This window comes from Romboutsia sp., from assembly GCF_051659545.1.
Lineage (GTDB): Bacteria > Bacillota > Clostridia > Peptostreptococcales > Peptostreptococcaceae > JBOFOR01.
This window is the reverse complement of sequence record NZ_JBOFOR010000239.1, coordinates 1-57,671: the sequence shown is the minus strand read 5'-3', so window position 1 is coordinate 57,671 and position 57,671 is coordinate 1. Positions and strand designations below refer to the sequence as shown.

General features: G+C 28.9%; 46 protein-coding genes and 1 other annotated feature (1 of these 47 running past the window's edge). Of the genes, 5 read left to right on the top strand and 41 right to left on the bottom strand.

Annotation, left to right across the window (positions count from 1 at the left end; genetic code table 11):
* The 17 genes from ACRC03_RS13700 to uvsE form a co-directional block, all read right to left on the bottom strand.
* Positions 1 to 693, bottom strand: the 5' end (the start) of a protein-coding gene (locus ACRC03_RS13700; RefSeq protein WP_438653144.1) for a ligand-binding sensor domain-containing protein. The gene continues 2,511 nt to the left of window position 1, outside the view; 693 of the gene's 3,204 nt are visible here — the first part of the coding sequence; the start codon lies at positions 691 to 693; its stop codon lies beyond the left edge, outside the window.
* A 207-nt stretch (positions 694 to 900) separates the two neighbouring features.
* Positions 901 to 1,995: an ornithine racemase Orr gene (gene orr, locus ACRC03_RS13695; protein ID WP_438653143.1), complete on the bottom strand. Its 1,095-nt coding sequence runs from the start codon at positions 1,993 to 1,995 to the stop codon at positions 901 to 903.
* Positions 1,980 to 3,368 (bottom strand): GlmL-related ornithine degradation protein, encoded by a 1,389-nt coding sequence (locus tag ACRC03_RS13690; RefSeq protein WP_438653142.1) that lies wholly within the window; start codon positions 3,366 to 3,368, stop codon positions 1,980 to 1,982. Before ACRC03_RS13690 ends, orr begins: the two co-directional genes overlap by 16 nt.
* Complete coding sequence (gene oraE / locus ACRC03_RS13685) at positions 3,368 to 5,572, bottom strand: D-ornithine 4,5-aminomutase subunit OraE (protein WP_438653141.1); 2,205 nt, start codon at positions 5,570 to 5,572, stop codon at positions 3,368 to 3,370. The genes ACRC03_RS13690 and oraE overlap by 1 nt, the downstream gene beginning before the upstream one ends.
* The gene (locus tag ACRC03_RS13680; RefSeq protein WP_438653140.1) at positions 5,566 to 5,940 is read right to left on the bottom strand and encodes an ornithine aminomutase subunit alpha; all 375 of its coding nucleotides are present in this window, start codon (positions 5,938 to 5,940) and stop codon (positions 5,566 to 5,568) included. The genes oraE and ACRC03_RS13680 overlap by 7 nt, the downstream gene beginning before the upstream one ends.
* A gap of 17 nt (positions 5,941 to 5,957) precedes the next feature.
* Positions 5,958 to 7,376, bottom strand: coding sequence for a 2-amino-4-oxopentanoate thiolase subunit OrtB (gene ortB, locus ACRC03_RS13675; protein ID WP_438653139.1), 1,419 nt, complete (start codon positions 7,374 to 7,376; stop codon positions 5,958 to 5,960).
* Complete coding sequence (gene ortA / locus ACRC03_RS13670; RefSeq protein WP_438653138.1) at positions 7,366 to 7,677, bottom strand: 2-amino-4-oxopentanoate thiolase subunit OrtA; 312 nt, start codon at positions 7,675 to 7,677, stop codon at positions 7,366 to 7,368. The genes ortB and ortA overlap by 11 nt, the downstream gene beginning before the upstream one ends.
* 19 nt (positions 7,678 to 7,696) lie before the next feature.
* On the bottom strand, positions 7,697 to 8,761 hold the full coding sequence (ord, locus tag ACRC03_RS13665; protein WP_438653137.1) for a 2,4-diaminopentanoate dehydrogenase: 1,065 nt from the start codon (positions 8,759 to 8,761) through the stop codon (positions 7,697 to 7,699).
* A 269-nt stretch (positions 8,762 to 9,030) separates the two neighbouring features.
* The gene (locus ACRC03_RS13660; RefSeq protein WP_438653136.1) at positions 9,031 to 10,425 is read right to left on the bottom strand and encodes a sigma-54 interaction domain-containing protein; all 1,395 of its coding nucleotides are present in this window, start codon (positions 10,423 to 10,425) and stop codon (positions 9,031 to 9,033) included.
* A 22-nt stretch (positions 10,426 to 10,447) separates the two neighbouring features.
* Entirely contained in the window at positions 10,448 to 11,086 is a 639-nt protein-coding gene (locus ACRC03_RS13655; RefSeq protein ID WP_438653135.1) for a hypothetical protein, read from the bottom strand.
* Positions 11,087 to 11,150: 64 nt separating this feature from the next.
* A complete protein-coding gene (locus tag ACRC03_RS13650) occupies positions 11,151 to 12,014 on the bottom strand; it encodes a RelA/SpoT domain-containing protein (protein ID WP_438653134.1) in 864 nt (287 codons plus the stop codon).
* Positions 12,015 to 12,016: 2 nt separating this feature from the next.
* Positions 12,017 to 13,471, bottom strand: coding sequence for a DEAD/DEAH box helicase (locus ACRC03_RS13645; RefSeq protein WP_438653133.1), 1,455 nt, complete (start codon positions 13,469 to 13,471; stop codon positions 12,017 to 12,019).
* Between the two features lie 148 nt (positions 13,472 to 13,619).
* Complete coding sequence (locus ACRC03_RS13640; RefSeq protein ID WP_438653132.1) at positions 13,620 to 14,747, bottom strand: C40 family peptidase; 1,128 nt, start codon at positions 14,745 to 14,747, stop codon at positions 13,620 to 13,622.
* Positions 14,748 to 15,047: 300 nt separating this feature from the next.
* Complete coding sequence (locus ACRC03_RS13635) at positions 15,048 to 17,351, bottom strand: glycoside hydrolase family 65 protein (RefSeq protein WP_438653131.1); 2,304 nt, start codon at positions 17,349 to 17,351, stop codon at positions 15,048 to 15,050.
* A 23-nt stretch (positions 17,352 to 17,374) separates the two neighbouring features.
* On the bottom strand, positions 17,375 to 18,034 hold the full coding sequence (pgmB, locus tag ACRC03_RS13630; protein ID WP_438653130.1) for a beta-phosphoglucomutase: 660 nt from the start codon (positions 18,032 to 18,034) through the stop codon (positions 17,375 to 17,377).
* Positions 18,035 to 18,106: 72 nt separating this feature from the next.
* Positions 18,107 to 19,102, bottom strand: coding sequence for a LacI family DNA-binding transcriptional regulator (locus ACRC03_RS13625; protein WP_438653129.1), 996 nt, complete (start codon positions 19,100 to 19,102; stop codon positions 18,107 to 18,109).
* Positions 19,103 to 19,222: 120 nt separating this feature from the next.
* Positions 19,223 to 20,182 carry a UV DNA damage repair endonuclease UvsE gene (uvsE, locus tag ACRC03_RS13620; protein ID WP_438653128.1) on the bottom strand — a complete coding sequence of 320 codons (960 nt, stop codon included), beginning with the start codon at positions 20,180 to 20,182 and terminating at the stop codon, positions 19,223 to 19,225.
* A gap of 181 nt (positions 20,183 to 20,363) precedes the next feature.
* Between uvsE and ACRC03_RS13615 the strand changes: the two genes are divergently transcribed.
* On the top strand, positions 20,364 to 21,932 hold the full coding sequence (locus ACRC03_RS13615) for an oligosaccharide flippase family protein (protein ID WP_438653127.1): 1,569 nt from the start codon (positions 20,364 to 20,366) through the stop codon (positions 21,930 to 21,932).
* Between the two features lie 60 nt (positions 21,933 to 21,992).
* Here the strand turns inward: ACRC03_RS13615 and ACRC03_RS13610 are convergent, their stop codons facing one another.
* The 6 genes from ACRC03_RS13610 to asnS all read right to left on the bottom strand — a co-directional run bounded on the left by ACRC03_RS13610 (position 21,993) and on the right by asnS (position 29,160).
* On the bottom strand, positions 21,993 to 22,844 hold the full coding sequence (locus ACRC03_RS13610) for an alpha/beta hydrolase (RefSeq protein ID WP_438653126.1): 852 nt from the start codon (positions 22,842 to 22,844) through the stop codon (positions 21,993 to 21,995).
* Between the two features lie 165 nt (positions 22,845 to 23,009).
* Positions 23,010 to 24,272: a cytosine deaminase gene (locus tag ACRC03_RS13605; RefSeq protein WP_438653125.1), complete on the bottom strand. Its 1,263-nt coding sequence runs from the start codon at positions 24,270 to 24,272 to the stop codon at positions 23,010 to 23,012.
* A 37-nt stretch (positions 24,273 to 24,309) separates the two neighbouring features.
* A complete protein-coding gene (gene codB, locus ACRC03_RS13600) occupies positions 24,310 to 25,581 on the bottom strand; it encodes a cytosine permease (protein WP_438653124.1) in 1,272 nt (423 codons plus the stop codon).
* A gap of 251 nt (positions 25,582 to 25,832) precedes the next feature.
* Positions 25,833 to 26,273: a zinc ribbon domain-containing protein gene (locus ACRC03_RS13595; RefSeq protein WP_438653123.1), complete on the bottom strand. Its 441-nt coding sequence runs from the start codon at positions 26,271 to 26,273 to the stop codon at positions 25,833 to 25,835.
* A 22-nt stretch (positions 26,274 to 26,295) separates the two neighbouring features.
* Positions 26,296 to 27,621: a hypothetical protein gene (locus ACRC03_RS13590; RefSeq protein ID WP_438653122.1), complete on the bottom strand. Its 1,326-nt coding sequence runs from the start codon at positions 27,619 to 27,621 to the stop codon at positions 26,296 to 26,298.
* A 138-nt stretch (positions 27,622 to 27,759) separates the two neighbouring features.
* The gene (asnS, locus tag ACRC03_RS13585) at positions 27,760 to 29,160 is read right to left on the bottom strand and encodes an asparagine--tRNA ligase (protein WP_438653121.1); all 1,401 of its coding nucleotides are present in this window, start codon (positions 29,158 to 29,160) and stop codon (positions 27,760 to 27,762) included.
* Between the two features lie 144 nt (positions 29,161 to 29,304).
* Positions 29,305 to 29,542 (bottom strand) — a binding site (T-box leader).
* Positions 29,543 to 29,675: 133 nt separating this feature from the next.
* On the opposite strand from asnS, the gene ACRC03_RS13580 reads away from it, so the two are divergent.
* Together ACRC03_RS13580 and ACRC03_RS13575 are read left to right on the top strand one after the other, a co-directional pair.
* A complete protein-coding gene (locus ACRC03_RS13580; RefSeq protein ID WP_438653120.1) occupies positions 29,676 to 30,089 on the top strand; it encodes a hypothetical protein in 414 nt (137 codons plus the stop codon).
* A gap of 54 nt (positions 30,090 to 30,143) precedes the next feature.
* On the top strand, positions 30,144 to 30,770 hold the full coding sequence (locus ACRC03_RS13575; protein WP_438653119.1) for a DUF4397 domain-containing protein: 627 nt from the start codon (positions 30,144 to 30,146) through the stop codon (positions 30,768 to 30,770).
* Positions 30,771 to 30,815: 45 nt separating this feature from the next.
* Here ACRC03_RS13575 and ACRC03_RS13570 read toward each other — a convergent pair whose 3' ends face one another.
* The 3 genes from ACRC03_RS13570 to cspBA form a co-directional block, all read right to left on the bottom strand.
* The gene (locus tag ACRC03_RS13570) at positions 30,816 to 31,010 is read right to left on the bottom strand and encodes a CDIF630_02480 family spore surface protein (RefSeq protein WP_438653118.1); all 195 of its coding nucleotides are present in this window, start codon (positions 31,008 to 31,010) and stop codon (positions 30,816 to 30,818) included.
* Between the two features lie 87 nt (positions 31,011 to 31,097).
* Entirely contained in the window at positions 31,098 to 32,753 is a 1,656-nt protein-coding gene (gene cspC / locus ACRC03_RS13565) for a bile acid germinant receptor pseudoprotease CspC (RefSeq protein ID WP_438653117.1), read from the bottom strand.
* 27 nt (positions 32,754 to 32,780) lie between these two features.
* Positions 32,781 to 36,086, bottom strand: coding sequence for a bifunctional germination protease/germinant receptor pseudoprotease CspBA (gene cspBA / locus ACRC03_RS13560; protein ID WP_438653116.1), 3,306 nt, complete (start codon positions 36,084 to 36,086; stop codon positions 32,781 to 32,783).
* A gap of 192 nt (positions 36,087 to 36,278) precedes the next feature.
* Here cspBA and ACRC03_RS13555 point away from each other — a divergent pair, with 192 nt between their 5' ends.
* Positions 36,279 to 37,367 (top strand): AI-2E family transporter, encoded by a 1,089-nt coding sequence (locus tag ACRC03_RS13555; protein WP_438653115.1) that lies wholly within the window; start codon positions 36,279 to 36,281, stop codon positions 37,365 to 37,367.
* 84 nt (positions 37,368 to 37,451) lie between these two features.
* Here ACRC03_RS13555 and eam read toward each other — a convergent pair whose 3' ends face one another.
* The 7 genes from eam to ACRC03_RS13520 all read right to left on the bottom strand — a co-directional run bounded on the left by eam (position 37,452) and on the right by ACRC03_RS13520 (position 44,934).
* Positions 37,452 to 38,714 carry a glutamate 2,3-aminomutase gene (eam, locus tag ACRC03_RS13550; protein ID WP_438653114.1) on the bottom strand — a complete coding sequence of 421 codons (1,263 nt, stop codon included), beginning with the start codon at positions 38,712 to 38,714 and terminating at the stop codon, positions 37,452 to 37,454.
* A 240-nt stretch (positions 38,715 to 38,954) separates the two neighbouring features.
* Complete coding sequence (locus ACRC03_RS13545; RefSeq protein ID WP_438653113.1) at positions 38,955 to 39,161, bottom strand: hypothetical protein; 207 nt, start codon at positions 39,159 to 39,161, stop codon at positions 38,955 to 38,957.
* A gap of 77 nt (positions 39,162 to 39,238) precedes the next feature.
* Positions 39,239 to 40,321: a sensor histidine kinase gene (locus ACRC03_RS13540; protein WP_438653112.1), complete on the bottom strand. Its 1,083-nt coding sequence runs from the start codon at positions 40,319 to 40,321 to the stop codon at positions 39,239 to 39,241.
* An 86-nt stretch (positions 40,322 to 40,407) separates the two neighbouring features.
* Positions 40,408 to 41,931, bottom strand: coding sequence for a hypothetical protein (locus ACRC03_RS13535; RefSeq protein WP_438653111.1), 1,524 nt, complete (start codon positions 41,929 to 41,931; stop codon positions 40,408 to 40,410).
* Positions 41,932 to 42,313: 382 nt separating this feature from the next.
* Complete coding sequence (locus tag ACRC03_RS13530) at positions 42,314 to 42,661, bottom strand: cupin domain-containing protein (protein ID WP_438653110.1); 348 nt, start codon at positions 42,659 to 42,661, stop codon at positions 42,314 to 42,316.
* Between the two features lie 122 nt (positions 42,662 to 42,783).
* Positions 42,784 to 43,938 carry a peptidylprolyl isomerase gene (locus ACRC03_RS13525; protein ID WP_438653109.1) on the bottom strand — a complete coding sequence of 385 codons (1,155 nt, stop codon included), beginning with the start codon at positions 43,936 to 43,938 and terminating at the stop codon, positions 42,784 to 42,786.
* Between the two features lie 96 nt (positions 43,939 to 44,034).
* Complete coding sequence (locus tag ACRC03_RS13520) at positions 44,035 to 44,934, bottom strand: hypothetical protein (RefSeq protein ID WP_438653108.1); 900 nt, start codon at positions 44,932 to 44,934, stop codon at positions 44,035 to 44,037.
* Positions 44,935 to 45,209: 275 nt separating this feature from the next.
* Between ACRC03_RS13520 and ACRC03_RS13515 the strand changes: the two genes are divergently transcribed.
* Positions 45,210 to 46,451 (top strand): NAD(P)-dependent oxidoreductase, encoded by a 1,242-nt coding sequence (locus ACRC03_RS13515; protein ID WP_438653107.1) that lies wholly within the window; start codon positions 45,210 to 45,212, stop codon positions 46,449 to 46,451.
* 52 nt (positions 46,452 to 46,503) lie between these two features.
* On the opposite strand, the gene metK is transcribed toward ACRC03_RS13515, so the two are convergent.
* The 8 genes from metK to ACRC03_RS13475 all read right to left on the bottom strand — a co-directional run.
* Positions 46,504 to 47,697 (bottom strand): methionine adenosyltransferase, encoded by a 1,194-nt coding sequence (gene metK / locus ACRC03_RS13510; RefSeq protein ID WP_438653106.1) that lies wholly within the window; start codon positions 47,695 to 47,697, stop codon positions 46,504 to 46,506.
* 16 nt (positions 47,698 to 47,713) lie between these two features.
* Positions 47,714 to 48,598: an agmatinase gene (gene speB, locus ACRC03_RS13505; RefSeq protein WP_438653105.1), complete on the bottom strand. Its 885-nt coding sequence runs from the start codon at positions 48,596 to 48,598 to the stop codon at positions 47,714 to 47,716.
* On the bottom strand, positions 48,588 to 49,439 hold the full coding sequence (gene speE, locus ACRC03_RS13500) for a polyamine aminopropyltransferase (protein WP_438653104.1): 852 nt from the start codon (positions 49,437 to 49,439) through the stop codon (positions 48,588 to 48,590). Before speE ends, speB begins: the two co-directional genes overlap by 11 nt.
* Positions 49,440 to 49,579: 140 nt before the next feature.
* The gene (gene speD, locus ACRC03_RS13495; RefSeq protein WP_438653103.1) at positions 49,580 to 50,014 is read right to left on the bottom strand and encodes an adenosylmethionine decarboxylase; all 435 of its coding nucleotides are present in this window, start codon (positions 50,012 to 50,014) and stop codon (positions 49,580 to 49,582) included.
* A gap of 18 nt (positions 50,015 to 50,032) precedes the next feature.
* Positions 50,033 to 51,535: an aminotransferase class I/II-fold pyridoxal phosphate-dependent enzyme gene (locus tag ACRC03_RS13490; RefSeq protein ID WP_438653102.1), complete on the bottom strand. Its 1,503-nt coding sequence runs from the start codon at positions 51,533 to 51,535 to the stop codon at positions 50,033 to 50,035.
* Positions 51,536 to 52,035: 500 nt separating this feature from the next.
* A complete protein-coding gene (locus ACRC03_RS13485) occupies positions 52,036 to 53,808 on the bottom strand; it encodes an HD domain-containing phosphohydrolase (RefSeq protein ID WP_438653101.1) in 1,773 nt (590 codons plus the stop codon).
* A gap of 248 nt (positions 53,809 to 54,056) precedes the next feature.
* Positions 54,057 to 56,645, bottom strand: coding sequence for a cation-translocating P-type ATPase (locus tag ACRC03_RS13480; protein ID WP_438653100.1), 2,589 nt, complete (start codon positions 56,643 to 56,645; stop codon positions 54,057 to 54,059).
* Between the two features lie 283 nt (positions 56,646 to 56,928).
* On the bottom strand, positions 56,929 to 57,671 hold a 743-nt coding region (locus tag ACRC03_RS13475), incomplete at its 5' end, for a tyrosine-protein phosphatase (RefSeq protein WP_438653099.1).

The window sequence follows — 57,671 nt, the reverse complement described above, 5'->3', positions numbered from 1 at the left end:
ATATACTTTGTAAATAGAGTTTTCACTTATACCATTTTTATCTGAACTATAAAAATACTTTATCTCTTTAGTTTTTACATCTATTTTATTTAATCCATTATACGTTCCTATCCATATATTACCTAATTCGTCTTGTTCTAAACTGTATATATCCTGACTAGTTAAGTCACTTTCTCTTCCAAGAACTCTCTTGAAACTGTCACTTTTTTCATCATATAAGTTTAATCCATTTGCAGTTGATACTAGCACTTTATAATCCGATGTTATAAGTATATCTGAAATATTATTGTGGGAAAGATTTCCTTTATCTTTTTTATTATAATAATTTTTAATTGTTTCACCATCAGAATCTATTTTACTCAAACCATTTATAGTGGCTACCCAAATATTATTATATTTATCTTCTTTTATAGATAATATATAATTATTAGCTATACTATTAGATTCTTCTGAGTATTTATATGTTTTAAAACTATATCCATCATACCTATTAAGACCATCATTAGTTCCAATCCATACATATCCTTTGCTATCTTGAAGTAATACTTCTACGGTACCCTGTGATAGCCCATCATCAATAGTTATATTTTTGAACTGTATATTACTTTGGTTAGCCTGTACTTGAATAATATCTTGTGTAAAGAAAATTATCATCACCAATAAAACCGTTTTTAATATTTTTATTATCATCATTATTTATATTATAAAAATTTTCCCTTCATTTTTCTACATAATATAATCTATTATACTATTAAATTATATTTTAATTATGTATATAGGTAAAGTATTTTTAATATCTTTATAATATTTCTATATTTTAATTTATAAATAATAACTTTTTCTAAAAAGCAAAAAAGGCTATTATTTATAAATTTAATAGCCTTTTTAATAAAATAATGCTTAATATGCTAGTTGTTTTTCTATATCTTTATAGTAAACCACATTTTTATATACATACTGACTAGTACATGCTGTAACTAGACCCCCATACTCAAGTGTAAATTCTATTTTATCACCTATACTATACTTATTACTACATCCTCTCAAGTTTAGTATCATATGGTCAGAACTAGCTCCTAAAATTTCTATTTCTTTATCTACTGGATGTATAGATGTTATATCTATATCCTGCTTTCCAATAGCTACTATTGCCCTAGTTAATATTCCTCTATCTTCATAAACTGGTTTATTCCCAAAAGCATCTACACCTATTTCACCTATTGGTAAAGATGGTTTTTCTTTTATTTCTACTATTTCACAAACAAGTTTAAATGCATCTTGGTATGTTCCCTCTAAATCTACACCATATGCAGTTTCTCTACCTAAGACTATAGCCTCGCCTAATCTTAAGTTAGTTATTCCATTTGGCATGTTGTTTTTCATCATTAAATCTATTGAACTAGAATTTCCACCAGATACAAGCTCTAATCTAGTATTGTGTCTATTCTCTATTTCACCAGCTAAATATGCTAATCTTCCTAAGTTTTCTTTAGATGGAATTATTGCTCCATAACAAGTTAAATTTGTTGCTAGCCCATATAGTTTTATATTTTTTAGCTTTAAAATTTCTTCTACTGCACTATATAATTCTTCCTCGTCAAAGTATCCTTCTCTTAAATCTCCCAAGTCTACCATTACTACTATTTTATGAATAACATTTTGCTTTTGAGCTTCTTCATTTAATTTGTAGATAGTCGTAAGCTCTGAGTTAAAACTAATATCCACATATTTTATTACTTCTTCTACTTCTGAAAGCATTGGTATTCTAAGTAGTATTTTAGGAATTCCTATATGATTTAAGGCTTTAAGATTACTAACTCTAGAATCTGCTATATAGTCTACATTTTCTTTAGTTATTTCTTCTACTACTTCTGGTATTGCACAATATGATTTTGTAACCATTGCCATATCTATATTATGAGTTTTACAAATATCACTTAATACCTTAATATTTGTCTTTAATTTTTCTATATTTATATCTAATCTAGGATACATTTTTTTTCCTCCTCTAGTCTTAAGCTTTTTAGCATAAGCTTTAGAGATGCTTCTTCATATTTCTTAGATAAAACTCCTAGAGATGCCATTATATAATCGTTATCTACTAATATTTTCGCATCTGCTTTTGGGAACAATACGTCTTTGTTCTTATTGTACTCACATATGTATTTCATAATTTCTACTCTTTGAGGAAGACGTGTAAGTGCTCCACCTGTACCTACTACATATTTAACTTCTGTTAAATCTTTACCTTCTGCAATCTTGCTTTTACCGCTAGCTCCGTATACATTTCTAATAGTTCCTGCATGTCTTTTGGTAGCACGAAGTACAGCTTCTTTTGTAAGTCTTTCTACAAAGCTCATTTGCTCTTTAGTTTTAGGTATTGGCAAGTAATTGTCCATTACTTCATCAATATCAAAATCAAATTCTTCCACTAAATTTTCTTTACCTATTAGGCTTACTATGTTTTTCATATTTACATAGACTCCTAAATCACCTTCTACACTTCTTTTGGCAACTGGCTCTGGATTTACTAATATTCTATTAACAGCATCACTACCTTCTGTTACTGAGTGAAGGTCCGTAGTTGCTCCTCCAACATCTATTACTATTAAGTCGCCTAAATGACTTTTTAACAGTTTAGAAGCTTCCATAACTGCTCCTGGTGTTGGTGTGATATTTTCATTTACTAACTCTTTTATGTGTTCCATACCTGGAGCATTAGTAATATGTTCTTCAAATACATTTTGGATTACTTCTCTAGTTGGCTCTATATTTAAATAATCAATTTTAGGATATACATTATCTACAATATATAATTTATAATTTGTATCCTCAAATATTAATCTTATCTCTTCTTGGTTTTCCACATTACCTGCATAAATTACTGGTACACCTAAGTTTAAGCCTGCTATAAGTTCTGCATTATATAGTGCAGTATCACGTTCTCCATAATCTACTCCACCAGCTATTAAAATTATATTTGGTTTAATTTCTTTAATTTCTTTTATATCAGTTCTTCTTATTTTACCTGCTGTTACTTTATGAATAACCGCTCCTGCTCCTAATGCCGCTTCTTTAGCCGCCTTTGCTGTCATATCATAAACTAAACCATGAACAGTCATTTTTAGTCCGCCTGCTGCACTTGATGTTGCAAACATATGATCATACTCAATCTTATCTACGCCTAAGTTTTTGGATAAATCATAAATAGCTCCATTAAGTCCGTTTCTAACATCTCCACCTTCAAATACTGATGTTGGTGCCTGCCCCTGACCAATGAAGCTTGGATTATCTGTATGTATGCCTGAGAAGGCATTTACAACTGTTGTTGTAGAGCCTATCTCAGCAACTAATACATCTATTCTCATTATTTATTTTCTAACTCTCTTCTTTTTTCAACTAAGAATGTTGCAACATTTACTCCTCTGTCACTTCTACCAAATCCTGCATCCATTCCGTTTTCTACTGCTATCTCAGGCGTTACTTGAGTTCCTCCAGCTGCTAACATTACTTTTTCTCTCATACCTTTTTCTATACAGTACTCATGCATTTTCTTCATGTTTTTGTAGTGTATATCATCGTGGCTTATTATAGTTGAAGCAAGTATTGCATCAGCATTTAATTCTATTGCTGCATTTACTAATTTTTCAACTGGCACAGATGTTCCAAGGTAATGACATTCAATACCGTATTTTTCTATACCACCATGTTTTATATCTATTACTTCTCTTAGTCCAACAGAGTGCTCATCTTCTCCTACTGTTGCACAAACTATTTTTAGAGGTTTTTTCTCTATATCTGCTCTTATTTCATCTTCAGTCATTACTTTTTGCTCTTCTGGTATTACTAAATCATTTATATCTATACTAAATGGTACTCTACCTTTTAATTCAATTCTAGTACCTTCTGCAGAATGTAATACTTCTCTACTTATTACTTCTACTTCTTCTAAGTTCATTTTCTTAGCAAATTCTACTGCAGCAAATTCAGCAGTTCTTTTGTCTGTTGGAAGTACCATGTTTACCATAACTATTCCATCAGCACACCATTCCATTTCTGGCTTTATCTTAGTAGTATTTCTATATTCTTCTGTTTCTTTAAGTCTAACATTTACATTATCTATATCGTCTAACTCATCTATGTATATTATTTTTTCTGGATTTTCAAATGTACAACCTTCTATTAACTTAGATGGTTCGTCTACTAAAACAGCATCGTATTGAGCTACGTTGTTATATCCAAAGTGAGCTGTAACAGGTGCTAAGTAATCTTCATCTCTTTCGTAAACACTACCTGCTCCTACACCCTCTTTTATTTTTCTTGCTATACCATCACCGTTTCTTTCTGGATAGTTTCCAGAATCAACGAAGAATCCTTGTTCAACAGCTTGGAAGTATCCACCTACTTCTAAGATTTCTTCCATATATAATACTGCTCTTTCTTTTAATTCTCTTGATTTATCTCTTAATGGACCAATATTTTTAAGTTCTATCATTTCCATTAATCCATCCATACCAACAAGACCTTGTTTAGCAGTATCACAAGCTTCTATATTGTACATATGCCAAGGAACGTTTCTTCCTTCGTCTGGTGTTATTGTAGATTGTATATCTGCTCTAGTTAATACTGAAGTTAATAAGTTAAGTACATGAGTTACTGTAGCTTCTCTAGTAGAAGAATCCATATACTTAGTATTCATTTGAGCTCTCATTTTGTAATCAGAGAATAATTCTCTAAGTGCTACTGCATATGGTAAATCTAATGTCAAACATGGAGCTGGTGGTGCAGTTGGAGGTACTGTAGATAAACATATGTTATCTTTCTTTATGCCTACATTTTCAGAGAATATAGAGTTTAGGGCATGTTGTACCATTAACTCTGGCATAACCTTCCACGCTTCTCTAGCAGTTGCATTAGCATTGTGAGCACCATCTATTTGAGCCATATTAGAGAATGCCATTATATTTTTAGCTTCACAAGCATCAACAAATGATCTTATCATATTTATATTTCTGTATAGAACATTATATTGTGGATCCTGGTGAGCTCCATTTATACCTTCTTCAGCAAACATAACTGCAACTTCTGGACCTGCAACTCCACTTACATATGAATGGTAGTTTATTGGTCTTCCTACTTCATCTTCTATAAAGTCTAAAGCTTTTCTTTGCGCTCTTATTTGTTTTCTAGTTATAGGAACTCCACCTATACCTTGTGGTGTACCTTCTATTAATCCATCAAAGTGAGATTGACCAGCAGTTCTTATAACCATTATGTGGTCCGCACCATGATGAGCAGCCATTCTCATTCTTCTTATATCATCTTCAAATCTTCCTGAAGCTATTTCTGTAGTTATTACTGCTTTTGGTTGTGGGTCTATATTATTAAAATACTTAGCTGATGGTAAAGCTACACTTTCTTTTAAAGGAGCTGAACAGTCTTTATATGTAAAAGGTCCCATTTCTAAATTTTCTTCTGCTTCTCTCCAAGTCCAACCTCTTCTTTTAGGTCTATAATTTTCAAGATCTTGTAATATATATTCTATATCTAATTTTTTATTTTCCTTTAGCATGATACACCCTCCTTAGCAAATAACTTTTCTACCTCATCCCAACATTGCCCATTAACTAACATTACACCAGCGTCACGAGTGCTTATATTCTTTTCTTTAGCAAGTTTTAAAACAACATGACCTGCTCCTTTTCCCATTAATCCTCTATCTATTACTCCATTTACTATTTCTTTAGCTTCTAATGAAGAGAATCCCATTCTTAGAAGTACTGATCTTTCTATTGATGGTGAAGTATTCTTTTTTCCTAGTTCTAACATTGGCTGAACTATTTCATTTGCTAAGTCCCAGAATTTTTGCTTTAATTCTTCATCGCTTAAATTAGCTAAGTGTGCTCTTCTATCTTCAAAATCATCTAATCTCTTTTTCATGATTATCCCCCTATTTTTTATATGTTCTTTGCAAACACTTCATTTATTACTTCTTTAATAAATTCTTCACTACATTTAGAATCCTGTGCTAAAAATTCTATATCAGCATCGCTTAGTGAAGATACTTGATTATTTTCTATGGCATTTTTTATATAAGATTTTCTTATCTTAACCATATCCATATCTTTAACTTTAATTAAATTTGGATGTGATGGTAATATTAAATTCTCTCCACAAATTTCTTCTTCTGGATTTCCAAACTTTATTTCTATTCCATTATCTCTAGCAAATGTTAACTGTGGATTTATGTGCTTTCCTGCACCTGTATACTCAGTTTCTTGAACTATTATTATTTTATCTTCATCTAGTTCTTGTGCTAAGCTAAATGCAGCAGTTAAAGATGTATTTCCTGCTGGTCCTCTTTCTAACCCTTCTAATTGAGCAAGTAGCTCTGTCATATAAAATACTTCACCTTGATTTACAGTTACATATCTATCCATATATCTAAGTGGTCTAGCCGCAGACCTTGGTACATCTGATCTATCTGGCCAAGTTGTAAATGGGATACCAAATCCAGTATGACCTGTAGTAAATGATTTTTTATTAAATTGATTATCACTTGCCATATGAAGACCTTTTAAGTTAACACTAGCTCCTACTACTTGAGTATCAGAAGCTCCTGATTTTATAAGTCCTCTAGCAGTTCCTGTTAAGTTCCCTCCACCTGCATTAGTACAAACTACTACATCTGGATCTTTACCTAACCTTTCTCTACATTGCATCGCTATTTCATAACCTAAAGTTTCTACTCCTGCTATACCAAATGGAGAATATAATGAAGCATTAAAATATCCTGTATCTTCTAACATTAGTAAGAACTTATAAAATAACTCCGGTCCTACTGTTAATTGAACAACCTCAGCACCATAAGCTTCACATTTTCTAGCTTTTTCTATTATTTCTGGTTGGCCTATTCCTCTACTATCGTAACACTCTTGTACTATTATGCATTTTAATCCTTGCATAGCAGCCTGAGATGCTACTGCTGCTCCGTAGTTTCCACTAGTTGCAGCTATTACTCCCTTATAGCCCATTTTTTTAGCATGGTATACAGCCGTTGCTGCACGTCTAGCTTTAAAACTGCCTGAGGCATTAGCTGCTTCATCTTTTATAAATATTCTCGCACCTTTTCCTTTTGGCGCCATTTTTCTTGCTAACTTAGTTATATTTTTAAGCTCAATTATCTGAGTATTGCCTACTGCGTAATCACTTTGAATTTTTTCTATTTCATCCAGAGAATATCCAGTTTCTCTCATCATTTTTTCGTAGTCAAATGAAACACCTTCATTTTCAAATGCTGAATAATCTATTCCTATAGCATTTTTCATTATTTCATTTTTTCTACTCATTACTGCTTCATAGGTATTATCTCTCATTCTCTTCACCTCCAAATAGAATTTCTCTTGCCTGCATTCCTATTTGAAGTAACTCTGGTATACACTTTCCGTAATCATGAGTATAATAAGGATTTACTTGTAATAAATTACCTTCTTCTACTCTACCTGTTATTGTAGTTACTTTTACTAAATCTCCTATATTTGCGTCTTTATCTATAAATCCTTTAACCCACATTTCCAAAGGAACACTTTTAGTGTCCTCTGGAACTTGTGGAGCTCTTTGACTAGGATTTAAAACTGTGTTGTGTATTATTACCCAATCACCACATTTAGCATCCATATTATATATCTCCTCTATATTAAGCTTCTACTTCTTCTTCTAATAATACTAACTCTCTAATGTCTCCCATTATTGCTCTTGGAACTGGTATATCTAACATTGTTTTTAATCCTGGTATTGCATTTATTACGTGAGGTATAGAGTTTACACACATAGCTATTGTTCCTATTCCTCCTGGTATTTCTGGTGTTATTTGTAAATCTATGTTTGGTATTCCTTTTATAGTTACATAGTCACCTGTAGATTGACCTTCTAAATGAGGTAGTATTTGTTGTGGATGTTCCATTTCTATTTTCATTTGACCATCTACATACCCGTATCCACATTGTCTACATCCCGCTACATTTCCAGGTTGAACCTCAGCATACTCTGACTTTCTATATACATTACTCATTATTGGTTCTCTAGTTTGATCTATTTTTTCTAAATTCCATCCTATTCCATCAGTTATCATTCTTATAGACTCTGGGAATCCTACGTGTCCTGCTATTGATCCATCCTCTATACCTTTTTCAAATACTTCTCTAGTTACTCCTACGCCTTGCTCTTCCATAACTGCATGCCCAAATGGAGATAAATCATTTACTCTAGATGCTTTTATGTAGTCAACTTCTTCGCAAGTTCCTGTTAAAGCTAATATTAATAAATCAAGTACAAATCCTGGATTTATTCCTGTTCCTAATACACTTACTCCGTTTGCTTTTGCTATTTCATCTATTTGTTTAGCTAGTTCTGGCTCTTGCGCTTTTGGATAGGCCATTTCTTCAGCTGTAGATATTACATTTATTTTTCTTTCAAGTATTAATTTTATTTTATCAAAAGCACCTTTTGTAAAAGAGTCTGTAGCTAATAATACTATGTCCGCACATTTTTCAGTAAATACTTCACTTGCATCAGCTTTTATTATTACGTCTGGTCTTTCTCCTCTTTCAGCTTTTAATACTTCATATATGCTTTTGTTTACTCTTTCTGGATGCATATCGCATACAGCTACTATTTCTATCCCTTTCTTTTTAAGAAGCATTTTTGCCATTCCGCTTCCCATAGCTCCAAATCCCCAAATTCCTACTTTAACGTTTCTCATTATAAAGCCCCCTTATTTTTATTAATTCTTCTGTCTTTTTATAAAGCACAATCTATGCCAAAATTGTTTTTTTTAAAAATAAATCAAGGAAAAACCTAGTTAACTTTTAAATAACTAGGTTTTTCCTTAATTTTTTTATATGTATTAAATTTTATTTTCCTATAAATATTTTTTATTTGGTTAATTTTTCAAAAAAATTTGCTAATTATCTATAAAGTGCATTAAATTTTGCTCTTATTGCAAATTTTTTTGCGTGACCCTAGGTAATCTTATTTTAATTTAATACTATATTTTCTCATCTTATATTGCAAGTTTTGTCTACCTAGTCCAAGTATTGCTGCAGCTTTGGTTACGTTATTGTCTGTTTTTTCTAAAGCTTCATATATGTATCTTTCTTCAATATCTGCAACTATCCACTCTAAAGGTTTAGATTCAATGTCTACAATATATAAATTTTCTGCTGAATTAGATTTATACTCATTTATGTTTATCATATCTTCAGTTAAAACTTTTTCATCTTCCATCATACTCATACTAGAATATATAGTATTTTCAAGTTCTCTAACATTGCCCTGCCAATAATGATTTCTAAGCATTTTTATTCCTTTTTCTGATATATATCTAACATCTTTTTCTAATTTTTTATTGTATTTTTCTATAAACTTATTTGAAAGTAATACAATATCATTACCTCTCTCTCTTAAAGGAGGAATTTGAATATATATTACATTTAATCTATAGTATAAGTCCTTTCTTATTTTTCCTTCACTTAATATATCTACAGGATTTTCATTTGTAGTAGCTATTACCCTTACATCTACAGGTATATCCTTTGTTCCTCCAATCCTTCTCACATAGCCTTCTTGTAATACTCTTAATAGTTTAGCTTGAAGTTGTAGTGGCATAGAGTTTATCTCATCTAGCAACAAAGTTCCCTTATTTGCTTGTTCAAATAATCCAGGTCTATCTACTGCACCTGTAAACCCACCTTTTACAGTACCAAATAAAATACCCTCAAGTAAACTTTCAGGAAGAGCTGCACAATTTTGTGCTATAAAAGGTTGATTGGCTCTTTTACTATCGTAATGTATAGATTGGCTTATAAGCTCTTTTCCAGTTCCTGTTTCTCCATAGATAAGAACAGTGGCATCACTATTTGCTGCTTTTTTTGATATTTTGAGAGCTTTATTTATTGGCTCACTTTCTCCTATTATATCCTCAAAATTGTATCCTAATTTTTCTGGATTATGTTTATTTATATTTTTAAGTTCTTTAAGTTTTAAAATTTGTTCCGAAAGAGTCTGTATTTGCGTCATGTCTTTAGATGTTTCAAGAGCTCCTACAAGTTCATTACCTACTATTATTGGAATTGTAGTATTTATAGTAGTTATTTCTTTTCCATCTTTGTTTAAATATCTTTGAACATTATTTTTTATAGGCTTTTTATTTTTTAGAACTTGTAACAAGGTGCTATTATTTATTTCCATAGTCAAAGCTACTTCTTTAAAATTTTTATTTAAAACATCATTTTTATCCATTCTTTCTAATTTAGCCATAGAACTATTGTATATAATTGTATTGCCGTCTTTATCAATAAAATGTATTCCTTCATCTATGCTTTCTATTATTTTTTCAATAACTTCATTGTAAACTTCTTTCCTCATGGGCCCCCCCTTTAAAGTCTATCTACTTAATTTCCATATTCATATTATTTCTACAATCTATATCAAATCCATGCTTAATATATAGCTTATTTAAATTTCCTTGACTAATAATTCCATTATACGGAAATGATTTGCCCTTCACTACCTTAATTTCTTTAAAATTACATTTTTCTTTAATATTACACTTATTAATATTAGCATTTATACTTTCTATAATATTTTTTAAGTTGCTTAATAATAAACTTCCATATCCATAACCAGGTTTTCCTGCCATAAATTCATCTATATATAATAATCCACATTCTCCTTGATTGTAATAAGAACATTTCATATAAGTATCTTTCAAATGACCATTCATAACTCTTATGTCTATTGGCATACTTACTTCCATTTCAGCTATATTAAATTTGGTCACCAAGCATACTATATTATTATATCTATCATGTTTTATATTAATAGTATAGTAATTACACTCTTCTATATATTTTTTTATTTTTTTACTTAACTTCACATAGTAGTTGTATTTTTTTATATTTATTTCACTTTTGTCTTTTGTGTCTTTCTGAGATATTGGTTTTAACTTATTTTTTTTTATTTTATTTAAGTCTTTTTCTATTATGTTAGATTCTAGCTCATTTATTTTAATCTGTAAATTTTGCATAAAACCCCCACATATAAAATTATTTTATTAATTTTCTATATGTAAGGGGTTTATTTTTATTACACTATTTACTCATAATATTTTCTATCTTATTTATAAATATTTCTTTTTCTTTTTCAGAAATAGAAGAACTACTATTTATTTCATTTTTTAAGCTTAATATTTCATCATTCTTTTCATTTATCTTTTCTTCATATTTGTTCTCTATTTCATTAAAACTTTTACTTAGTAAATTTATAAGGGATGCCATTTCATCAGAGCTACCTGCAATTCTATTAAGAAGCATTAGGTTTTGTTCAAGTATCTCTGGTATTTCATCTAATGAATACCTTAACTGATGATCAATTTCTCCATAGCCTTCTTCAAATATTGTTCTTACTTGAACTTCTGTTATAACCTTTTCTGTGGTTGGGTAAGACTCCACTAAATAATGTACTGATCGATATCCTGATAACCTTGAACATACTTCAATACCTAGTTCTTCAAATTTTTTAGTGTTATCTCCTGCTCTTATATTTGCTACTATTTCATTAACATTCCACATTAAACTTATAAAATCATGTATTTCTTCCCAATCTTCTTTAAATATATGAATTACTCTTATACCTACTAAGTCAGTCACTTCGTTTTTATAATTATCTACAGTAAGCTTAAAGTTTTCTCCATATTTTTCTCTTCTATCCTCTGTTTTTCTTATTATCTTTTCTATTAAGTTTTTTTCATCCTTGATACGAGTTTTTACAGAGTGCACTTTTTTATGACCCCTTAAAATATTTGCTATCAAATCAGCTTGTGTTTCATAGCTTTTTCTATATTGGTTGTAGTCATAATATATTGCTTCTAAATCTTCCCACTCTATATTGTTTTCAGTTAAAAAATTTTCTTCTATTTTGTATTCTCTCAAAAACTCGGCTTTATTAAGTGACATATTTATTCTCCTTGGTTATCTCTTTTTATCTTTACTAATTTTTTCTTTATACTTATTTCTTTATACTTTCTAAGTATTTTATCGCCTTTATCATTCAGTATGTCAACATAAGAACATAAATCCCCTACATTTATAACCCCTATATCTTCATTACTTATACCTTCTATATTGCTAAAAGCGCCTACTATATCTATTACTCTTATCTTTTTCTTCTTACCACCGTTTAAATAAAGTCTAGTCACTTCACTATGAATTTTCTTTTCTATTGTTTTATTTTTTCTTTTCTTTAAAATATCCTTCTTTTTTTCTTCAAGATTTATTTTTCCTTGCTTTATTTTTTCTTCATCGATATAATCTATCTCTTGTATTGTATATCCTGTATATCCTTCTATTTCTTTAAGGTACTTTTCATCTTTACTATTCACTATAGTTATGGCTTTTCCAAATTTATCTTTACGACCTGTTCTACCAATTCTATGAACGTAATTTTCTTTATCTCTTGTTACATCATAGTTTATTATCAAGGAAATATCATCAATATGAATACCTCTAGATGCTACATCAGTGCTAACTAGCATATTAAATTTGTTATTCTTAAAATCTTTTACAACGAATATTCTTTTATCTTGAGACATCTCACCATGTAATTGAGCTACTAAAAATCCATCTTCCTTTAACTTTCTATACAAGTTTGCTACTTTGTCTCTTGTGTTGCAAAATATAATAAGAGAATCAGGATTTTCACTATAAATCAAATTTTTTAAAATTTGGTATTTATTACTTTCTTCTGTTCTTATTATTTTATCTTCTATTTGTTTTTTATCTAAATTTTCATGGTTTTCAATTTCTATTAACTCGAATTCTTTCATGTAATTGTTACACAAGCTTTTTATATTTTCATCTATTGTAGCTGAAAATAGACCTACAATTTTACTTTCACATGAATTATTAAATATAATATCTACTTGTTCAATAAAGCTTTTATTAAACATTTTATCTGCTTCATCTATTATTAAATATTTTATATTTTCTAAGTTTATAGTTCCTCTTTCTATGTGATCTATTATTCTTCCTGGTGTTGCTACTACTACGTGTACTCTTTGTTTTAAAGTTGTAATTTGCTCCTTTATTGGTTGTTTTCCAAAAATAGCACTACATCTGATTTTTTTTAATCTACCTATACTAGATATTTCATCACTTACTTGAATTGCCAGTTCTCTAGTTGGAACTACTACAAGGGCTTGTACATTTGTGTCATTTATATCAATAGCCTCACACAATGGTATTCCAAAACTTGCAGTTTTTCCACTTCCTGTTTTAGATTTTACTACTATATTTTTTTTGTCTAAAAGTTTTGGTATTACCTTTTGCTGAACTTTAGATGGACTATGATATTGTAAATTATTTAACGCTTTTAATATATCTTTATCTAATTGAAAATCTTTAAATTTATTCATTATTCACTCCTTAATATTACAATGTAACTTACTTGCTTTTTCTAAACAATATTTATAGTTTATTTTAATACTCCTATTTCTATATTATACAAAAAATTATATACAAAAAGACATGATAATTTTATCATGCCTTCTATATTTATGATTATTATAAAACTCTTCTTGCCCCTACGTAAGCATTGTTCCAGTAAGAGTTATTCATATTACTTTTCTGAACCACATCTCCTGGCTTAGGTGAATGTATCATATATCCATTTCCTACATATATACCAACATGACTTATTTTACCACTTCCATCAGTACTAGCGAATATTAAATCTCCAGGTTGAAGATCTGATTTACTTACTGATTTTCCTGCACTATACTGGTCTCTTGAAACTCTTGGTAATGTAACTCCTACTTGCTTATAAACATAGTACGTTAATCCCGAACAGTCAAAACTATTCGGTCCTTCTGCACCCCATACATAAGGTTTCCCTATTTGATCATGAGCTAAATCTACTACTTTTTGTACTTTATCTTGAGAAGGCTTACTTTCTTCAGTACTTCCTCCAGTTGATGATGTACTTATGTACTGTGAACTTGCCCATCCTATTTTTCCATTTGATAACTTTATTTTATACCATCCATTAGAGCTTTCTAGTATTTCTACTTTATCTCCACTATATACTTTTGTTACTACTGAATAACTTGTACTTGCTCCACTTCTTACATTTAATGTTCCTGTTGTTACTGTTCCTGTTTTTCCTGTTGATGGTGTTCCTGGATTAGTGCTTCCTCCAGTTGATGATGTACTTATGTACTGCGCACTTGACCATCCTGTTTTTCCATTTGATAATTTTATTTTATACCATCCATTAGAGCTTTCTAGTATTTCTACTTTATCTCCACTATATACTTTTGTTACTACTGAATAGCTCGTACTTGCTCCACTTCTTACATTTAATGTTCCTGTTGTTACTGTTCCTGTTTTTCCTGTTGATGGTGTAGTACTTCCTCCAGTTGACGATGTACTTATGTACTCCCCACTTGACCACCCTGTTTTGCCATTTGATAATTTTATTTTATGCCATCCGTTAGATGTTTCTAATATTTCAATTTTATCACCTTTATATACTTTTGTTACTACTGAATAGCTTGTACTTGGTCCACTTCTTACGTTTAATGTTCCTGTTGTTACTACTCCTTCTTTTGCATTTGCAAATGAAATCATAGGCGAAACAACTATCCCTAAAGTAGATAAACATACAGCTGCTGTCGTTTTCTTATTTAACATAATCAATCTCCTTTGTGTTTTTTCAGAAAATGTATTTTTTTTGTAACCTTTTGTTTGCATTTTTATTTATACATTAGTATTATATAATAAATATACAGTAATTAACAACATTTTTTTACATTTTTTGATATTTATAGAACAGTATACATAAAATTGAAATGTAGAAATTACATATACCTTAAAATCTAACAGGGTTTATTTGAATACAAAAGTATCCTATTAGAGTAACCTTTTTTCATTGGCTACTCTATAGGATACATTTTATTTAAACTCGTATTCTATTTTAAAATTAACTTATTCCTACGCTAAGTCCACTACCATTCTAGATATTTCAATCTTATCTTCTATAGTATATTTTTCTCCATATAAGCTTACTTCTATAGATTCACCTTCTAAATTTACTATAGATACACTATCTTTTCTTACTTCTACTTTTAGCTTATTCTCTCTATAGTTTATATTAAAACTATATCCATCCCAATTTGTTGGTAGCTTAGGTTCAAATGCTAGACTTTGATTATAAGTTCTCATACCTGCAAAACCTTGAACTATAGCAAGCCATGCTCCTGACATAGACGTTATATGAAGTCCATCTTCTGTATCATTATTATAGTTATCCAAATCTAATCTAGCAGTTCTTGAATACAATTCATAAGCTTTATCTAAGTTATCTATTTCAGATGCAACTATTGAATATATACATGATGATAAAGAAGATTCATGAACTGTATATGGCTCATAGAAATCAAAGTTTTTCTTCTTTTCTTCTTTAGTAAATTTATCTCCAAAATAGTACATACCTTGTAATACATCTGCTTGTTTTATATAACAAGATCTAAGTATTCTATCCCAAGACCATTTTTGATTTAGAGGTAAATTTTCCTTTGCCAAATCTTCAACTTTTATAAATTCTTTATCTAAAAAATCATCATGCTGAACTATTATATCTAACTCTTCATCATAAGGTAAATACATTTTATTAGCTATATTAGTCCAATTTTCAGTTTCTTCATTAGTTACATTATTTCTTTTTACAGCTTCTTTGAATTCCTCATTTAGTTTAGCTATATTTTGACAAGCATATTCCAAACACCATTTAGCTATGTAATTAGTGTACCAGTTGTTATTTACATTGTTATCGTATTCATTTGGTCCCGTTACACCATGTATCATATATACATCTTTTCTTTTATTTAGATGTATTCTACTTGCCCAGAACCTAGCTACTTCAACTATTACATCTATACCTTTTTGTTTTATATATTCATAATCTCCTGTATAGTTAGTGTAGTTGTGTATAGCATATATCATAGAACCATTTCTATGTATTTCTTCAAAAGTTATCTCCCATTCATTGTGACATTCTGTACCATTGAATGTAACCATTGGATATAATGCTCCATTTAAACCTAATTTTTTTGCATCTGCTTTAGCAGGTTCTAATTGATTGTGTCTGTACACTAAAAGGTTTTTAGCTACATCTTTATCTGCTACTCCTAGGTAAACTGGTAAACAATATGCCTCAGTATCCCAATAAGTTGCTCCTCCATATTTCTCTCCTGTAAATCCTTTTGGTCCTATATTTAATCTTGCATCATCTCCATAGTAAGTAGAGAATAATTGGAATAAGTTATATCTTATACCTTGTTGAGCTACAGTATCACCTTCTATTTTTATATCTGCAGTTTCCCATCTTTTATTCCAAGCCTTACAATGTTCATTAAGTAAGACTTCATATCCTTTTGATAGTTCTTTATTTAGGATTTCATTAGCTATTTCTACTAAATTACATTCTTCATAGTCTCTTGTAGTAGTTATTGCTACATACTTTTCTAAAGCTACTGTTTCTCCTTTTTTAATATCAATTATTATAGTATTTTCACTGTAGTATTCTTTATTTTCATGAATAGTAGCTTTAGCTTCCTTACTTGTTTTAACTTCCATTACAGCACCTACTGTAAATACTTCTGTACCAAATGGATTTTCTTTAGTTTTAGCTACAACATTTCCTCCATTTACTCTTGAGTCCGAAGATATGTTTACCCAGAATGTTTCTTCATAATTAGAATCTTCATTTTTTACATTAGCATCTAAGTATGGCTTAAAAGTTATTTCTCCATCAAAGTTTAGTGATTTAACTTCGTATTTAATTACTCCCATTTCTTTTGTTGTTATACTTAAGAATCTAGTTGCATTTACTTCTATTTCTTTTCCATCCATTTCAGCAGTGAATTTACGAGTTAATACACCATTTTTCATATCCAATTCTCTATAAAAATCTTTAACATTTGCTTTGGCTAAATCAAGTTGTTTTTTATCTATTAATACATCTATTCCTATATAATTCACATTATTTGGAACTTTGCCAAAGTAATTCGGGTATCCATTCTTCCACCATCCTACTCGTGTTTTATCTGGAAACCATACTCCAGCTATATAAGAACCCCTATGACTATCATTTGAATAACTTTCTTCATAATTACCTCTCATCCCCATGTAACCATTACCCAAACTCATTATGGATTCTGCTAGTCTATTTTCTTCAAATTCTATCTTATTTTGTACTATCTTCCATTCTTCTATTTTGTTAAATAAACGCTTCATAAAATCCCCCTGATTTAATTATTTTATATCTTAAATTTATCAACTAACTCCTTAAAATCTAATTTATCTGTGCAATCTACTATAAACTTAGCTTCGTATAATATATTCTTTTCTCCAACTCCAACAGAATACATATTTGACAGATTTATTGCCTCTATTCCTGCACTAGCATCTTCTATTCCTATACAATTTAAAGGGTTTACATTTAACCCCTCTGCTGCCATAAGAAATATATCTGGTGCTGGTTTACTGTTTTTGCATATAGCTGCGTCTGCTATAAAATCAAAATAATCTATAAGTTCTAAGTTTTTTAAAACCATCACAGCATTTTTGCTTGCTGATGCTAATCCTATTTTTATATTATTATTTCTAATCTCATTTAATAAATTTTCTATACCTGGTAATACATCTTTAGGTGTTATATTTTCTATTAAAGATACATAGTAATTATTTTTTTCAATAGCCATCTTTTCTTTTTCTTCATCAGTAAAATAATTTTCTTTATTTCCAAATTTTAATATTCTTTCTAAAGATTCCATTCTGCTTATTCCTTTTAATGTTTCATTAAAATCTTCATCTATCTCTATTCCAATTTTTGCCCCTAGCTCTTTCCATGCTAAATAATGAAAATGAGCTGTATCAGTTATTACCCCATCTAAATCAAATATAAATGCTTGAATCATATCCACTCTCCCCCATAGCAAACGCTTGCATTTTTTGTTTACCTAAATATAGCTGTATTTAGGTATTATTATTTAGAAAGATTCTCTTTCTATAAATTGAGTTTCTACTATATAATGTCTATTTTTTTCATTACCTTCTAGGTTTTCTATTAATAATTTTGTTGCTTGATATCCTAATTTATCTGCATTTATATCTACAGATGCTAAAGGTGGTTTTTGGTATTCTGCCAATTGAGTATTGTTAAACCCTACCAAAGATATATTTCTTACTTTTTTTTCTTTTAATCCTTTAATAACTCCAAAAGCTATAAGATCATCTGTTGTAACTATTGCTGATAATTCATTATTTTTTAATAATTGATTACATGCAACTTGTCCTTCATTTTCCTTAAACTCATTTATATGTGCCACTATATTTTCATCATAAGGTATTTGATTCATTTCTAAGGCTTTTTTATATCCTTTAAATCTATCCTTTGACATATTAAGATTTTCAATTGCACCTACAAATCCTATCTTTTTATGTCCTTTTTGTATTAATTTGTTTACTACTTTGTACATAGCTTGGAAGTTGTTGTTGTCTACCCATAAGACTTCATTCGCATGCTCTGGTCTACCTACGACAACAAATGGAAAACCAATTTTTTTTAAATATTTAATATTTTGGTCCTGATCCCTTACCCTTAGAAGTATAATTCCATCTACTAAATTGCTACTTGTAAGCTCTTTTATATTATCAATTTCACTATCTTGGTGTTTACTGAAAGCATAAGTTATATAATAATTTTTACTTTGAGCATACAGGCTCATTCCTTTCATTGCATTTATAAAAAAAGGATTTGCTAAAAGTTCATCTGCTTCATTTGGTAATACTACACCTAATATTCTAGTCTTATTATTTGCTAAACTTCTAGCTATCGCATTCGGCTTATAATTTAGTTTTTTTATTGCTTCGTGAACTCTTTCTTTAGTCTCTTCACTTATTCTTGGGTTATCAGACAGTACCCTTGATACTGTAGATGTAGCAACATTGGCCTCTCTAGCCACATCTTTAATTGTAATTCTCATCGCTTCCTCCTAAATAACAAGCTTCTTGTTTTAATAGAGCAATCGTTTGCACTTATTTATATTTTTATTGTATCACAGCATATTTATCCATTCAATTACTTTTCGTTTTTTTTTTGTATTTTATATTTCTATAGTACTTTGATCTATATATTTAATATCGCTATTTATACTTTTGAGGTCTTTCATTAATTTTTTTAATGCTAAATCTTTTTGCTTTGCTTCTATCATTACATCAAAATCTGTATTTATACTTTCTTTTGCTAGATTTATAAATTTTAAGAATCTATTAGGATCTATATAATCTGAGTGTTTTCTATCATTTTCAAACTCTCTAGGGCTAGAAAAATGTATCTTAGGTACTAGCTTTTCATCCTTCCAAGTTAAAAATACTTTTTCTAATAAGTCTCCTATATCTTCTCCTGTATTATTACAATCGTGATGATGAACGTCTAATACCATTGGTAATTTAGTTTTTCTACATATCTTTATTACATCTTCAGTTGTAAATGTTTTATCATCATTTTCTAAAATTAGTCTTTCACTAATTCTCTTAGGGAATTTTTCAAGGTTTTTTACAAATCTATTTATTCCTTCTTCTTTGCCTCCTTTAGCACCACCTATGTGTATTACCATTTTGCCTTCAGGGTAGTTCATTGCTTCAAATAAGTCTACCTGCATATTTAAAGTTTTTATAGTATTTTCTACTACACTTTCTTTATCGCTATTTATTACATTAAATTGATCAGGATGTGTATCAACACGCATATTGCTACCTTTTATTATTTTTCCTATATATTCAAAATCTTTTTTAAAATATTTCATATAGTCCCACATAACATCTGGATGAGTTGCAAGTGGTATAAAATTTGATGTCATTCTATAAAAATGTATGTTGTTCTTTATATTGTATATTAGTATTTGTTCAAGAGCTTCTATATTTGAATAAGTTACTTCTTTTAATTTGTTTAATCTTTCTTTTTCTGAGCCTATTTTTAAGTATCTTGCATAAGTTAGTGTACTTGAAGATGTTGTTTTTTCTAAACTTAAAGCTATCGCTACATATCCTAATCTTATTTTCATTTAATTTTCTCCTTATATATTTAAATATATAATTAGTTTTTCTTTTATTAAGGCATTCTATGTGCAATGAATTATAAGTGTTGATATTTTTCTATTTAAAATAATATTTAGTCCAACCTTCTCATATACATTAAAATAATATATTTTCAACTAAACATTTTAATTTATAGGAGAAACTAATATGAAAAGAAAAAAACTAATAATAAACGCTTTGATTTTGACCTGTACGACTATGATTCTAGGTTTTATTAGTACGTCTTTTAGAGTTTATCTCTCTAATAAAATTGGTCCTGAGGGAATGGGATTATTCCAATTGATTATGAGCATAAATATTATGACTTGTACTCTTGCTATTTCAGGAATAAGAGTAACTACTACTAGACTTATAGCTGAAGAATTAGGTAAAGGAAATAAAAATAAAATTAAAAACATAATGAAAAAGGCCTTTGCTTATAGTTTATTTTTTAGTATCTTGGCTTGTTTGCTTTTATATAATAGTGCTGAATTCATTAGTACTTTTTGGATAGATGACACTCGAGCTATACTTCCTCTAAAAATTTTATCTTGTAGCTTGCCTTTTGTAAGTTTAGGAGCCTGTATTCACGGTTATTTTTATGGAATGAGAAAGGTTATAAAAAGTATTTCTTCTGATGTAATAGAAGTGTCTACTATGATGATAATAATATCTTCTTTTATGAGTATTTGTTTGCCTAAAGGGCTTAACTTTACTTGTATATTAATTGCTGTAGGTATGTCTGTTTCAGTTGTAGTCTCGACAATTTATTCATACTTTCTTTATATATTTGAAAAAAAATCTTTTTATAGATGCGATAATCCTCAATCTAAATGTAAACTAACTGAGATTACAAGTATTGCTATACCAATTGCTTGGAGCGCGTATATACAAACCGGTTTAAGAACAATAGAAGATTTACTAATTCCTGAAGCCCTTAGAAAATATGGTTCTTCTACCTCTGCCTCACTTTCTGCTTTTGGTATGATAAAAGGTATGGTTTTACCTATCTTATCTTTTCCATCTATATTTTTAGCTTCATTTTCTACACTTATAATACCTGAAATAGCTGAATCTAGTGCTTTAAATCAAAAGAGGCGAATTAATTATATTTTAGCTAAAGTTTTTAAATTCACTTTATTTATAGCAGTATTTGCTTCTGGAGTATTTATAATTTATTCAAATGAACTAGGAGTAGCTCTTTATAATGATCCTGAGGTTGGAGTAATGATGAGAATACTGGCGCCACTAATACCATTTATGTATTTGGATAGAATTGTTGACGGGAGCTTAAATGCTCTAAATCAGCAAATGAGTACTTTAAGATATAATTTCATTGATATGGGAGTTAGAATACTACTTATCTGTTTTCTAATACCTCAAAGAGGAATAGAAGGATTTATTTGTGTTTTATTTGTAGGAACAATTTTAAATGCATCTTTAAGTATCAACAGGTTATTAAAAGTAACTAAGCTTAATTTTCGTTTGTTTGATTGGCTGATTAAGCCCATTATATGCATAGCTGTATCTTGCTTTTTAGTTAAATATTCTTTCACTTTTGTAGGATTAAGTTCTTTACTTGTAATTCAATTGCTTATAGTTATGGCTACTTATTTATTTTTACTACTAATATCAAAGTCTATAAAAAAAGAAGATATAATGTGGTTTGTAGACGCATTTAGAAAAGATATAAAAGTAGTTGAATGGAATGATTTAGGAATATATAAATATTTCTAAATCATTAAAATATAATAAATACAAAAAAGATGATTATATTCTAACCATCTTTTTTGTATTCTAGTTACTTAAGTTTTTTAAGAATTTGACTATATTTCTAGATGTTATATCTAATTGATTTTGTTGACTTATAATTGCATCATGGTCACCCTTTTGCTTACCATAGTCTCCAAATTGTGCGTGATTTCCACCTTCGATTTCAACATAAGTAGTATCAAATGGTAATTTAGCTTTAGATTCTATAAGGTTAGTAAAGTTTAGTACTCCATCTTTGCTTCCCCATATAGATATTGTTTTTTTTCCTAATGCTTTTAATTCATCTCCCATAGGATAAGATGCTAATAATACTACACCATCTATTTTTGTATTTTCAATTGCAAATTTAGATGCTGATACACCACCTAAAGAATGACCCCCAATAGCCCAAGTTTGGATATTAGGATATTTTTCTATAACTTCTTCTGCTTTATTAGGAGAAATCATAGCAAAATTTAAGGGCATTTCTACAAGTACAACTTGATATCCGCTTTCTGCGATTTCTTTAGCTAAAGGTGCATAAGCTTTCACATCCACTTTAGCCCCTGGGTAAAGTATTAATCCCTTTGTAGGTTTAGCCTTTGTAGGTGTAAACGTTATAAACTCCCCTATATTTACCTCTACTCTATTATCGCTAACTAAAGAGCTCGTAGCTAAATCTAATGGTTTATAAGCACTACTCACCCAACTGATAAGTGTTATTGCTGAAATTAATAATATTCCTACTGCACCTATTAAAATATTTCTTTTGAAATTTGATTTTTTTTCCTTTGTTTGTTCTTCGATTTTATCTTCAAATATAGGTTTTTGAAGTTCCATAGTTATGCTAAAAGTATTATCTAAGTTTCTGTCATCGTCATCTATGTTTCTGCTCATATAATCCCTCCATATTTCAAAATACTATTATAGTTTATCACATATAAATTTATATTTCATCCTAATAAAATTACAATTTATAAATAATTTTACTTTTTACTATATAAATTAAAAACCATATATTTATATATATATGGTTTTTAGTAAATTTATTTTAAGCCTTATTTACTTCTTAAAATCTATATTTTCTTTATATCCTAAGTTAACATAAGTTTCACTTAAAGTTGTATTTGCTATTATCTTACCTTCTCTTATTGAATAGTAAACAGGAACTTGTCTTCTAACTGCATCATATCCATTTTCAGCAGGTAATATTATTAAATTTCCTGGTTTACCAATCTCTATTCCGTACTTGTCTTGTATTTGTAAAGTCCTTGCACTATTATTAGTTATTAAATCAATAGAATCGTTTATTTGGCTATATCCCATCATTTGACATACATGTAATCCCATATGAAGTACTTGTAGCATGTTTCCTGTTCCTAATGGATACCATGGATCAAATATATCATCATGACCAAAGCAAACATTTATATTTGATTCTACCATTTCTTTTACTCTAGTTATACCTCTTCTTTTTGGATAAGTATCAAACCTTCCTTGAAGATGTATATTTACAAGTGGGTTAGCTACAAAGTTAATTCCACTCATTTTTAGTAATCTAAATAATTTATATGCGTATGCTCCATTATATGAATGCATTGCTGTTGTATGACTTGCTGTTACTTTTTCTCCCATATTATTTTCATAGGCTTTTGCTGCAAGTACTTCTATAAATCTAGATTGTTCATCATCTATTTCATCACAATGTACATCTATTAATACATCGTATTTTTTAGCAAGTTCAAATATCTTTTCTATAGATTCTACTCCATATTCTCTAGTAAATTCAAAGTGAGGTATAGCACCTATAACATCAGCACCTAACTTTATAGCCTCTTCTAATAGTCCTAATCCATTAGGGTATGATAATATTCCTTCTTGTGGAAATGCAACTATTTGAATAGTTACATACTCTTTTAATTCCTCTCTTAATTCAACCATTGCACGAACTGCTGTTAATGTTGAATCCGTAACATCAACATGAGTTCTTATAAATTGAATACCATTGGCTACTTGCCATGATATAGCTTTTCTCGCTCTCGTTTTTACATCCTCTATACTTAAAAATTCTTTTCTCTCTGACCAACGCTCTATTCCTTCAAATAAAGTCCCACTTTCATTCCATTTTGGTTCACCAGCAGTCAATGTTGTATCTAAGTGAACATGTGGTTCTATAAATGGTGGTACTACTAAAAATCCTCTTGCGTCTATAGTTTCAACACTTTCTATTTCTATATTTGCTTCAATTTTTGTTATTATCCCATTTTCTATTAATATGTCTACTAAGTTGTCATTATTTCTTAATTGTGCATTTTTGATTAACATATGTTCCTCCTAAGATACCTTATAAACTGCTGTTTAATTAAGCAGCCCTATTTGTTTTTTCTTTATTAAGGTCTTTATTTAATATTTTTTTATTTAATTTAGACATTGTTACGTAAGTCACTATAGCTACTAATACTGAATTTATAGGAGTTATACCTGGTAATATAAATGATGCTACAACTCCAGCACCCCAAGCAACTATTGCATTTATATTTATATTTTCAAATTTAGTATATTCTAAGCTAGTATATACTCTCTTATTTACTATAAAATAGTCTGCTATTATTATAGCTCCTGTTGCTGGTATAAATGAATTTAATAAGTTTAACCATCCCATAAAGTTATTGTATAAGAACATTGCAAGCAATGTACCTACTATTCCATTCATTATAACCATCTTACTTTTTGGTTGTTTAGTTATATTTGCAAATCCTAAACCTGAACCATATAAAGCATTATCATTAGTTGTCCAAATATTTAATCCTAATATCACTATTGCTGGTATAATTAATCCTTGCATAAACATTACTTCTGCTATGTCTGCTTGTCCTGTAACCATAGATCCTACTGCTCCAAATAACAACATAAGAGAGTTACCTACCAAAAATGCTATTATCGTAGTGCTTACAGCAGTCTTTTTGCTATTTGAGAATCTTGTAAAGTCTGGCGTTAATGTCCCTCCGCTTATAAATGTACCTACACATAGTGAAAGTGCTGCACTCATAGTCATTGTTCCTGTTGGCTCTATGCTAAGTAAACCTGCAAATCCTCCAACTGAACCTATAGCCTTAGATACTGATATTCCTCCAAGTACCGCTATTGATGGTACTGCTATCATACTTAGTATTGTTAATGATTTCATTCCAAAGAATGCTGTTGCTGTCATTAATAATCCTGATACTAACACTAATATTCCTACATCTATTCCTGTTGCCTTTGAAACTGGTATTGCAAACATTGCAACCCCTACTCCAAACCAACCAACTTGTGTTGCTGAAACTAAGAATGATACCAGATATGATCCTTTTTCTCCAAATGAATATCTAGCAAGTAAATGAGTTGATAGGCCTGTATCTCCTGCTATATATGCTAATAAACCTGTATATACACAAAGGATTAAATTTCCTAAAAATACTGCAGTTAAAAATTTATTCATACTTAAGCTAGTTCCTAAAGTTCCTCCAGCTAGCATACTAGCTGAGAAGAATGTAAATCCTAACATAACAACTAGCATTGATATAAATCCTTTCCTTGCACTGCTTGGTATTGCCTCTAGTGAATAATCGTGATCTTGATGTTTTTTACTCATAATAATGTCTCTCCTCTATTATAAGTACCTGTTTAACGAAAAAACCTCTTGCTTAGCAAGAGGTTTTCATAAAAGATTTATATTATAATATTTTACGATTTGTACTATTATCATAAATATCTTCTATATTTATTCCGAAAACCTTGCCAGCTTCTCTGAACTGGATTAAAGGTACTATTTATTTGTTATTAAAATAGTAACACATTTGTCGATTTTTGTAAATAATTATATATATTTATTTTAATTATTATTTATACTTTATTTCCACAACAAATACAATAATTAGAGTCTAAATCTATCTCATATTCACAATGTTTACACACTATAAAATCCTCTAATTTTTCTTCAGTAGATATCTTGTTTCCACATTCAGAACAAAATTTATCATCAGTATTAATTATATTACCACATTCACATGTTAATTTGCGTTCTTCTTCTAAATCTAATTTATTTGCATAAATAATTTTATCCAATTCTAGTATTTCTTTACAAATATTATCAAAATCTTTATCATTTATTCTATTTTCTCTAATTTTTCTATATGTTAACATGCCCATTTCTAACAATAAACTAGTTTTTTCAGTTTGAGCTTCTTCTACTTTACTTGTTTCTACTGTATTTTTTAAATTTAATTTTTCTTCAATTGATTTATTCTTAAGGTTAAAGATTACACTTTTTAAATTTTCTTTCATTAATTCAATCTCCTTTTTTGATTTATTTTTCAGTTCCATTTAATTTATAACCTACTAAAGATATTAAAAAGCTATATATAAAACATCTTATTATTGTAGCAATCAAAGGAAAACCCATGTTTATAGAGGCTTGCAAACTTTCACTTCCAAATAAAGAAATATTTCCAGCTATCATAATATTAGTTAAAATAGATAAAGTTCCCATAAATAATGCATAAGATATACTAAAAATAATTACTGGCTTATTATCGTTTTCTTTATAATTTTCTTTTAGCTTATATCCTATAATTAAAATTACTAATAAAGAGGCTGCTATCATTGAGAAAAATATAAGTTTAGTTTCTATAAATAATCCACTGCCTAGTATATTAAATGGTGATAAAACATTAGTTCCTATTGTTATTGGTATAAAATTAGCAAAAGCCCACATATACACTGCTAATTGAGTAACTATAGTTGCCATACTAAACTTATCTGAATAACCATATAATCCAATTTCACTTAAGTAACTTCTATCTGAAATTGTAACTATAACAAGAATTATTAGTATAAATATACATCCTAATACTATAGTTTTCATTACTTTATCAATTGCACTTAAATATATATTTCCTTGCTTATATTTATTCTTAAATCCAATAAGGTATGTACAGCTAGTTGCTATAACACATCCATTGAAAAAAGTACTTAGCATATTATAACTTAATTTAATCGATATTCCATATTCAATTAAATTTCTAAAATTAGAACCTACAGATGCAAATAAACTTATAAACACCATCAGAGTACCATATGTAATGCCTACCACTACTATATTTGATATTGTTTGATTGGTACTTTTTTTTCTAAGAAATATTAGATTCGCTAGAGAAATAGCTATAATAGGAAATACTGCTAATACAAGAATACCTAGCTTTGCACTTATTATTCCAGAACCTAACATAGTTGAAGACTGTATGTTAACTGAACTTAAATTTAAAGTCATCATTATTTGTAAAGGATTTATTATACTTCCTAATTCTCCAAATCCGATACTTACAATAATCTTTATAATTAATGCCATTATGAATAATATTCCAACCGCTGCTACTCCTGTAATTATTCCATCTTTCCCCGCAAATTTTATTGTTTTATCTTTTGTTTCTTTATTTATTTCATCATTATTATTGCCACAAAATTTGCAATAGCTACTATATTCATCACTTTCTAAATTACAATTTGAACAAATTTTATTTTGTGAGGTTTTCAAACGTAATCTATTCTTATCTATTTTTGTTAAATCTTTTCCATCTTGTTTCGAGTAATTACTATATTTTTCAATTTTATTACTAGAATCTTTATTATCCATTATATCCTCCAAGTTTTGTATTTCCACAATATACTAAGTTATTGCATAATCTTTGTCAAGCGAATATTGCAGTATCCTTTTAGCAAAAAAGGCAGCTTATTTAAGCTACCTTTTCAATATCAATTATATTTTTATTTATTAGAATTCTGAATTCTTTGGAGTTCTTGGGAATGGTATTACATCTCTTATGTTAGACATACCAGTCATGTACATTATTATTCTTTCAAATCCAAGACCAAACCCTGAGTGAGTAACTGTTCCGAACTTTCTAAGTTCTAAGTACCACCAGTAATCTTCCTTGTTTAGTCCCATTTCTTCTATTCTTTCTAATAACTTTTCTTCTCTCTCTTCTCTTTGAGATCCTCCAACTATTTCTCCAACTCCAGGAACTAATAAATCCATTGCTCTAACAGTCTTTCCATCTTCATTCATTCTCATGTAGAATGCTTTTATGTCTTTTGGATAATCTGTTACAAATACTGGTGCTTTGAATATTTGCTCTGTTAAGTATCTCTCATGCTCTGTTTGAAGGTCACATCCCCACTCAACTGGATATTCAAACTCATGTCCTGATTCTATTAATAATTCTACTGCTTTAGTATATGGTAATCTAGTAAATTCAGAGTTTACTACATTGTCTAATCTTTCTAATAATCCTTTATCTACAAAGCTATTGAAGAATTGCATTTCCTCTGGAGCATTTTCTAACACGTAGTTTATTACGTATTTTATCATATCTTCAGCTAATTCCATATTATCTTCTAAATCAGCAAAACATATTTCAGGCTCTATCATCCAGAACTCAGAAGCATGTCTACCTGTGTTAGAGTTTTCTGCTCTGAATGTTGGTCCAAATGTATAAACATTTCTAAATGCAAGCGCCATTATTTCAGCATTTAACTGACCACTAACTGTTAAGTTAGCTTCTTTTCCGAAGAAGTCATTAGTATAATCTATTTTTCCATCTTCTGTTGTAGGTATGTTGTTTAAGTCCATAGTAGTTATTCTGAACATTTCTCCTGCACCTTCACAGTCACTTCCTGTTATGATTGGAGAATGTGCATATACAAAGTTTCTTTCTTGGAAAAATTGGTGTATAGCAAATGCAGCTAAACTTCTTACTCTAAATACAGCTGAGAAAGTGTTACTTCTTGGTCTTAAGTGAGCTATTGTTCTTAAGTACTCAAGAGTATGTCTTTTCTTTTGTAAAGGATATGTACTATCAGATTCTCCTTCTATAACTATATTTGTTGCTTGTATTTCAACTGGTTGTTTAGCACCTTCTGTTGAAACTAATTCACCTTCTACTAATATAGATGAACTTATTGGTAATTTAGCTATTTCTTTAAAGTTCTCTAGCTTATCTTCTGATAATACCACTTGCATATTTTGGAAGAAACTCCCGTCATTTAATTCTATAAAACCAAAGTTTTTAGATGCTCTAGATGTTCTTATCCATCCAGCTACTTTCACAGTTTTACCAACGTATTCTTCTTTACTTCTATATAATTCTTTTACAGTTAAAAATTCCTTTTGCATTTTTTTCCTCCTTGAATATTTTAATTAATCTCTTAATTCCCTATTTTGTTATTTTTTCTAATATATAGTAAATATATTCATTCATAATCATTGAATATATTTTACTTTTATTTTGAACAATAAAAAAAGCCCTTCATCCCTGTGTAAAGGGACGAAAGACTACTATGCTCTCGCGGTACCACCCTAATTGTCAACTATGACCTCTTAGTTTAAGCATTGCTTAAAGGCTTGTAACGGTGCCTGCCGTCTAAATCTACTCTCTATACAGATTTCGGTTAGAAACTCGGAGATGTTCTTCAATATAAACTTTGTATTAGGCTTACACCACCCCTAACTCGCTAGAACTACATTTTATATTTACTCTTCTCTTCATTGTCTTTATTTTATATATTAGTTTTTGCTTTATATATCATTTTAATTATTTAACAAAATTATACCAACTTATAAAATTTAAGTCAATATTTTTGTTTAGAAATACTTCATTCTACTAATACTAGTGGGTAGGAGGTGTTTTTGTGAAATACATATTAGCTTTTCTTATAATACTTTCTTTCCTCGGTCCAGTAGTTGATAAGAATAAGCCTACATCAAGCATCATAAGAGATGGTATTTACAATTATATAACTTGTTTAGATAGCTCTGCAGATTATTTGGCAAATAAAGTACCTATGGTTACTAAATTATCTAACCTCTCTTATGAAAAAACTTACAATAAAGTTATGGAGAATAGAATATTAGAAAAACATTTAGTTGCATCTGGTGAAACTCTAGATGATATTATTAAAAATTATAATACTAATATAGGTGATCTTGAAGATTTCAGAAAAATTATATATAAGGAGAATCCTGACTTGGTTTCAGCTGATTATCAAATTAGATCTGGAGAATATGTACTTATCCCTAGTGAAAAATTAATATCAAAAAAGTAACTATTTAATATATATATTATTAAGGATATTAATATTTTTTAGGGGGGATTTATTTTGAAAGATTCTAACTCTTATTCTTTAGTTAGGTTTTTGCATGGAACACCTAGACAAGGTGCTGTAGATATATATTTAAATGGAAGTTTGTTTTTTAATAGAGTGCTTTTTACTCAATTTACTCCTTATATTTATGTACCAGAAGGAGTTTATGAAGTAACAGTATTCCCTACAATGAAGAAAGATAATCCTTTAATAAGGCAAAGTATTGAAATTATTGCTAATGATAGTACTTTTTCAACTCTTGCTTTAACAGGATATAGTGAAGATTTTGAATTACTTTTAATTCCAGAAGGTTCTAATAGAAATATAGGTCAAGATTCAGAAATTAGGGTAGTTCATCTCTCTCCTAATCTTCCTGAAATAAATATGATTTTTAATAATGAAACTTTATTTTCTAATGTTGATTTTAGAGAAGTCACTGATTATATAAATATACAACCTGATTTCTACAAAGTTGAAATAGAATTATCTCAAAACAAAAGGCAGTTAAGAATTAATCCTATAAGAATACGCCCTCATAGAGTTTACACTCTATACATTTTAGGCAATTTTGCAAGTTTACAAATATTTCAATCTTTAGATGGTGCTACCTTTATAAATCCTGTTGTAAGAGATTATAATTAAAGAAAAACAGTATGCTAAATTAAAAGCATACTGTTTTTTCTTTAATTATAATCTACTTCCATTGTCAACCCACTCTTTAGCTTCATTAACGCTTTCCATAGAAGGTATACTTACCTTACTTTCAGCTTGTAATTTATCAATATCTGCCCAAGCTGCATTTTGTTCGTTGTTAGTTGGTCTATATTTTTTTAATCTTTTGTTATTTTCACCAGTTAAAGCTTTATCTTTATTGCTTTGCAAAGTTATCACCTCTAATTAAATATTTTTATTAGTTTTAACTTTTACATTTATTAAAATTCATAATTTTCAATTTAATTTTTAGTAAATTTATAAATTATTAGCAATTTCTTCTATAGTGTTTTGTAAGTTCAATATTCCGTATCCTTGAGAAATGTTTGGATACGTATAAATTGGTTTTTTAGTTGCTCCTAACATTAGGTAGGTTTTTAATACTTCCGTAAATAATGATGTTTTAGGTAAACTACTTTCTAATAATAAATATTCAACTAATAGTGCTGATATACCACTGACTATAGAACTACTTACACCACTACCCGTTCCTGTATTATAAATCCCACCTATATAAGTACTTATAATATCTACTCCTGGTGCTACTATATCTGGTTTTATCCCTCCACCTATTATCGATCCTTTTGATGACCCTAACCACATACTATTGGTCTTATCATTATATACTCCTACAGTAATTATATTATTCCCTCCTCCAAGCATGGTAGTAGTCGATACAGAATCTGGATCTAAAAATCTAGTTTCTTTTGAAATTAAATTTTTATTAGGCAGATATACATCATACTCTCCACTTACTATATACTCTGGCATTAATCTCAATGTCCATATACCAGGTTTTATGTCTTTCAATTTAATTTCTATCTTTTCTGACCCAGATGCTATCCAAGGGTATATATACCTCATAGAGTAAAAAGTATTTTCTAAATTAAATTTGCCCTTATGTACAAAATATTCTGGTGAATACTTAATTGTATAACTTACCTCTCCAGCTGGTGATATAAGCATTGCATTTATTTTATCCGGGCCAATTGCATTAAGTACTATATCAATATTTTCTTGTTCACCAACTTGAATTATTATATCTTGAAATTCATTTAAGTTGGTGAACTTGCCATGATAATGAACATCAGTATTTCCTTCATTTCCTACTCCACTTACCATAATTACTCCAGCTGATCTTAAGACATTGAATACTTCAAAAATATTTGCACTTGATATAGCACTTGACATTGCTCCAACTGTCAAATTTATTATTATTGGTTTTTTTTCTTTCTGGGATATATCCGTTACATATTTTATTGCTGCTAAAAAATCAGACATGGTATAGTTTATTTTTCCTTTTTTATATGTCCCTTCATATGCTCTTAATTTTACTACTACTAGTTCACACTCTGTTGCTACACCTCTATATAATGGATTTACTCTTCCATTACCTCCTACTATACCAGCAGCTAAGGTACCTGTTCCAACTTTATCTACACTTAGAGTTGAGTCATTTTCTTTTATCGCTTTATTTAAATCTTCATTTTTAAATTCACTTCCAAAAATAAACCCATCTGGAGGAGTAAATTTATTATTTTCCTGATCCCATAAACTTTTTATTCTACTTTTATTATTTTCATCTATAAAATCCGGATGTAAATAGTCAATTCCAGAATCCATTATTGCAACAATTACACCCTTACCACTTATATTAGTATACGGATTTTTGTATATATAATCTGTACCGGAAGCAATAATTGCACTTTCTCCATTTTCTAAATTATTAGTTATCTCAATTAAAGAACTGAGAGGAGTTGATTCATTCCACCAAGCAATTTCATCTATTTTACTTAGTATAGCTTCATCAAAATCATCTTCAACATATATTACAACAAGTTGGTCATTTAGTACCATAAAATTATCTATGTTATTTTTTTTCAATGCATTCTCTATATCTCCTTGATAAATCATATAATAGGATTTTATATTACCACCTCCTTATTTTAATTGATCAAATATCCCCCTTACATTCAAAAGTCCATACCCTGAAATTGCATTTGGGTAATTTGTATCATCACTTTTTTTAGCTCCAGCAATTAAGTACGTTTTTAACATTTGTATATATGCTTTATCTTTATATCTTCCGTCAACATAAGTAAATTGCAAATACATGGCTGCTGCTCCTGATACATAAGCTCCAGCTACTGATGTACCCGTAATTGTTCCATATTTATTTCCAGGGTAAGGAGCTATTATATTAACTCCCGGTGCAACTAAATCTGGCTTTAACATACCTTCAATACTTGGGCCTCTGGATGAAGTTGGCCATACACTATTGTTAACAATATTGTAGGCTCCTACAGTTATAACATCTTCATAAACTGCAGGGAAATTTATAGTATAGAATGGATCCACTTCTCTAAACTTTGTAGTTTTCTTAATAAAAACTCTATTCGGCAAGTACATGTGAAATTGTCCCGTTGTAGTATATTCTCCATTCATTTTTATTTTCCAAATTCCTTTTTTGGCATTTGTCAATATTACGCTTACAAATTGTTGTCCTGAAAATGTGGTTGGAAATACATAGTTTATAGAGTATTTAGTTCCTTCTAAATCAAATTCTCCCGTTACTTGACTATAATTTGATACTGGTGCTTCTTTACTTTCTTCTCCTGTAGGAGATATTACCTTTATATCAACTTTATACGGTCTGTCAATCCAAACTTGAATTTCTATCTCACTTTCATCTTCACCTAGTTCTATCTCTACCTCTTCTGATTCTCCAATTAATGGTATTTTACCAGAGGTATGAGTTTGAGTATTTCCTTCATTTCCAGCTGCACATACTATACAAAGCCCTCTCACAAAGTATGTACTTTCAGTAACTGCTCTATTTGTTAAACCCGCCAAGCTATTACTTCCTAATGAAGTATTTATAACTATGGGTTTGTTCAACTCTATAGATTTTGAATAAACATACTGTGTTGCAGCTGCTACCATAGCATTAGTATAATATCCATTAATTTTAGCCAGCTTTACTACTATTAACTCTGCATCTTCTGCTACCCCTGCATATTCTTTATTTAAGTTGCCTAGACCTGCACATATACCACTTAACATAGTCCCGCTTCCAACTTCATCAACGGATAAAGACGCATCTTTTTTTGCTATTGCTTCATTAATATTTTCTGTAGTATATTCCGTTCCAATATAATAACCTTTTGGTGGTTTACCTTCTTTGGTTTGGTCCCATAAATATAATATTTTTGATGTTCCATCTGCATATATAAAATCCTCGTGTAAGTAATCTATTCCACTATCAATTACAGCTATAATAACTCCCCTACCTGTAATAGATATATTAGGGTTATTTTTAAAATAATTTACTCCTATTTCTTCATTTGCTACTACCCCATTACTAGTTCCTTGGCTAACTTCTCCTAGAGATGCCATTCTTAATGTATTTTCTATTCGTATTATAGAATTTAAGCTTAATATTTTCACAATATCTTTGTAATTATTTTCATCTAATAATAGTACATCTAAATCATCACTAATTTTAATATTATTATAATTTATCTTTTTTTCATTTAATTCTTTTTCAAAATTAGAATCATGAACTATATTTATACCTTTTATAATCTCAGAATCTCTATATATATTTCTTAATAAATGTTTTTTCTTTCTATAGGAAAATTCCAGTTCTTGATTATTATTTGATTCATCTTGTAAATCTATATTTGATAAATTTAAGTTTCCATAACCTGATGAATTATTTGGATATTTTATATTTGCTTTTCTTTTAGCATTTCTTAATAGCAGTGACCTTAGTTTTTGTGAATACAAAAATAAGTCATTTCCTCTTACTATTCCCCACTCCATAAACAAACTACACACTCCTGTAACATGTGGTGCAGCCATACTAGTTCCAGTAAGTGCTCCTACATTTCCTCCCGGCAAAATAGATACTATGTCTTCTCCAGGTGCTAGTAAATCAGGTTTAATTACACCTTGGTTTATATCTCCTTTTCCTGAAAATATGGATATAATATCAGTCCTTGAATTATAGCTACCAACTGTTATTACCCTTCTTGCAGTCCCTGGAACGGTTACCGTTAATTCTGTTGTCGGTTGTAAAAACCTAGTGTCTCTGCTCAAACCTTCAGACGTTGGTAAATATATATTTATACTTCCATCTACAATTGATACAGGCTCAAATACTAGCTTCCATATACCTGCACTTATTTGTCTAGTTGCTTTTAGCTGTATTGTAACTCTTCTAGTTAATGAATAGGGTGCTATTGGGTAAAAATATCCAGTTATCTCAGTTGAGCTTATTTTATTTTTAACTTGAGGTGACTCAGCTGATATAGGTTTGGTTTTTTCATTTGATGGGCTTACTAAATATACCTTAAAATCATCTGCAAAATTAGGCCATATATTTATATTTAGTATTCTTTCACTTTCTCCTATTACAAGTTCCACTTCTTTAAGATTTTTGTTTTCTAATGTAATTGCTTTATGTCCACCTTTGTCAGCATTGTTTCCCGATGCAACTACTATATTATTTTTCCAAAACAAACACATATCATCAATATATTGTTCGAATAAAGATTCTCCTCTATGAGATCCTTCATTACTTCCATAGCTTAAATTTATAGCAACTGGCATCTTTAATTCTAATGACTTATCTAGTATAAATTTTATAGCTCTCATAAATTCTGTACTTTTAGAAAATATATCAGTCTGCCTACTACCAACCCTTACTACTATTAAATTAGCATCTATAGCAATTCCACTTGCTATACCTGCTACATGTGTTCCATGTGCGCTTGTAGGAGATACTGGAATGAATTTACTCCCTTCTATCGCTTTATTTATATCATTGTTAGTATATAAGCTCCCTCCTTTAAATCCTTCTGGAGGATTACCATTTACAGATTGGTCCCAATAATAAAGTATTTTTGACTTTCCACTCTTATCTTTAAATATTGGTAAATTGTAGTCAATTCCCGAATCAATTATTCCAATAATAGTTCCTTTTCCAGTTAAACCAGTCTTATTTTTAAAATTTGTTATTCCTGTACTCGAAAAACTTTGACTATCTTGAGATTGTAGTATAAAAGGTTTTTCCACATATTCTATTTCTGGATAAAGCACTAATTTTTCTAAGTTTTCTTGATTTTCAGAAATTATTATTGCATATGTTGGCGCTAAAATTTCTACATACACACCTAATTCTTTTTCTAATTTTAAAATATCTCCATTATATTTTACTATTACCTCATAATCTATAATAATCACCTCCTAAAAAACTTTACATTTAATATATATGCTGGTTTTGCTTTTTTTATATTAAATAGTGATATTCATTAAATTTAATAGTATAATAATACAATAGTCAAAATTTGCGACAAAAACTTTATTTATAACAAAAATTATAATTTAAGCATAATTCTATAAATTATACGAATTAATAAAAAAGGATGTGTTTTTTTGAAGGATAAGAAATTTTTTATAAATATTATATTTACAGTAGTTATATCTTACGTTTTAATAAAATTCATTGATAACTACAAATACTTCTTTGATGTTTTTAGCTTGCTTTTATCATTGCTAACTCCATTTGTTATAGCTTTTATATTAGCTTACATTTTTAATCCAATTGTACATTTTTTAGAATATAATTTGAAATTCAAGCGTATATTTGCATTACTTTTTACTTACAGTATTTTATTAGTTTTAATAGTATCATTTGTTCTTTTTACTGCTCCAGTCATAGTAAACAGTCTTATTGATATAGTAAATCAAGTTCCTATTTATGCAGAAAAAACACAATCATTTTTAATTGAAACGGTACAAAGCTTACAAAATATTGATCCTCAAACCTTAAAAGACATTGGAGATAAAGTTATGGGTTCAATTCCAAAACTTAGTACTCTATTTGCTGGTTATTTGGGTCAAATATTTTCTACAACATTTTCAGTTGGGAAATTTATTGTGCAATTTGTACTAGCTTTTATAATTTGCTTCTATATACTGCTCGAAAAAGAAAGCTTTTTACATTTTTGCAAAAAATTAATCTATATAATACTAGGTAAAAAATATGGAGACTTCACTATAGAAGTTGGCGGGGTTTTAAATACTAATATTGGAAAATATTTTTCTGGAAAAATTTTAGACTCTTTTATTGTAGGAGTACTATCAGCTACAGGCCTTTATTTTATAGGTTCTCAATATGCTCTATTATTCGGTATGTTGATAGGATTTATGAATCTAATACCTTACTTTGGTCCTGTTATTGGAATGGCTCCTGTATTTATAGTAAATTTATTTTATAATCCTACAATAGCTGTCTTCTCATTACTCTACTTAATGTTGGTTCAGCAAATAGAAATGGCAGTTATAGAGCCTAAAATTGTAGGAGGCCAATTAGGTCTTAGTCCTTTTTTAACAATACTAGCTGTAACTATTGGTGGAGGTTTTTTTGGAATACCTGGTATGATATTATCTGTACCTATAATGGGTGTTATAAAAATATATTCAGCTAAGTTTATAGAATACAAATATAATGATATAAAATAATATAGAGTATAAAATAAAAAGAGTGGATATCCACTCTTTTTATTTTATACTCTATATTATTAAAATTCTACGATTTAATTCTATTTAGATAGTATTTTTTATCATCTCTTTTATATTTATTGCAGGTGTATCTTCAACTTTTACAACTTCACCTTCCCAAGTTCTTATCATTATATAATCTTTTCCTTGAGATATTAAATATTGTGGTAAAAGAGGTGTCTTACCTTTTCCTTTTGGAGCATTTATTATATAAGTTGGTATTGCCATTCCTGATGTATAACCTCTTAAGTATTCCATTATTTCTAATCCATCATCTACAGATGTATTGAAATGCTTAGTTCCTTTTACATGTTTACTATGGAATATATAATATGGTCTAACTCTTATTTTTAATAATTCATGATTTAAACATCTCATTACATATTTGTCATTATTTACTCCATTTAAAAGTACTGCTTGATTCCCTAATGGAACTCCATTATTAGCTAGTTTTTCACAAGCTTCTTTAGTTTCTTTAGTTATTTCCATTGGATGATTAAAGTGAGTATTTATATATATTGGATGATATTTTTTTATCATATTGCAAAACTCATCAGTTATTCTTTGAGGCATAGTAACTAAAGTTCTAGTTCCTAATCTTATATAGTCTACATGAGGTATTTTTCTTATTTCACTTATTATCCACTCTAACATATCATCTTTTAATGTAAGTGGGTCTCCTCCTGTTATCAGTACATCTCTTATTTCTTCATTAGCTCTAATATAATCTATAGACTCTTGTATCATGCTTTTTGATGTATGACAATCCTCTAGACCTATATTTCTTCTTCTTTGACAATGTCTACAATACATTGCACATTCATTTGTTACATTTATTATTAATCTATCTGGATATCTTCTAGTAATGCTTCCTGCTGGATTTGTGAATTCTTCTCCCATAGGATCTAAGTTTTCCTCTGTATCTTCTAACTCTATGTAAGATGGTATAGACATTAATTTTATTGGATCATATATATCTTCTGGATCTATTAAACTTAGATAATATGGTGATATTGCCCATCTGAATTGATTTTGTACTTTTCTTATTTGTTCTATTTCTTTATTAGTTAACTTTAATATTTTAGATAAAACATCTATATCTGTCACTCTATTTGATAACTGCCATTTATAGTTATTCCAATCGTCTTCTGTGCCACCTAATATCCCTAGTATTTTTTGTTTTCTTAATTTTATTTCTTCTTCTTTTTCAATACCTTTAGGTATTGTATTTTTTATATCTGTATAGTCTTGTATTCTCGATTTTAATTCTTGGGCTCTTTCTATAGAAATTTTAGTTGATTCCTTCATAAGTTTTCTATCAAGATTAAATTTTCTTGATATTTACCCCCTCTCCGGTATAATTTAACTTAATAATTACACCCTATCCTATATAATTTAATTTTAAAAAACATTAAATTTAAATTGTAATAATTTTTTTACTTTTTAAATATTTTAACATAAAAATTTTTTTCACACAATATCTTCTATATTACTTAAATCTCTATAAAACTTCAAAAACTCACATATTTCAATATGTGAGTCCTTAATTTAAGTGTTTTCGTCTATTTTTTTGTTGAGTTTTGCTAACATATTTTTTGAGAAATTTGATATATCTTGCGGAATACATGTAAATGTTGCTAGCATAGTATAAATTTCTATTGCTCTTCTGTAATCTTTCTTCCCTGTGTATGATTTAAAAGCGTCTTCAGCTAAAGCCTTTGATACTTCTGTAATTTGATCATATCTCCTTCTCAATTTAATCTCCCCTTGATATAAAATAGTAAAGTATATAAAATCATATTATTTTATATGCTAAATTATTCATATAAACTTTAGCCATATATATCAGAAAACTCTATTTTTATTTTTTCAACTCTTTCTACTTCTTGATTCCATAGTTTTCTTTTATTGTCTTCTTCAATTATTTTATTAGGGATCTTTATATTAAACTCTGTCCACTCACCTATGCAACTATCTACATATATGTTACCATTATGTTGTTCTACTAAAGCTTCTACTAAAGCTAGACCTATTCCACTTCCCTCTTTTACTATACTTCTTTCATCATTTAACCTTACATATTTATCAAATATTTTTTCTATATTTTCTTTTGACATTCCAATTCCATCATCTTTAACCTTAACGTTAACGTATTCATCTCCGTGAGAAATAGCTATTATAATTTTACCATTTTCCTTTTTTCTAAATTTAACCGCATTAGATATTAGATTCAGTATTATTCTTTCCATTTTTTCCATATCAAAAGAAATTATAAGTTCTTCTACATCCGTATCAAAAACTAAACTCATATTATTTAATTTAATAAATGATTCTATTGATTCACATATATCCTCTATGAAATAAATTATATTGCTATTTGTCGGATTGTAAGAGCTATAGCCTAACTCTATTTTATTATCATCTGATATATTATTTACTAATTTTAATATTCTGTATCCATTCTGATTTATTATATTTAGATATTTTTTTATATCTTCTAAGGAAATTTCTATGTTTTTTTCTATTTTTTGATTTAGAAGTTGTATTGAACTAAAGATTAGATTAAGAGGTGTCTTAAATTCATGAGTTAAATTTGCTAAAAAATTAATTTTTGATAAATCTGATATATTTTCTTCTATATCAAACCATACTATAACTTCATCCTCTTTTATTTTAGTACTTTCTAATTTGTATTTATTGTATAAATTATTTGTATTTATATTATTTGATTCCCCGTTTATAGCGTATTTTACTATTTTTTTTATTCCGTCGTTATTTTTTATATCTGTAATTTTAATATTTGAGCTTTTACTATTGTCTATATTTGTTTCTTTTATTTGTAGCTCATCATCTATTATGCTCGCTATAATAAAAGGACGAGGACTCTCAAACAATAATTGTTTATATTTGTCCATATAAAATTGCCCTCCATCTTAAAATTTGCATTATATAGCCTCTAAAATAGATTGGTTCTTTTACCAATCTATTTTAGAGGTTTAGTTTATCTTTTTACATTTATTATATTACTAGGTTTAGAATAGATGTTATTTTGATTTGCTACTACATATACATCAAAGTTTACATCTTCTTCATTGGTAGGTATTGTAAGTTCATTTCCTTCTACTGCATTTTGATATAGAATAAATCCACTATCTTCCTTAATATTATCTTTTATATATATACTATAAGTTACATTAGGTATATTTATAGCATTCCATTTTAATTTAATAGAATCATCATTAATCTCACTATATAAATTTTCTACCTTTTGATTTTCTATGTCCTGTTTTTCAGGCTTTATATTTACAATCGTACTTTGTCCTGTATTTCCTGTTGGTGTTTTTCCTACTACATACAGACTCACACTTGGTATGTCTCCATTGATTAAATCTAGTTCAACAGTAGCACTAACTATATTGTCTAAAACATCTTCTTCTTTTATTTTTATATTTTTAAACAATTTGAAATCTAAATTTTCTTCAGAATTATTTTTTAGATATATTTCATAATCATAAACACCTTTTATATAATCCCATGAAAGTTTAATTAATATTTTGTTATTTACTACCTCATAATCAACTACTAGATTTTCTATTTTATTGTTTGTTATAGGTTCTTTTATAACTTTTATTGTTATGATTTTAGATTTATTACCACAACTAATTTTAACTTTTTCTTCTCCTTCTTTTAAACCGAATATATTCCCATCTTTATCTAATCTTATACATCTTTCTATTGGAAGTTTTCGGCTTGCTAATTCATACTTTATATTTCCTGGTTTTAGACCTTTTGGAGATGTTATAATTGTAGGTTGTAATTTTTTACTTTTATCTACTCCAACTTCTATAACTGAAGCTATGTCTATTCTTGATATTTTAGTTTGTATTGTACTACTCACTACTAGTTGTTCTTTATCTCCTGATTTTGCATGTATGGTAGCTTTTCCTACTCCTACTGCTTTAATTACATTATTTTCAACTTTTAGGATCTCTTCGTTGCTACTTATATATACAATAGGCTCTTTTTCCTTAAATCTGTCATAATCAACTTCTACTGTAGCTTCAACTCTTGCTGTATCTCCAACATACTTTATATCTCTGCTTACATTTACAGCTAATGACTTTACCCTAGGCTGTACTACTTTTATATTTACTTTTTTCAAAACTCTTGTATTTTTCATAATACCAACAGATGAAGTTCCCTCCTTTAAAGCTATAACCTTATCGCCTTCTATTTTTAGAATTCCATTGTCATCTAATTCCTTAAACCATATTTTTGGTTTTTTTGAATAAGTTGGTATTGTAACATATTCTCCGCTAGACAGGATTATTGTATCATTTAATTTTATTACAAATTTATCTAAGTCTTTTATATAGTCCCCATCTACCATCTGAATTTCTACTCCTTTAACCATAGGCTTTAGAATACCAAATTTAAAAAGGTAGTACTGAGCAACAAGCAGTATAGGTATAGATATTACTATAGCAATTTTTTTTCTATAGCTGTTATCTTGAAAAAACCTCATATAACCACTCCCTTTTAAACTATTAGTACCTATCTATTAAATAATCCCTAATAGTATTTATATTAATTCATTATCTTTGTATAATTATCCTCTAAATTTATTAATTTTTTATACTTTATTTAAAGAACTATAGTATGTAATTTAATATTTTATTTAATATTTTTTTTTGCTCTAAATTTGTAAATCGCAGTCTGAAATTGCCTTTATTTAAAAATAAACATATTAACTTATTTTTGCATTTTTTCCAATTTTAGTTTCTATTATTCAATATGTAAATTATTATTTTATAATTTCTTTAGATTTATATCTAGCTATTACTTAGCCAGGCTCTGGGTTTTCCCAGAGCTATTATTTATTAATCTTTATATATTCCTATTAATCTTTATGCTCTTATTACTGTTGCTAAAAATTCTAAATCTTCATCGCCTATATTTTCTATATAATGTTCTTTTCCATCTGCTGTATAAACAACATCACCTTCAGTAACCTCTACAAGTTGTCCATTATCAAATACTTTTCCTTTTCCTTTTAGTATGTAATATACTTCAAAATCATCTGTATGATCATGCATTCCTATAGAATTTCCTACAGGTATTATAATTCTTGCAAATAGTGTCCCTTTATCTTTTAACTCATCTCCTTGAATTATATGTTGAAGCTTTACAACACCTTTTCCATTTCTTAATTTTTCTTTTTCTACAGTTAGTAAATCATCTTTCCTTTTTATCATTTTACACACCCCTTCTTAAAATAATCATAACATAAAAAACCTCCTTTTATATATGCATTTTTATATATAAAAGGAGGTCTATTTTTAATTTAGATACAAGTTTAATAGCTATATTAAGTTTTTTATTTAACTGTTACATTGTATTTTTCTGTTAAGTCTTCAATTATATTACTTTGTTTTTGATATGATAAATTATATTTTAACTCTTCTTTTACATCATCTAATTCATCATAGGTTTCATCAGTTTTCTTAATTATATGATATCCATACTCAGTTTCTACTAATTTGTCTGTGATATCTCCAACTTTTAATCCAAATGCCGCATCTTCAAAAGCTTGTACCATTTGACCTTTAGAGAATAATCCTAAATCTCCGCCATTTTGTGCACTACTGTCATCTGAATATTCTTTTGCTAACGTAGCAAAATCAACACCTTCTTTTGCTTGTTTTAATATTTCTTCAGCTTTTTCTTTATTCTTTTTCTTTTGCTCATCACTAACTGCTTTTCCTTCATCGTCAGTATTCTTGATAAGTATGTGTGATGCCTTAACCTTTAAGAATTCTTCTTTATTTTTATTGTAATAATTTTCTGCTTCTTTATCACTTACATCTGATGCTTCTCCTAAATATTTAGTAGCTATTAATTCTTTTTCTAAGTTCTTTCTTATGGTGTCTTTAGGTATATTAAATTTATTTATTAAGTCCTCTTCTGTCATTCCATAATTTTGTGTTAAGCTAGCTATCATAGTGCTATATTCTGATGTTACATCATCTTCACTTACTTTTATATCTTCTGCCCTACCTTCTAAGTATAAAACTTCAGTTGTAGTTATATAGTCTATCATACTAGACTCATATGCTTTTATTTCATCCTTCGTTAATTTTTCTTTTGATTTTATATAGAATAGTGGTTCCATTCTATATGAAAGATCTTTTTCTGTTATTTGTGTATCTCCTACTGTAGCTACTACTTTATTATTGCTATAGTTTTGCCATGTTGCTGGTAACTTTCTTCCAGCTTCTTTTCCTGTTGTAAATCCTACTCCTAAGCATACAATTCCTACTACAGCGGTTATTACTATTGCTTTTATATTCTTATTCTTTTTACTTATATTCTTATTACCTTCAATATCTTTTAATTCTTTTGCTTCTTCATTATTAGTTATACTATCAGTTTCTTCTCCAAGTATAGTATTTATATTGTTTTCTTCGGGTACAGTTTTTTTCTCCTGTATAGTTTCTTCTTCAATATTATTTTTATTTTTTTCTTCTGACATGTGGTCCTCCTAAAATTTTACTCTGATTCTATTTTATCTTATAATAGATTTAATTGTGTGAATATAAAATGAAACTCTTGTGAATTTATTATGAAGTTAAATATTTCTTAGACTATATCTTATTTCACGTCTTCCCACTTTTGTTTCTTTGTACTTTAACATATCTGAAATTTCTTGCTTATCTTTATTTAAATATGTGGCACATTCATCTAGTGATTTAAATATCTCTATAACTTCTCCATTTTTATCAACTAACTCTATTTTTTTCTTGCCGCCTCTTTTGATTATAGACTTATATTTTTCAAAATACTCATTATATTCGTAATCTATGCTTTCAAATTTATAATGCATTTTTATCGGCTCTATTTTCTCATTAGATAAAATATCTTCTCTTTTGTTTTGTGATATTTTTGCTGTAAATATTTTATCATGTAAATAATTAAATTTTTCAAGTGGAGATTTATTACTTTCTAAGTAGTTAGAATTATCATTAACCTGTAGTTCTTTACTTAAATATGTTATGGATTCTCCTAAGTAATCTGTGTAACCAAACTTTAAATTTTCTATTATGTAATCCTCTGCTATTTTTAATTTTCTGCTGCATTCTTTATGTGTTTTAAAAACTTGTTCTTCATATGTATATATATCAATTACCTTTATATTCTTACCTCTTTTTATTTTTGCATTTAATATAAATTCCTCATCTATCTGTTTTTCTTGTTGAATATCCTCTTCCTCACTATCCTCTTCACAGATTTCAGTTTCTTCATTTTCATCTTCAATCTCTTTTACTCTTTCTATATCATCACTTTTATTTTCATCTTTTTTAACTATTTCTTCCTCAATTTTGACTATTTCTTCTTTTTCTATAACCTCTATACTCTCATTTAATTCGATTTCATTATTTTCCTGTACTGAAATATCTGTATTGTTGTCCCCCTCGTCTATCTTTAATTCAGTACTTTTTTTAAGTCGACTAAAAAACTTTTTTATCAATTATGTCTTCCTCCCAAAATTAATTAATATTTCTAACCATAACTATTTAGGCCATCTAATATATTACTAAAATATATCATATTAGTAAACTAATAAACTTTCTTATTGCTTAATTCGAAATATATTGTACTCTTACAATATATTTATACAAATTTATACTTGTTATAAAAATGCTCCTTCTCATAAATAATATTTGTATTACAAATATTTTTTTTCTGATATAATATAAAAAATATATGTGAAATCGTATTAAATTGTCGTAGGGTGGTGTATTAATGCTTAATAATTTAATAGAAGCTAATAATTGTATTCTTTGTAAGAAACCTAGGTGTCAAAATAATTGTCCTATAGATACACCTATACCTGAAATAATAAAATTATATAAGGAAAATAAAATAGAAGAAGCTGGCAAAATACTTTTTGAAAATAATCCTCTATCTGTAATATGCTCAATAGTATGTCCTCATGAAAATCAATGCAGTGGAAATTGTATAAAAGGATTAAAAGGTGAGCCTGTATCCTTCAATAAAATAGAGTATGAAATTTCTAGAAAATACTTAGAATCTGTAAGTACAAAAAAGATTAAAAGTAACGGAATAAAAGTGGCTATAGTTGGTTCTGGTCCTGCTGGAATTACTGTAGCTTTAGAGCTCTGTCGTCGTGGTTATGACGTAACTATTTTTGAAAAAAATGAAAAAATAGGTGGTATATTAACTTATGGTATACCAGATTTTAGGCTTCCTAAATCTAATATAGAACTCTTAGAAAAATATTTAAAAGCTGTAGGAGTTAGCATAAAAATAAACTCAATGATTGGTCCTGTAGTAACTCTAAATAAGCTTTTTGAAGATGGCTATAAAGCTATTTTTATAGGTACTGGAGTTTGGAATCCAAAGAGGCTTAACATTAAAGGCGAAACCTTCGGCCACGTTCACTATGCTATAGATTACTTAAGAACGCCTAACAGTTATGATCTTGGAGATAATGTAATTGTAATTGGTGCTGGAAATGTTGCAATGGATGCTGCTAGAAGTGCTAAATACTATGGTAGTAAAAATGTTTCTATTTATTATAGGCGTGATGTTTGTGATATGACAGCTACTAAGCATGAGATTAGTGAAGCTCAAGATGAAGGTGTTCATTTTGAAACTTTTAAATCACCTGTAGAAGTTGTTGATGGCGGAATTATATTTGAAGACACTAAAAAAATTGAAAATTTAGATGGCAGTTCATCTTTAGTTCCAGTTGAAGATAGTAAAAAATTCTATCCTTGTGATACAGTTTTAATTGCAATAAGTCAGGTACCTAGAAATACTATTGTTATAAACAATAAAGGCCTTGATGTTAAGCAAGGAGGCCTTCTTATAACTAACGAATTTGGACAAACTACTCGAGATGGTGTATTTGCCTGTGGTGACGTAACAAACGGTGCAAGAACTGTCATAGAAGCAGTTGTTGATAGTAAAAAAGTTTGTGATTCTATGGACAAATATCTGCAACAGTTTTTGGGAAACTAAATTTTATAATATTAAAAATGCGCATCATTCCATGCGCATTTTATTTTATATCTTATTCTCCTAAAGCTTCTTTTCTTAATATTTCAGCTTTGTCGGTTTTTTCCCATGGTAAATCTATATCAGTTCTACCTAGGTGCCCATATGCTGCTACTTGCTTATATATAGGTCTTCTTAAGTCTAAGTCTCTTATTATTGCACCCGGTCTTAAATCAAAGTATTTATTTATTAATTCCACTAAAACCTCTTCTGATACTTTTCCAGTTCCAAAAGTATCTACAAATATAGATAGAGGTTTAGCTACACCTATGGCATAGGCTAATTCTATTTCACATTTATCTGCAAGGCCTGCAGCAACTATATTCTTAGCTACATATCTTGCAGCGTATGCTGCTGATCTATCAACCTTAGTAGGGTCTTTCCCTGAGAATGCACCTCCACCGTGTCTAGAATAGCCTCCATAAGTATCTATTATTATTTTTCTTCCTGTAAGTCCAGTATCCCCTTGAGGTCCTCCTATAACAAATCTTCCTGTTGGATTTATATAGATTATAGTTTCTTGATCAAGCAACTCCGCTGGTATTACTGCTTTTATTACATGTTCTATTAAATCTTTTCTTATCGTATTGTTATCAACATCTTCTCCATGTTGAGTTGATATAAGTATAGTATGAACTCTAACTACTTTACTACCATCGTACTCAACTGTAACTTGAGTCTTTCCATCAGGTCTTAAGTACTCTAAGGTTTTATTTTTTCTAACTTCAGTTAACCTTCTAGCTAATTTATGCGCTAAAGATATAGGTAAAGGCATTAATTCTTCCGTTTCATTACAAGCAAAACCAAACATTATACCTTGGTCACCTGCTCCTACTTTTTCTATATCATCCTCAGTTTGTTCACCACTTCTATTTTCTAGAGCTTCATTAACTCCCATAGCTATATCTCCTGATTGCTCGTCAATAGAAGTTATAACTGCACATGTTTCACTATCAAATCCATATTTCGCTCTATCATAACCTATCTCTTTTACAGTCTTTCTTACTAATTTTGGTATATCTACATAAGTATTAGTACTTATTTCTCCTGCTACAAGCACTAATCCTGTAGTAACAGTTGTTTCACATGCTACTCTTGATAAAGGATCCTTTTCTAATAATGCATCTAATATTGCATCTGATATTTGGTCACAGATTTTATCTGGATGACCTTCTGTAACTGATTCTGAAGTAAATAAGTGTTTTGCCATTTTACATCCTCCTTGATTATTCCTTGTAATTATTACTTAAGACAAGTGTTAACTCCCTTAATATTTTGCACGCTGTGATTGTTGATACATTAGTATTATCGTAATCAGGGCTAAGCTCTACCATATCACAGCCTACTATCTTTATATTATATTTTTTTAATATGGTGAATATATTTTGGAATTCTTTATATGTAACGCCTCCAGGCTCTGGTGTTCCTGTTCCAGAGAAAATAGAAGGGTCAAGAATATCTAAATCTATAGTTAAATAAATATTTTTATTTTTTAATTTTTTTACTATTTCTTCAAAAGTATTTATACTTTCTACTTCCATATATGTATGATTATTTTCTAGCGCAAAATCAAATTCTTCTTTAGTTCCTGACCTAATTCCAAATTGAAAAATTCTATTATCTCCAACTATATCCCATATTCTTTTAATTACTGTTGCATGAGAATTTTTATTATTATTATACTCTTCTCTTAAATCCGTATGCGCATCAAAATGAAGTACATGTATATCTTGATATTTTTCTTGTACCGCCTTAAATGAAGGCAGCGTAACTAAATGTTCACCACCTATCATAAGAGGTATTTTATTATCCTTTACTATTTCTTTTGTTCCTTCATATATTTCATTAAGAACTTTGTCCGTATCTCCAATACTTAGTTCTAAGTCTCCAATATCACAAATTTTATAATCTTCTAAATCTAATTTTAAAAGAGGGCTATAAGTTTCAAGCCCATAAAATTCGGGTCTCATAGAACTACTTGCAAATCTAGTTCCTGGCCTATTCGAAGTCGTTCCATCAAATCCAACTCCAAATACTACTACATTCGCTTCTTCATACTTTGCGTTCATTCCCATAAAATTATTTATCTGATAGAATTTATTATTTTTCATTTAGCATATCCTTTACATATTGAGGCAACATAAATGCTCCAACATGTATATCACTATTATAATATTTAGTTTCCAAATTTAGACTTTCCCATTTTTTTCTGTTTTGATCCTTTATTGGATCAAATTTTTTAGATGCAAATCCAAATAACCAATGACCCGATGGATAAGTTGGTATATGAGCTTGATAAACGTTAGCTACTGGAAATAAGTTAGTTATTTTTTCATTAGCTCTTTTCATTTCTTTAGCATTAAAATCAAAATACGGGCTTTCATTTTGATTCACAAGTATTCCTTCGTCACTTAATACTCTATAGCAATCCTTGTAAAAGTCTATTGAAAACAACCCTTCTCCAGGACCTATTGGATCGGTTGAATCAACTATTATTAAATCATAAACTTTATCCTTAGTATTTTTTACAAAGGCTACTCCATCCTCAAAGTATAGGTTAACCCTTGGATCATCTAGTTTAGAAGCACATATTTCTATATGCTCTCTAGATACATCTACAACCATTTTATCAATTTCAACCATATCTATATTTTCTATATTCGGGTATCTAGTAAGCTCTCTAACTGTGCCTCCATCACCACCACCTATAACTAAAACATTTTTTATTTTCATATTAGTTGCCATAGGTACGTGCACTATCATATCATGATAGATAAATTCATCCTTATAATTTACCATCATTAATCCATCTAAGGTTAAAATTTTTCCAAATTCTTTACTATCAAAAACATCTACTCTTTGAAATTCTGATTCTCCACTAAATAAATGCTTATCTACTTTTATTGAAAAACGTACATTATTAGTCCACTCCTCTGTATACCAAAGCTCCATAATCTTCCTCCCATTTAATTTAATTTGATTTTGTATATCTATTTGTATATTAGCCAGTTGCTAATTTGTATTTTTTTATATTTATGTTATAATTAAAGTTCGAATTTATTTTTTATTTTTATTTTACTTAGGATTTTTATTTATATAGCTTTAGCTTGAGTTTCATGCTCTAGTGGCTTATGAGTAATTTCTCCTAAGTCTTTTTTTGAAAATTTTTGTATTTTAGTTGTTAATCCTCTAGGTATTTCTGTTGATTCACTTCTTTCTGCTTTTAACAATTCTTCTAGTAGCTCAAAACTCTTCCAAGGATCTATATCTCCACAAGTAAAAAAGTCTGCTGCTACATATCCATATTCCGGCCAAGTGTGTATTGTTAAGTGTGATTCTGCTATTATTACAGCTCCTGATACACCCCATGGGTTAAAGTGATGAAAAACAGAATCTACTATTGTAGCCTTTGCATTTAACGCTGAATCGTTCATATATTCTTCTATAAGCTTTGGATCTCTAAGAATCTCTTCGTCGCAATTATAATATTCTACTAATATGTGTCTTCCTAATGTTTCAAATTTCATATTTACCATCTCCTATTTTTATTTTTCCTTAATTACAAAGATAGTTTTTAAGGTCTTATCTTTCATGTCTGTGAGGTGTGCATTGTTTTCTTTTAATAATTTTAAATATTCTATTATTTCTAGGCTTATTACTTCTCCCGGTGATATAATTGGTATACCTGGAGGATAAGCCATTATAGATTCTGCACAAATTCGATTTATACAATTATCTATCTTAATGCTCTCTTTTTGAGAATAAAAAGCTTCTCTTGGAGTAATCACTCTATTCGGTATTATTTGCTTTATTTCTATTTGTTTAAAATTATCTTTATTTCTATAATTTTTAGAAATTTTTATAATTGCATTTATTAACTTATCTATATCCTGCTTAGTAGTTCCTATAGAAATAAGTGCTAATACATTGTATAAATCCCCTAACTCCGCTTGAACACCATACTCTTGATATAATAAATCATAAACTTGATGTCCTGTTATATTTAAATCTTTAACATTTATACATAACTTAGTGTTATCAATAAAAGTTACTCCATCATTTATTAAGGTCTTGTCGCAGAATACGTTTATTCCTGATATTTGATTTAACTTTAACCTTGCATAACGTGCTAAGTCTAAAGCTTTTGACAATTGTTCTTCTCCATTTTTTATCAAATTATACCTAGCACCATCTATGCTAGCCATTAGTAGGTATGATGCTGAAGTTGATTGAAGCATATTTATTGATTGCAATACTTTATTTGTATCTATATTAGTTTTATTTACTAATATAGCTGATGATTGCGTCAAAGCACCACCTGTTTTATGAATACTTATTGCTGACATATCAGCTCCAACTACCATACTTGATGGTGGTAAATCTTTATTAAAAGGAAAATGAGCACCATGGGCTTCATCTACTAACACTAAAACTCCCTTTTCATGACATAACTCCACTATCTTTTTTAAATCTGTACATGCACCATAATAAGTGGGATTTAATATAAAAACAGCTTTTGCATCATTAACTTCTTCTAGTTTAGATTTAATACTTTCAATACTTATATTTAAGCTTATACCCAAATCTCCATTAAACTCCGGTTGAACAAATATAGGTTCTCCTCCTGAGAGTATAAGTGCATTTATTACAGATTTATGAATATTTCTTGGCAATATTACTTTATCCCCTGGATTGATAGTACTTAAAATCATTGCATGTATAGCTCCAGTAGTTCCATTCGTTATAAAAAATGCATCATCTGCATTATAAGCATTAGCTAATAATTCCTGAGATTTTTTTATTATTCCATTAGGGGTAGCTATATTGTCCATCAATGGAGAAGAGTTTATATCCATTTTCATAACCTGCTCTCCAAAATACTTATTTAAAATATCAACACCTTGTTCTTTTACATGCCCTGGAACATCAAAACAAGCTATTTCTTTTAGGGAGTATTTTTTTAACCCATCTAATAAATAAACTTCTTCTTGGGAATAGCATTTTGATTTACTAATCAAAGAAGCTTCTTTTTTATCAATAAAATTCATTTACATCCTCCTTTCATACGCCTTCAAATTAACTATACCTATTTTTAAAGTTTATTTTTATTAAACTTACATTTTTTATTATATTCACAACCTTCTATTTTTGCAACAGTTTTTTTGTTTGTTTTAATATCTTCAAATCCTAGTCTTTCCAGTAATTATGCCTTTTGTTTATTTTTTGAAGTTTGTATTAATTTTAATAAAGTTTAGTATTTATAAACTAATTCAATTATATAATTTTTAACATTTTCATTTTTTATAACCATAATCCAAGTTTTTCCAATAGCTTTAGTTTAATATTTTTTATGTAAAAGTATATTTATACTAAACTTTCTATTTTTTCTTACTTTCCTAATACAATACTTTAAGTTTAGTATTTGTAAATTTTCTAATGAAAATTAGCCTATGTTAATTTAATGTTAATTTATTTTTTTTACTCACAAAATATATTGCATAAAAAAAAGATGCCCTTTTTTAAGCATCTTTTCTATACAATATCATTTCTATGTGATGTAATTTTTTAAGTATTCCACAAAATACTTTACAAGTCGAGGGTCAAATTGTGTTCCAGAGCATTTTTCTAACTCTTTAATTGCATCTTTTTTATCAAGAGCTTTTTTGTATATTATATTATTAGTCATTACATCGTAGGAATCTACTAAATTTATTATTCTAGATATTATAGGTATCTCTTCACCCTTTAGACCTAATGGATATCCTGTACCATCCCATCTTTCATGATGAGTTAAAACACACTTAGCTACGTTATGAAGTTCACTAGATGCATTAATAATACGATATCCTTTTTCTGTATGCATTTTCATTATTTCAAATTCTTCTTTTGTTAACTTGCTTGGCTTTAATAATATCTCTTCATTTATTCCTATTTTACCTATATCATGAAGTTTTGCAACTAAAAGTAATTCATCTAGTTCATCTATTTTAAATCCTAATATTTTCCCTAAAGCTAAAGAATATTTCACTACTCTTTCAGTATGAGCCTGCGTTTCCATATTTTTTTCTTCTAGAGTCTTTTTAAGAGATTCTAATATAGAACTTTTTATACTTTTCTTTTCTAATAGTTTTTGACGATATACTTTTTCTTCTACTTTTTTTATACAATCATAAACGTCTTTTTTTAAGTTGTATTTTACAACTTGTCCTAAAGCAATACTAAGTTGTATAAATTTTTGTTCTGAATCTTGACATTTGCTTATTATATTTTCAATTATTTCTTCACACTTTTTCTCATCACTATTTGGAACTAAAATTATAAATTCATCTCCACCCCATCTAAAAGCATAACTATCCTTACTACAAATATCTTTTATAATATTAGAGATGTCTACTAGCATTCTATCACCTTCTAGATGACCCAGTGTATCATTTACTATTTTTAATCCATTTACATCTCCCATAATAATTCCAAGTGGTAAAAACTGTTCTTTATTCAACTCTTCTATTTTTTCTTCAAAACTATATCTGTTATACAATCCAGTCAGGATATCTGTTTGACTCAAGTACCTAAGTCTTTCTTCTAAATGCTTTCTTTCTGTAATATCTCTAGATAAACCTACGATTCCCCACGCTTTTCCACTATCATCAATAACTGGTATTTTTACGTTCTCCTCAACTTTCTTATTGCCCTTTTCATCTTTTATAGTATATTCAAAATACTTAACTTCTCTATTTTTTAAAATTTCTTGATCTTGTTCAATAAAGTGTTTAGCAACTGTTTTATCATTATAAATTTCCAAATCAGTTTTACCTACAATTTGAGTTATTCCTCTTTTCTTGTAAAACTCTTCAAAATTTTTATTATATCCAATAAATTTTCCTTCTTTATCTTTATAAAATATCGTTTCTGGAACTGCATCAATTATAGTTCTTAAAATATTTTTCTGTTTTTCTATTTCTCTTTCTTTCCTATGATTTGAATTTACTGAAATTCCTCCAATAGCATGTATTTTTTTATCATTATTATAGATAGGAAAGATATAACCTTCTATTAACTCTCCATTAATAACACCCTCAGAAACAACAACTTCTCCACTTTCCATACATAACTTAAAATTTTGATTATAATAAATAGCTTTTTCTTCCCCAAAAGCTTCATAGTTTGTCATGCCAACAACATCTTCATGCTTAATGTTATATACTTCTTCGTAACTTTTATTTAAAAAAATCACTCTAGATTCTGTGTCCTCAATCCAAACAGGCCAAGGCATATTTTCTAAGAATGATTTATATATATCAATCAAGTCAAAGTCTCCCATACTAGCTAGTCTCCCTTTGCAAATTTTACTTTATATCATATTAAATTTCTTCTTAATAAAATATTTTACAGGTTTTTATTATTTCTGTCTACTTATAAGCAAATCACAAATTTTGTCAATTTGTTACATAATATATTAAATGCATATATTCTATAAATGCTAAAAGACCTAACCCCTATATATTAGGAGTAGGTCTCTTAAAAAGTTATTTATTTAAAATTAATTAGATAATTTATTTATTCTTATAATTATCTTTTTATTAACTTACTAACTTCCATACATAATGCTGCTATTACTGATAAACCAAAACATATTGCTAAATTTATTAATTGATATGTTTGAGGTATTTCAAATACAGTTCTCATAAATGGTATTAATGTTAAACTAAACATTCCTAAACATACAACCACTGCACCTAGAGCGTATTTGTTACTTGTAAACCCTAAGGTAAATATTGTTTCTGTATTTGATCTAGCTGCAAATGTTTGAACTATTCTAGATAAAGTAAGTGTTGAGAATGCCATTGCTGTTCCTAATTCTGGAGAATGTTTCATTCCTATATATTGAGCAATTATTGTTACTATACCTATTATGCTACCTCTTACTATAACTGCTTTTAACATTTCACCTTCTAGTATCTTTTCATTTGGATTTCTAGGAGGTAAACTCATAACATTTTTCTCTGGCTTTTCAAGTCCTAATGCTATTGCTGGTAATGAATCGGTTACTAAGTTTATAAATAATAATTGTAATGTTGTGAATGGGTTAGCCCAATCAGCAAATACTGCAAATAGTATAGCTATTATTCCACCTAAGTTTCCTGAAAATAAATAAGTTATAGATTTTTTAATATTGCTATATACTGTTCTACCTACTTCTACAGCTTTTACTATTGTAGCAAAGTTGTCATCAAGTAATACCATTGCAGAAGCATCTTTTGCAACTTCTGTACCACTTCCCATTCCTATACCTATATTTGCTTGTTTTAATGCAGGAGCATCATTTACTCCATCCCCTGTCATTGCACATACTTTACCTTTGTCTTGCCAAGCTTTTACTATTCTTATTTTATTTTCTGGAGATACTCTAGCGTAAACTGATATTTTTTCTAAATCTTTATTTAATTCTTCATCAGTTAAAAGGTCTAATTCTTGACCTGTAAGAGCTAAGTCTCCATCTACTAGTATACCTATATCTTTAGCTATTGCTTTAGCAGTAGTTTTATGGTCACCTGTTATCATTACTGTTTTTATTCCAGATTTTTTAGCATTTTCTACAGCTTCATAAACTTCTTTTCTAGGAGGATCTATCATTGCCATTAATCCAACTAAAGTTAATTCTACTTCATCTTCAATTGCTGGAACAAAGTTTTCATCATCTATTTTTTTAGTTGCAAAAGCAAGAACCCTTAGTGCATTGGTTGAGAATTCTTCATTTGTTTTTTTGTATTCATTTAATATTTCATCGTTCATTGGAACTAGCTCTCCATTGTTTAATGCATATTTACATCTGTTAAATATAACATCTGGAGCTCCCTTTGTGAACATTATTACATTATCATCTATTTTATTAACAGTAGACATTAATTTTCTATCACTATCAAATGGTAATTCACTAAGTCTATTATATTTTTCTCTTAATTTTTTATAACTTAAATTATTACTTTCAGCATAGTTTATTAAAGCTACTTCAGTTGGATCACCTATTTCTACACCTTCAGCAGTTATATCTGAATCATTACAAAGTGTTGATGCTAATGTTAGTGCTACCTCTTGAGAATCTGTATTATCTGTAAGTTTTAGTTTTTGTACTCCATACATATAGAAATCTACTACAGTCATTTTATTTTGAGTAAGTGTACCAGTTTTATCTGTACATATAACACTTGTAGCACCTAATGTTTCAACAGCAGGTAATTTTCTTACTACAGCTTGTTTCTTAGCCATTGTGTTTGTTCCAACTGCTAAAACTATTGTAACTATTGAAGATAGAGCTTCTGGTATAGCAGCAACTGCTATTGCTATTGCAAACATGAATGAATTAATAATGTCAGCACCTCTTACAACTTGAATACCAAATATTGCAACTGCTAATAAAACTATTCCTACACCTAATTTTTTACCAAATTCATCTAATTTTATTTGAAGTGGAGTTTGCTTGTTTTCAGCATTATCTAATAAGTTTGCTATTTTACCAACTTCTGTTTCCATACCAGCTCCAGTTACAACATATGTTGCTCTACCGTAAACTATCATAGAACCACTGAATACCATGTTTTTTTGGTCACCTAATGCACATTCCTCATCAATAGCTTTTTCATGTTTTAATACTGGCTCACTTTCTCCAGTAAGCATACCTTCTACCACTTTTAAAGTTTGTGATTCAATTATTCTACCATCTGCTGGAACATAATCTCCAGCTTCTAACATTACTATATCACCTGCTACCAATTCTCTAGATGGTAAAGTAATTTTCACATCATCCCTTAGTACCTTCGCATTTGGTACTGATAATTTCTTTAAACTTGCTAGTGAACCTTCAGCTTTTTTAGTTTGAACCACACCTAGTACCGAGTTTAAAACTAATACTGCGAATATTATACTTGATTCCACTACTTCACCTAAAAATATTTGTACAAGAGCTGCTACTAAAAGAATTATTACTAGCGGATCTTTAAAACTTTCTAAGAAAAGTTTCCAAGTTGGTGTTTTTTCCTTTTCTTTTAGTTCATTGTAACCATTTTTAGCTAATCTCTCTTCAGCTTCTTCTGCAGATAGACCTTTTATGCTACTATTTAGCATTTTTAAGGTTTCATTTAACTCTCTTTTATAATACATAATTTTACCCCCAAATTTGAAATAACCTGCATACATCATACACGTTTTTTATTGAAATAAAATAAGACCCTCAAAGCAGATTAATATCTGCTCTGAAGGTCTTGCTAACAAGTCTCTACTCGCTAATTAGCCGGGATATAATATCCGAAATGACGACTAATTATCACATGTGTGAAAGCTACTCCCCTTCGTGGGAATTTATTCTATTTATATTATCATTATAAGTATCGATCTTTTTTTGTGCAATAGTTTTTTTCAAGTTAACATAATTTTAACAATTCTATTATTCTAAATACATATCTCTTAGTTTAATTAAATCTTCTTGTGTTAAGCTATACTCTCCATAAAGGTAGTCTTCTATGGTTTCATACATTTCATCAATCTTTTTATATGCTTCATTGATGTAATCTTCGTTGACACCAAATATGTAAGCTAATTTCTCTGTAGGTACTCCTTTTAGTTCAGGTTTTACATTTATGAATTCTTCTATTGCTATTTTAGCATATTCGTTGCTTTTTAAGTATTCTTTTATGATGTCTTCTCTCGATACACCTAGTATCATAAGTATTATTGAACACCCTACCCCTGTTCTGTCTTTACCTGCTGTGCAATGGCTTAGTATTGGTAACATGTTAGGGTCTTTTACAAGTTCCACTAGTTTTTTGTAGGATGGATTATTTATTGGCAAATTGTAGTAGCTTTCTTTCATCATGTTGAATGCCATGTTTTTTTCAAATAGTTCTTGTATCATGTTTTCTACTGAGCCAAAGCTGGCACTGTCTGCGCCTGGTACTTTTAGCATTGCTGGTATTCTTATGTTTGTTATGTTTTCTATGTTTGTTGAAGGATTGCGTTTAGCTTCTTCTTCACTTCTGTAGTCAAATATATGTTTAATTTTTAGTTGTTTTAATAGATTTATATCTTCTTCGTTTAAATCTTGTATGTGGGCTGATCTGAAGAACAGACCTTTTTTTATTATTCTTCCATCAGAGGACTTGTGTCCTCCTAAATCTCTAAAGTTTTTCA

Bases quoted from the DNA above. Each gene is read 5' to 3' on its own strand.
- orr (WP_438653143.1), bottom strand. From the start codon at position 1,995: ATGTATCCTAGATTAGATATAAATATAGAAAAATTAAAGACAAATATT.
- ACRC03_RS13690 (WP_438653142.1), bottom strand. From the start codon at position 3,368: ATGAGAATAGATGTATTAGTTGCTGAGATAGGCTCTACAACAACAGTT.
- oraE (WP_438653141.1), bottom strand. From the start codon at position 5,572: ATGCTAAAGGAAAATAAAAAATTAGATATAGAATATATATTACAAGAT.
- ACRC03_RS13680 (WP_438653140.1), bottom strand. From the start codon at position 5,940: ATGAAAAAGAGATTAGATGATTTTGAAGATAGAAGAGCACACTTAGCT.
- ortB (WP_438653139.1), bottom strand. From the start codon at position 7,376: ATGAGAGATAATACCTATGAAGCAGTAATGAGTAGAAAAAATGAAATA.
- ortA (WP_438653138.1), bottom strand. From the start codon at position 7,677: ATGGATGCTAAATGTGGTGATTGGGTAATAATACACAACACAGTTTTA.
- ord (WP_438653137.1), bottom strand. From the start codon at position 8,761: ATGAGAAACGTTAAAGTAGGAATTTGGGGATTTGGAGCTATGGGAAGC.
- ACRC03_RS13660 (WP_438653136.1), bottom strand. From the start codon at position 10,425: ATGAGGAAAGAAGTTTACAATGAAGTTATTGAAAAAATAATAGAAAGC.
- ACRC03_RS13655 (WP_438653135.1), bottom strand. From the start codon at position 11,086: ATGCAAAATTTACAGATTAAAATAAATGAGCTAGAATCTAACATAATA.
- ACRC03_RS13650 (WP_438653134.1), bottom strand. From the start codon at position 12,014: ATGTCACTTAATAAAGCCGAGTTTTTGAGAGAATACAAAATAGAAGAA.
- ACRC03_RS13645 (WP_438653133.1), bottom strand. From the start codon at position 13,471: ATGAATAAATTTAAAGATTTTCAATTAGATAAAGATATATTAAAAGCG.
- ACRC03_RS13640 (WP_438653132.1), bottom strand. From the start codon at position 14,747: ATGTTAAATAAGAAAACGACAGCAGCTGTATGTTTATCTACTTTAGGG.
- ACRC03_RS13635 (WP_438653131.1), bottom strand. From the start codon at position 17,351: ATGAAGCGTTTATTTAACAAAATAGAAGAATGGAAGATAGTACAAAAT.
- pgmB (WP_438653130.1), bottom strand. From the start codon at position 18,034: ATGATTCAAGCATTTATATTTGATTTAGATGGGGTAATAACTGATACA.
- ACRC03_RS13625 (WP_438653129.1), bottom strand. From the start codon at position 19,102: ATGAGAATTACAATTAAAGATGTGGCTAGAGAGGCCAATGTTGCTACA.
- uvsE (WP_438653128.1), bottom strand. From the start codon at position 20,182: ATGAAAATAAGATTAGGATATGTAGCGATAGCTTTAAGTTTAGAAAAA.
- ACRC03_RS13615 (WP_438653127.1), top strand. From the start codon at position 20,364: ATGAAAAGAAAAAAACTAATAATAAACGCTTTGATTTTGACCTGTACG.
- ACRC03_RS13610 (WP_438653126.1), bottom strand. From the start codon at position 22,844: ATGAGCAGAAACATAGATGACGATGACAGAAACTTAGATAATACTTTT.
- ACRC03_RS13605 (WP_438653125.1), bottom strand. From the start codon at position 24,272: ATGTTAATCAAAAATGCACAATTAAGAAATAATGACAACTTAGTAGAC.
- codB (WP_438653124.1), bottom strand. From the start codon at position 25,581: ATGAGTAAAAAACATCAAGATCACGATTATTCACTAGAGGCAATACCA.
- ACRC03_RS13595 (WP_438653123.1), bottom strand. From the start codon at position 26,273: ATGAAAGAAAATTTAAAAAGTGTAATCTTTAACCTTAAGAATAAATCA.
- ACRC03_RS13590 (WP_438653122.1), bottom strand. From the start codon at position 27,621: ATGGATAATAAAGATTCTAGTAATAAAATTGAAAAATATAGTAATTAC.
- asnS (WP_438653121.1), bottom strand. From the start codon at position 29,160: ATGCAAAAGGAATTTTTAACTGTAAAAGAATTATATAGAAGTAAAGAA.
- cspC (WP_438653117.1), bottom strand. From the start codon at position 32,753: ATGATTTATCAAGGAGATATAGAGAATGCATTGAAAAAAAATAACATA.
- eam (WP_438653114.1), bottom strand. From the start codon at position 38,714: ATGAAGGAATCAACTAAAATTTCTATAGAAAGAGCCCAAGAATTAAAA.
- ACRC03_RS13540 (WP_438653112.1), bottom strand. From the start codon at position 40,321: ATGGACAAATATAAACAATTATTGTTTGAGAGTCCTCGTCCTTTTATT.
- ACRC03_RS13535 (WP_438653111.1), bottom strand. From the start codon at position 41,931: ATGAGGTTTTTTCAAGATAACAGCTATAGAAAAAAAATTGCTATAGTA.
- ACRC03_RS13530 (WP_438653110.1), bottom strand. From the start codon at position 42,661: ATGATAAAAAGGAAAGATGATTTACTAACTGTAGAAAAAGAAAAATTA.
- ACRC03_RS13525 (WP_438653109.1), bottom strand. From the start codon at position 43,938: ATGTCAGAAGAAAAAAATAAAAATAATATTGAAGAAGAAACTATACAG.
- ACRC03_RS13515 (WP_438653107.1), top strand. From the start codon at position 45,210: ATGCTTAATAATTTAATAGAAGCTAATAATTGTATTCTTTGTAAGAAA.
- metK (WP_438653106.1), bottom strand. From the start codon at position 47,697: ATGGCAAAACACTTATTTACTTCAGAATCAGTTACAGAAGGTCATCCA.
- speB (WP_438653105.1), bottom strand. From the start codon at position 48,598: ATGAAAAATAATAAATTCTATCAGATAAATAATTTTATGGGAATGAAC.
- speE (WP_438653104.1), bottom strand. From the start codon at position 49,439: ATGGAGCTTTGGTATACAGAGGAGTGGACTAATAATGTACGTTTTTCA.
- speD (WP_438653103.1), bottom strand. From the start codon at position 50,014: ATGAAATTTGAAACATTAGGAAGACACATATTAGTAGAATATTATAAT.
- ACRC03_RS13490 (WP_438653102.1), bottom strand. From the start codon at position 51,535: ATGAATTTTATTGATAAAAAAGAAGCTTCTTTGATTAGTAAATCAAAA.
- ACRC03_RS13485 (WP_438653101.1), bottom strand. From the start codon at position 53,808: ATGGGAGACTTTGACTTGATTGATATATATAAATCATTCTTAGAAAAT.
- ACRC03_RS13480 (WP_438653100.1), bottom strand. From the start codon at position 56,645: ATGTATTATAAAAGAGAGTTAAATGAAACCTTAAAAATGCTAAATAGT.